Annotated in this window: 53 protein-coding genes, 1 tRNA gene, 1 pseudogene and 1 riboswitch (2 of these 56 running past the window's edge); of the genes and pseudogenes, 16 read left to right on the top strand and 39 right to left on the bottom strand. The window is 73.7% G+C overall.

Features of this window, described 5'->3' with window-relative positions:
• Positions 1 to 74: the 5' portion of an MBL fold metallo-hydrolase gene (locus tag ACZ7C5_RS25550; protein ID WP_188299419.1), read on the bottom strand. 673 nt of this gene lie to the left of the window's left edge; 74 of the gene's 747 nt are visible here — the first part of the coding sequence; it begins with the start codon at positions 72 to 74; its stop codon lies beyond the left edge, outside the window.
• 234 nt (positions 75 to 308) lie between these two features.
• Positions 309 to 500 (bottom strand): helix-turn-helix domain-containing protein, encoded by a 192-nt coding sequence (locus ACZ7C5_RS25545; RefSeq protein ID WP_188299420.1) that lies wholly within the window; start codon positions 498 to 500, stop codon positions 309 to 311.
• 198 nt (positions 501 to 698) lie between these two features.
• On the opposite strand from ACZ7C5_RS25545, the gene ACZ7C5_RS25540 reads away from it, so the two are divergent.
• Positions 699 to 1148 (top strand): type II toxin-antitoxin system PemK/MazF family toxin, encoded by a 450-nt coding sequence (locus tag ACZ7C5_RS25540; RefSeq protein ID WP_401090859.1) that lies wholly within the window; start codon positions 699 to 701, stop codon positions 1146 to 1148.
• A 4-nt stretch (positions 1149 to 1152) separates the two neighbouring features.
• Here ACZ7C5_RS25540 and ACZ7C5_RS25535 read toward each other — a convergent pair whose 3' ends face one another.
• The 7 genes from ACZ7C5_RS25535 to clpS form a co-directional block, all read right to left on the bottom strand.
• A complete protein-coding gene (locus ACZ7C5_RS25535) occupies positions 1153 to 2121 on the bottom strand; it encodes a PLP-dependent cysteine synthase family protein (protein ID WP_470323525.1) in 969 nt (322 codons plus the stop codon).
• 76 nt (positions 2122 to 2197) lie between these two features.
• On the bottom strand, positions 2198 to 2476 hold the full coding sequence (locus ACZ7C5_RS25530; protein ID WP_188299422.1) for a MoaD/ThiS family protein: 279 nt from the start codon (positions 2474 to 2476) through the stop codon (positions 2198 to 2200).
• 118 nt (positions 2477 to 2594) lie between these two features.
• Positions 2595 to 2714, bottom strand: coding sequence for a putative leader peptide (locus ACZ7C5_RS25525; RefSeq protein WP_310593142.1), 120 nt, complete (start codon positions 2712 to 2714; stop codon positions 2595 to 2597).
• A 139-nt stretch (positions 2715 to 2853) separates the two neighbouring features.
• Positions 2854 to 3285 (bottom strand): M67 family metallopeptidase, encoded by a 432-nt coding sequence (locus tag ACZ7C5_RS25520; protein WP_188299423.1) that lies wholly within the window; start codon positions 3283 to 3285, stop codon positions 2854 to 2856.
• Positions 3286 to 3361: 76 nt separating this feature from the next.
• A complete protein-coding gene (locus ACZ7C5_RS25515) occupies positions 3362 to 4816 on the bottom strand; it encodes an amino acid permease (protein WP_401090852.1) in 1455 nt (484 codons plus the stop codon).
• Positions 4817 to 5013: 197 nt separating this feature from the next.
• Positions 5014 to 5586 (bottom strand): DUF2017 domain-containing protein, encoded by a 573-nt coding sequence (locus ACZ7C5_RS25510; protein ID WP_401090850.1) that lies wholly within the window; start codon positions 5584 to 5586, stop codon positions 5014 to 5016.
• 78 nt (positions 5587 to 5664) lie between these two features.
• Complete coding sequence (clpS, locus tag ACZ7C5_RS25505; protein WP_188299426.1) at positions 5665 to 5958, bottom strand: ATP-dependent Clp protease adapter ClpS; 294 nt, start codon at positions 5956 to 5958, stop codon at positions 5665 to 5667.
• A gap of 140 nt (positions 5959 to 6098) precedes the next feature.
• On the opposite strand from clpS, the gene ACZ7C5_RS25500 reads away from it, so the two are divergent.
• Together ACZ7C5_RS25500 and ACZ7C5_RS25495 are read left to right on the top strand one after the other, a co-directional pair.
• Positions 6099 to 7433: a nicotinate phosphoribosyltransferase gene (locus ACZ7C5_RS25500; RefSeq protein WP_401090848.1), complete on the top strand. Its 1335-nt coding sequence runs from the start codon at positions 6099 to 6101 to the stop codon at positions 7431 to 7433.
• Positions 7434 to 7643: 210 nt separating this feature from the next.
• Positions 7644 to 8234 (top strand): isochorismatase family protein, encoded by a 591-nt coding sequence (locus ACZ7C5_RS25495; protein WP_470323524.1) that lies wholly within the window; start codon positions 7644 to 7646, stop codon positions 8232 to 8234.
• Between the two features lie 102 nt (positions 8235 to 8336).
• Here the strand turns inward: ACZ7C5_RS25495 and ACZ7C5_RS25490 are convergent, their stop codons facing one another.
• Positions 8337 to 9341: a hypothetical protein gene (locus tag ACZ7C5_RS25490; protein WP_401090844.1), complete on the bottom strand. Its 1005-nt coding sequence runs from the start codon at positions 9339 to 9341 to the stop codon at positions 8337 to 8339.
• Positions 9342 to 9597: 256 nt separating this feature from the next.
• Between ACZ7C5_RS25490 and ACZ7C5_RS25485 the strand changes: the two genes are divergently transcribed.
• Entirely contained in the window at positions 9598 to 10287 is a 690-nt protein-coding gene (locus ACZ7C5_RS25485) for a hypothetical protein (RefSeq protein WP_470323523.1), read from the top strand.
• 131 nt (positions 10288 to 10418) lie between these two features.
• Here the strand turns inward: ACZ7C5_RS25485 and ACZ7C5_RS25480 are convergent, their stop codons facing one another.
• The gene (locus ACZ7C5_RS25480) at positions 10419 to 11414 is read right to left on the bottom strand and encodes a cation diffusion facilitator family transporter (RefSeq protein ID WP_470323579.1); all 996 of its coding nucleotides are present in this window, start codon (positions 11412 to 11414) and stop codon (positions 10419 to 10421) included.
• Here ACZ7C5_RS25480 and ACZ7C5_RS25475 point away from each other — a divergent pair.
• Positions 11346 to 11576, top strand: coding sequence for a hypothetical protein (locus ACZ7C5_RS25475; RefSeq protein WP_470323582.1), 231 nt, complete (start codon positions 11346 to 11348; stop codon positions 11574 to 11576). The two genes, ACZ7C5_RS25480 and ACZ7C5_RS25475, sit on opposite strands and share 69 nt — an antisense overlap.
• A 253-nt stretch (positions 11577 to 11829) precedes the next feature.
• Positions 11830 to 12270 carry an RNA polymerase sigma factor gene (locus tag ACZ7C5_RS25470; protein ID WP_401090839.1) on the top strand — a complete coding sequence of 147 codons (441 nt, stop codon included), beginning with the start codon at positions 11830 to 11832 and terminating at the stop codon, positions 12268 to 12270.
• A gap of 105 nt (positions 12271 to 12375) precedes the next feature.
• On the opposite strand, the gene ACZ7C5_RS25465 is transcribed toward ACZ7C5_RS25470, so the two are convergent.
• Entirely contained in the window at positions 12376 to 12969 is a 594-nt protein-coding gene (locus ACZ7C5_RS25465; RefSeq protein WP_470323522.1) for a DinB family protein, read from the bottom strand.
• Positions 12970 to 13166: 197 nt separating this feature from the next.
• On the opposite strand from ACZ7C5_RS25465, the gene ACZ7C5_RS25460 reads away from it, so the two are divergent.
• Positions 13167 to 13742: a GNAT family N-acetyltransferase gene (locus ACZ7C5_RS25460; protein ID WP_401090835.1), complete on the top strand. Its 576-nt coding sequence runs from the start codon at positions 13167 to 13169 to the stop codon at positions 13740 to 13742.
• On the opposite strand, the gene mycP is transcribed toward ACZ7C5_RS25460, so the two are convergent.
• From mycP to ACZ7C5_RS25440, 4 genes are all read right to left on the bottom strand, one after another.
• A complete protein-coding gene (mycP, locus tag ACZ7C5_RS25455; protein WP_470323521.1) occupies positions 13736 to 14899 on the bottom strand; it encodes a type VII secretion-associated serine protease mycosin in 1164 nt (387 codons plus the stop codon). The genes ACZ7C5_RS25460 and mycP overlap by 7 nt on opposite strands.
• Positions 14900 to 15099: 200 nt before the next feature.
• A complete protein-coding gene (locus tag ACZ7C5_RS25450; RefSeq protein WP_470323520.1) occupies positions 15100 to 16533 on the bottom strand; it encodes a WXG100 family type VII secretion target in 1434 nt (477 codons plus the stop codon).
• A 47-nt stretch (positions 16534 to 16580) separates the two neighbouring features.
• Positions 16581 to 17036 (bottom strand): hypothetical protein, encoded by a 456-nt coding sequence (locus ACZ7C5_RS25445; protein ID WP_401090829.1) that lies wholly within the window; start codon positions 17034 to 17036, stop codon positions 16581 to 16583.
• 98 nt (positions 17037 to 17134) lie between these two features.
• A complete protein-coding gene (locus tag ACZ7C5_RS25440) occupies positions 17135 to 17863 on the bottom strand; it encodes an endonuclease V (RefSeq protein ID WP_401090828.1) in 729 nt (242 codons plus the stop codon).
• Positions 17864 to 18058: 195 nt separating this feature from the next.
• Between ACZ7C5_RS25440 and ACZ7C5_RS25435 the strand changes: the two genes are divergently transcribed.
• The gene (locus ACZ7C5_RS25435) at positions 18059 to 18331 is read left to right on the top strand and encodes a hypothetical protein (protein WP_470323519.1); all 273 of its coding nucleotides are present in this window, start codon (positions 18059 to 18061) and stop codon (positions 18329 to 18331) included.
• A 36-nt stretch (positions 18332 to 18367) separates the two neighbouring features.
• Here the strand turns inward: ACZ7C5_RS25435 and ACZ7C5_RS25430 are convergent, their stop codons facing one another.
• Positions 18368 to 19096, bottom strand: coding sequence for an RDD family protein (locus tag ACZ7C5_RS25430; RefSeq protein WP_401090824.1), 729 nt, complete (start codon positions 19094 to 19096; stop codon positions 18368 to 18370).
• A 72-nt stretch (positions 19097 to 19168) separates the two neighbouring features.
• Positions 19169 to 20863 (bottom strand): RDD family protein, encoded by a 1695-nt coding sequence (locus tag ACZ7C5_RS25425; protein WP_470323518.1) that lies wholly within the window; start codon positions 20861 to 20863, stop codon positions 19169 to 19171.
• Positions 20864 to 21268: 405 nt separating this feature from the next.
• On the opposite strand from ACZ7C5_RS25425, the gene ACZ7C5_RS25420 reads away from it, so the two are divergent.
• Complete coding sequence (locus ACZ7C5_RS25420) at positions 21269 to 21685, top strand: SsgA family sporulation/cell division regulator (RefSeq protein WP_188298732.1); 417 nt, start codon at positions 21269 to 21271, stop codon at positions 21683 to 21685.
• Between the two features lie 125 nt (positions 21686 to 21810).
• Here the strand turns inward: ACZ7C5_RS25420 and ACZ7C5_RS25415 are convergent, their stop codons facing one another.
• The 4 genes from ACZ7C5_RS25415 to ACZ7C5_RS25400 all read right to left on the bottom strand — a co-directional run bounded on the left by ACZ7C5_RS25415 (position 21811) and on the right by ACZ7C5_RS25400 (position 27597).
• Entirely contained in the window at positions 21811 to 23211 is a 1401-nt protein-coding gene (locus tag ACZ7C5_RS25415) for a glycosyltransferase 87 family protein (RefSeq protein ID WP_188298731.1), read from the bottom strand.
• 203 nt (positions 23212 to 23414) lie between these two features.
• Positions 23415 to 25019, bottom strand: a complete 1605-nt coding sequence (locus tag ACZ7C5_RS25410; protein WP_401090819.1) for a glycoside hydrolase family 18 protein — start codon at positions 25017 to 25019, stop codon at positions 23415 to 23417.
• A 320-nt stretch (positions 25020 to 25339) separates the two neighbouring features.
• Positions 25340 to 26896, bottom strand: a complete 1557-nt coding sequence (locus ACZ7C5_RS25405) for a sensor histidine kinase (protein ID WP_470323517.1) — start codon at positions 26894 to 26896, stop codon at positions 25340 to 25342.
• Positions 26893 to 27597 carry a response regulator transcription factor gene (locus ACZ7C5_RS25400; RefSeq protein WP_188300081.1) on the bottom strand — a complete coding sequence of 235 codons (705 nt, stop codon included), beginning with the start codon at positions 27595 to 27597 and terminating at the stop codon, positions 26893 to 26895. Before ACZ7C5_RS25400 ends, ACZ7C5_RS25405 begins: the two co-directional genes overlap by 4 nt.
• A 134-nt stretch (positions 27598 to 27731) precedes the next feature.
• Here ACZ7C5_RS25400 and ACZ7C5_RS25395 point away from each other — a divergent pair, with 134 nt between their 5' ends.
• Positions 27732 to 28292, top strand: a complete 561-nt coding sequence (locus ACZ7C5_RS25395; protein ID WP_470323516.1) for a hypothetical protein — start codon at positions 27732 to 27734, stop codon at positions 28290 to 28292.
• A gap of 73 nt (positions 28293 to 28365) precedes the next feature.
• Here ACZ7C5_RS25395 and ACZ7C5_RS25390 read toward each other — a convergent pair whose 3' ends face one another.
• On the bottom strand, positions 28366 to 28908 hold the full coding sequence (locus tag ACZ7C5_RS25390) for a VOC family protein (RefSeq protein WP_470323515.1): 543 nt from the start codon (positions 28906 to 28908) through the stop codon (positions 28366 to 28368).
• Positions 28909 to 29111: 203 nt separating this feature from the next.
• On the opposite strand from ACZ7C5_RS25390, the gene ACZ7C5_RS25385 reads away from it, so the two are divergent.
• Both ACZ7C5_RS25385 and ACZ7C5_RS25380 read left to right on the top strand, forming a co-directional pair.
• On the top strand, positions 29112 to 29669 hold the full coding sequence (locus ACZ7C5_RS25385; RefSeq protein WP_401090811.1) for an Lrp/AsnC family transcriptional regulator: 558 nt from the start codon (positions 29112 to 29114) through the stop codon (positions 29667 to 29669).
• A gap of 155 nt (positions 29670 to 29824) precedes the next feature.
• A complete protein-coding gene (locus tag ACZ7C5_RS25380) occupies positions 29825 to 30595 on the top strand; it encodes an IclR family transcriptional regulator (protein WP_401090809.1) in 771 nt (256 codons plus the stop codon).
• A gap of 84 nt (positions 30596 to 30679) precedes the next feature.
• Here the strand turns inward: ACZ7C5_RS25380 and ACZ7C5_RS25375 are convergent, their stop codons facing one another.
• The 3 genes from ACZ7C5_RS25375 to ACZ7C5_RS25365 all read right to left on the bottom strand — a co-directional run bounded on the left by ACZ7C5_RS25375 (position 30680) and on the right by ACZ7C5_RS25365 (position 34372).
• Positions 30680 to 31486, bottom strand: coding sequence for a S16 family serine protease (locus ACZ7C5_RS25375; protein WP_401090807.1), 807 nt, complete (start codon positions 31484 to 31486; stop codon positions 30680 to 30682).
• A 38-nt stretch (positions 31487 to 31524) separates the two neighbouring features.
• Positions 31525 to 32175 (bottom strand): IclR family transcriptional regulator, encoded by a 651-nt coding sequence (locus ACZ7C5_RS25370; protein ID WP_188300086.1) that lies wholly within the window; start codon positions 32173 to 32175, stop codon positions 31525 to 31527.
• A 382-nt stretch (positions 32176 to 32557) separates the two neighbouring features.
• Positions 32558 to 34372, bottom strand: a complete 1815-nt coding sequence (locus ACZ7C5_RS25365) for a DEAD/DEAH box helicase (RefSeq protein ID WP_401090952.1) — start codon at positions 34370 to 34372, stop codon at positions 32558 to 32560.
• A gap of 329 nt (positions 34373 to 34701) precedes the next feature.
• Here ACZ7C5_RS25365 and ACZ7C5_RS25360 point away from each other — a divergent pair, with 329 nt between their 5' ends.
• A complete protein-coding gene (locus ACZ7C5_RS25360) occupies positions 34702 to 35124 on the top strand; it encodes an SsgA family sporulation/cell division regulator (protein WP_470323514.1) in 423 nt (140 codons plus the stop codon).
• A gap of 77 nt (positions 35125 to 35201) precedes the next feature.
• Here ACZ7C5_RS25360 and ACZ7C5_RS25355 read toward each other — a convergent pair whose 3' ends face one another.
• The 3 genes from ACZ7C5_RS25355 to ACZ7C5_RS25345 are packed head-to-tail and all read right to left on the bottom strand — an operon-like array spanning position 35202 to position 39741.
• Positions 35202 to 37778 (bottom strand): rhomboid family intramembrane serine protease, encoded by a 2577-nt coding sequence (locus tag ACZ7C5_RS25355; protein ID WP_470323513.1) that lies wholly within the window; start codon positions 37776 to 37778, stop codon positions 35202 to 35204.
• Positions 37775 to 39100, bottom strand: coding sequence for an alpha/beta hydrolase (locus ACZ7C5_RS25350; protein WP_401090801.1), 1326 nt, complete (start codon positions 39098 to 39100; stop codon positions 37775 to 37777). The genes ACZ7C5_RS25355 and ACZ7C5_RS25350 overlap by 4 nt, the downstream gene beginning before the upstream one ends.
• Complete coding sequence (locus ACZ7C5_RS25345; RefSeq protein ID WP_401090799.1) at positions 39097 to 39741, bottom strand: class F sortase; 645 nt, start codon at positions 39739 to 39741, stop codon at positions 39097 to 39099. Before ACZ7C5_RS25345 ends, ACZ7C5_RS25350 begins: the two co-directional genes overlap by 4 nt.
• Positions 39742 to 40146: 405 nt before the next feature.
• On the opposite strand from ACZ7C5_RS25345, the gene ACZ7C5_RS25340 reads away from it, so the two are divergent.
• Positions 40147 to 41457 (top strand): polysaccharide deacetylase family protein, encoded by a 1311-nt coding sequence (locus ACZ7C5_RS25340; protein ID WP_401090797.1) that lies wholly within the window; start codon positions 40147 to 40149, stop codon positions 41455 to 41457.
• 3 nt (positions 41458 to 41460) lie between these two features.
• Here ACZ7C5_RS25340 and ACZ7C5_RS25335 read toward each other — a convergent pair whose 3' ends face one another.
• Together ACZ7C5_RS25335 and ACZ7C5_RS25330 are read right to left on the bottom strand one after the other, a co-directional pair.
• Positions 41461 to 42900 carry an MFS transporter gene (locus ACZ7C5_RS25335; protein WP_401090795.1) on the bottom strand — a complete coding sequence of 480 codons (1440 nt, stop codon included), beginning with the start codon at positions 42898 to 42900 and terminating at the stop codon, positions 41461 to 41463.
• 169 nt (positions 42901 to 43069) lie between these two features.
• Entirely contained in the window at positions 43070 to 43384 is a 315-nt protein-coding gene (locus tag ACZ7C5_RS25330; protein WP_470323512.1) for a DMT family transporter, read from the bottom strand.
• 44 nt (positions 43385 to 43428) lie between these two features.
• Positions 43429 to 43494: riboswitch (guanidine-III (ykkC-III) riboswitch) on the bottom strand.
• Positions 43495 to 43579: 85 nt separating this feature from the next.
• On the opposite strand from ACZ7C5_RS25330, the gene ACZ7C5_RS25325 reads away from it, so the two are divergent.
• A tRNA-Cys gene (locus ACZ7C5_RS25325) sits at positions 43580 to 43651 on the top strand.
• A 78-nt stretch (positions 43652 to 43729) separates the two neighbouring features.
• Here ACZ7C5_RS25325 and ACZ7C5_RS25320 read toward each other — a convergent pair.
• From ACZ7C5_RS25320 to ACZ7C5_RS25295, 6 genes and pseudogenes are all read right to left on the bottom strand, one after another.
• Positions 43730 to 46057: a xanthine dehydrogenase family protein molybdopterin-binding subunit gene (locus tag ACZ7C5_RS25320; protein WP_470323511.1), complete on the bottom strand. Its 2328-nt coding sequence runs from the start codon at positions 46055 to 46057 to the stop codon at positions 43730 to 43732.
• A 593-nt stretch (positions 46058 to 46650) separates the two neighbouring features.
• Positions 46651 to 47205 (bottom strand): annotated as a pseudogene (locus tag ACZ7C5_RS25315) ((2Fe-2S)-binding protein); the annotation flags it as partial.
• Between the two features lie 71 nt (positions 47206 to 47276).
• Positions 47277 to 48143 (bottom strand): FAD binding domain-containing protein, encoded by an 867-nt coding sequence (locus tag ACZ7C5_RS25310; protein WP_223244628.1) that lies wholly within the window; start codon positions 48141 to 48143, stop codon positions 47277 to 47279.
• Positions 48144 to 48445: 302 nt separating this feature from the next.
• Complete coding sequence (locus tag ACZ7C5_RS25305; protein WP_401090789.1) at positions 48446 to 50056, bottom strand: beta-N-acetylhexosaminidase; 1611 nt, start codon at positions 50054 to 50056, stop codon at positions 48446 to 48448.
• A 101-nt stretch (positions 50057 to 50157) separates the two neighbouring features.
• Complete coding sequence (locus ACZ7C5_RS25300; protein ID WP_188298100.1) at positions 50158 to 50436, bottom strand: DUF3039 domain-containing protein; 279 nt, start codon at positions 50434 to 50436, stop codon at positions 50158 to 50160.
• Positions 50437 to 50497: 61 nt separating this feature from the next.
• The gene (locus ACZ7C5_RS25295; protein WP_188298099.1) at positions 50498 to 51082 is read right to left on the bottom strand and encodes a YqgE/AlgH family protein; all 585 of its coding nucleotides are present in this window, start codon (positions 51080 to 51082) and stop codon (positions 50498 to 50500) included.
• Positions 51083 to 51384: 302 nt separating this feature from the next.
• Between ACZ7C5_RS25295 and murA the strand changes: the two genes are divergently transcribed.
• The gene (murA, locus tag ACZ7C5_RS25290) at positions 51385 to 52725 is read left to right on the top strand and encodes a UDP-N-acetylglucosamine 1-carboxyvinyltransferase (RefSeq protein WP_188298098.1); all 1341 of its coding nucleotides are present in this window, start codon (positions 51385 to 51387) and stop codon (positions 52723 to 52725) included.
• Positions 52726 to 52802: 77 nt separating this feature from the next.
• On the opposite strand, the gene ACZ7C5_RS25285 is transcribed toward murA, so the two are convergent.
• Both ACZ7C5_RS25285 and ACZ7C5_RS25280 read right to left on the bottom strand, forming a co-directional pair.
• Positions 52803 to 53087, bottom strand: coding sequence for an HU family DNA-binding protein (locus ACZ7C5_RS25285; RefSeq protein ID WP_030242980.1), 285 nt, complete (start codon positions 53085 to 53087; stop codon positions 52803 to 52805).
• A 509-nt stretch (positions 53088 to 53596) separates the two neighbouring features.
• Positions 53597 to 54408: the 3' portion of an NAD-dependent malic enzyme gene (locus tag ACZ7C5_RS25280; RefSeq protein ID WP_401090786.1), read on the bottom strand. The gene runs 661 nt beyond the window's last position; the window shows 812 of its 1473 coding nt (coding positions 662-1473); its start codon lies beyond the right edge, outside the window — the gene reads right to left on this strand; the stop codon is at positions 53597 to 53599.

Below are 54408 nucleotides of genomic sequence, written 5' to 3'. Positions count from 1 at the left end.
TCGACCAGGTAACTGGAACAGGGCGAGTCGGCGGCCGGGAAGCTCCCCGAGCACCCCACCACGGTCAGTTTCATCCGAGCCCCTCCGCCCCGACACGTCCTGGCTGCTGCTGGAAAACGGCGTCGCCGTCTTCCGTGGAGAACGGCGTGGAAAACGGCGGGCCGGGCCGGTGGACCGGCCGGTGGCACCGCGTTGGTGTGTCGAGGGTAAGGGCGGAGCGGCACTTTGCCCCCGTCCCCGTGCCGGGCTGTGGGCGGAATCACCAGAACGCCCGGGGCGGGGACGAGGGCGGTTGACGGGGCCGGGTCTCAGCGGCTCCGTGGCCGGTTGCGGGCCCAGGTGCGGATGGTGAAGGGGTACCAGCGCGGGTGTCCGCTGCCGTCGGTCAGGTCCGGATCGGGCAGCAGCGCGTGCCGGCGGTAGCTGCGGACGGTCTCGGGCCGGACGTTGATGTGACGGGCGATCTCGGCGTAGGACCACAACTCGGGGCCACGGGCCACGGGGCACCTCCGGGGGGACGGGGGCGGACGTTCGTGACGCAGCCTTGCCGAGTCGGGCAGGGCGCCGGGCCCGGAACGGCCGCCGTGGCACGACCGTGACGAACCGGGAGCAATGCGCTGACAAACACCCGGACACCTGCCCGACCGTCGCGGCGGCCACGGTGGTGGCGTTCGCCCCGGGCCCGGTACGGTCGCCGCATGAACGGCATGACCGCTACCTGGCTCGTCCTGTCACTGCTCGGCGTCGCGCTGCTGGCCGCCGCCGTGGCGGTGCTGGTGCGGCGCACCCGCCCGGCCCCGCGCCCGGCCGGGCCGCCCCGCCCGCGGCCGCGCCCGGGGACCGCCCCGGCGCCGCGGGAGATCTGGTGGGCCGACGTGCCGTTCGAGGACGGCCCCGGCTCCAAGGACCGCCCGTGCCTGGTGCTGCGGGTGCACGGCCGGACCGCCACCGTCGCCAAGATCACCAGCAAGCACCGTGCCGAGCGCCCCGGCGTGCTGCCGCTGCCGCCCGGCACGGTGGGCGACCGGCAGGGCAGGACCAGCTGGCTGGAGACCGACGAGCTGCGCGAGGTGCCGCTGTCGTCCTTCCGCCGCCGGGCCGGCACCCTGGACCAGCGCTCCTGGGCCCGGGCCCGGCAGGGCCGGTAGCGCCCTACGCCCAGAGCTGGCCCTGCAGGGCCTCGACCGCGGCCTCGGTGGACTCGGCGGTGTAGATGCCGGTGGACAGGTACTTCCAGCCGCCGTCGGCGACCACGAAGACGATGTCCGCGCGCTCCCCCGCGGCCGCGGCCTTGCGGCCGACGCCGATCGCCGCGTGCAGGATGGCGCCGGTCGACACGCCTGCGAAGATGCCCTCCTGCTGGAGGAGTTCGCGGGTGCGGCGGACGGCGTCCGCGGAGCCGACCGAGAAGCGGGTGGTCAGCACCTCGGCGTCGTACAGCTCGGGGACGAAGCCCTCGTCCAGGTTGCGCAGCCCGTAGACCAGGTCGTCGTAGCGCGGCTCGGCGGCGACGATCCTCACGCCGGGGACCTTCTCGCGCAGGAAGCGGCCGACGCCCATCAGGGTGCCGGTGGTGCCGAGGCCGGCCACGAAGTGGGTGACGGTCGGCAGGTCGGCGAGGATCTCGGGGCCGGTGCCGGTGTAGTGGGCGCCCGCGTTGTCGGGGTTGCCGTACTGGTAGAGCATGACCCAGTCGGGGTGCTCGGCGGCGGTCTCCTTGGCGATCCGGACGGCGGTGTTGGAGCCGCCCGCGGCCGGCGAGGGGATGATCTCGGCGCCCCACATGCGGAGCAGCTCGCGCCGTTCCTCGCTGGTGTTCTCGGGCATCACGCAGACCATCCGGTAGCCCTTGAGCTTGGCGGCCATGGCCAGCGAGATGCCGGTGTTGCCGCTGGTGGGCTCCAGGATGGTGCAGCCGGGGGTGAGCCGGCCGTCGGCCTCGGCGCGCTCGATCATGTGCAGCGCCGGGCGGTCCTTGATCGAACCGGTGGGGTTGCGGTCCTCCAGCTTGGCCCAGAGGGTCACCAGGCCCTCGGCGTTGCCGGGGACGGCGGCGGACAGCCTCGGCAGGCGGACCAGCGGGGTGTTGCCGACGGCTTCGAGCGGACTGTCGTAGCGCAAGGGAGGCCTCCGGCCAAGGCGGTGAGGGTGACGAGGGACGGCTCCCCCCGCCGGGCCGGCGGGGGGAGCCGGGAGCTCAGCGGGCGCCGCCGGCGACGGCGGGCAGGATGGTGACGCTGTCACCGTCGGCGAGGGCGGTGGAGATGCCCTCCAGGAAGCGGACGTCCTCGTCGTTCAGGTAGACGTTGACGAAGCGGCGCAGCTCGCCGCCCTCGACCAGGCGGGCGGCGATGCCCGGGTGGCGGACGTCGAGGTCGGTGAAGAGTTCCCCGAGGTTGCTGCCGTTGCCCTCGACGGCCTTGGCGCCGTCGGTGTAGGTGCGGAGGATGGTCGGGATGCGGACCTCGATGGCCATGAGTGCGCTCCTGGGCGAGTCGTGGAGTGGATGGGCCGCAGCGAGCGCGGCGGGGCGGGCGCCCGGGGCCCGGCGTCGCGGGAGGGCGGCGGGCCCGGGTGAGTGGGTGCAGCGGCTCTCAGCGCGAGCGCGCGGGCGTGCCGGGACAGATCGCACCGGCGTGCCGGCACAGGTCGATGTGCAGGCGCGCCACGAGGCGGGTGCCCGGGGCCTGAGTGCTCACATCGACGGAACGCATGGGCTCATCGTATAGATTCCCGGCCCCGCTCCGACATGCCCGTCTCGGGATCCGGATGTTCTCGTTTCCCGTACTGAGACGACGGCGGCCCGCCGCCCCCTGGCGAGGGGGCGGCGGGCCGTGTCCGCGGGGCTGCCGGTCAGGCCTGGTAGGCCTCGACGACCTGCACGTCTTCCTCTGTGATCTCGCCGTCCACGATGCGGAACGAGCGGAACTCGTAGGGGTCCTCCTCGCCGGTGCCCTCGGCGGTGGAGACCAGGACGTAGTGGGCGAACGGCTCGGAGGCGTAGCTCACGTCGGTGCGCGAGGGGTAGGCCTCGGTGGCGGTGTGCGAGTGGTAGACGATCACCGGCTCCTCGTCCCGGTCGTCCATCTCGCGGTAGAGCTTGAGCAGGTCGCCCGAGTCGAACTCGTAGAAGGTGGGCGAGCGGGCGGCGTTGAGCATCGGGATGAACCGCTCGGGCCGTCCGCTGCCGGCCGGTCCCGCGACCACGCCGCAGGCCTCGTCCGGGTGGTCGGCGCGGGCGTGGGCCACGATCCGGTCGCGGAGTTCTCGGGTGATGGTCAGCATGCGGTCAGGATAGCCACGCCCCGGCGCGTGTCCGCCGGGGTGTCCGAGGCGCGGTCGGCCACCGTCCGAGGCACGGTCAGCGGGCGTCCGCGTTCCCGTCGGCGGCGGGCAGCCGGGCCGGGCCGGCGCCGTGGAGGGCCTGCGGGTCGCGGCGCTTGAGCACCCGGTAACCGACCACCAGCAGCAGGGCCCAGGCGGGGAAGACGAACAGCGAGATCCGGTTGTCCCGGTCCAGGCCGATCAGCACCACGACCACGGCGAGGAAGGCGAGCGCCGCCCCGCTGACCCAGGCGCCGCCGGGCGCCTTGAAGCTGGGCGCCGGCAGGCGGCCGGCCTGCCAGGCCCTGCGGTAGCGGATCTGGGAGATCAGGATCATCGCCCAGGTCCACAGGCCGCAGACCGTGGCGACCGAGGTGATGTACTCGAACGCCCGTGCCGGGACGAGGTAGTTGAGCACCACGCCGGCACCCATCAGCAGGCTGGAGACGGTGATCGCGAAGGCCGGGGTGCGGCGGGCGTTGAGCCTGGTGAGCCGTCCCGGTGCCTGCCCGCTCAGCGCGAGGTCGCGCAGCATGCGGCCGGTGGAGTACATCCCCGAGTTGCAGGAGGAGAGCGCCGCGGTGAGCACCACGAAGTTGATGATGCCGGCCGCCGCCGGGATGCCGATCTTGCCGAAGGCGGCGACGAACGGGCTGACGCCTGGCCGGAATTCGGTCCACGGGACGAGCGAGAGGATCACCACCAGCGCGCCGATGTAGAACAGCGCGATCCGCCAGGGCAGGGTGTTGATGGCGCGCGGCAGGGTCTTCTCGGGATTCTCGCTCTCGCCCGCGGTGACGCCGACGAGTTCGACGCCCAGGTAGGCGAACATGACGATCTGGAGGGTCATCACGGTGGAGCCGATGCCCTCGGGGAAGAAGCCGCCGTGCTGCCACAGGTGACTCACCGACGCGGTGTCACCGGCCTTGCTGAAACCGAGGGTCAGCACCCCGATGCCGATCAGGATCATGCCGATGATGGCGGTGACCTTGACCATGGAGAACCAGAACTCGATCTCGCCGAACAGCTTCACCGAGATCAGGTTGGCCCCGTAGAGCAGGACCAGGAAGGTCAGCGCGCTGATCCACTGAGGTATGCCGGGCGCCCAGAACCGCACGTAGACGGCGGCGGCGGTGGTCTCGGCCATGCCGGTGACGACCCAGAACAGCCAGTACGTCCAGCCGGTCACGTAGCCGGCGAAGGGGCCGAGGAACTCCCGGGCGTACTCGGCGAAGCTGCCGGAGACCGGGCGGTAGGTGAGGAGTTCGCCGAGTGCCCGCATGATCACGAAGATCACCAGGCCGGCGACGGCGTAGGAGAGGATCAGGCTCGGACCCGAGCGGGAGATCGCGGTGCCCGCACCGAGGAACAGGCCGGTGCCGATCGCGCCGCCGATCGCGATCATCTGGATCTGACGGCTGCCGAGCCCGCGCTCGTAACCCTCCTCGCCCGCCGTGCCCTCGGCCACTCCGTCGTACAACTTCTCGGCCATCGCGCACCGTCCTGGTCGGTCTCGGGGGTGGAGAAGTCGTACCACGCGGAGTTCGGACAGCGGTGTCCATCTGAGCGTTATTTGAGCATGACCCGTCCCGTTTTGCCCGATTTTCATAAGAAATGCCCCGGCCATTCGTCCGTATTCTGGACGAAACGACCGGGGCTTGCCCGGAACCGGGCAGGATCGGTGCGCGGTCAGTCCGCGATGGCCTCCAACAGCGACTCCTGCAGGGCTCCCAGCCACAGGTACGCCATCACCAGCGGCTTGCGCTCGTCGCCGTCCGGCAGCTCGTAGAGGCCGTCCTCGTCCTCCTCGGTGATCTCCAGCCGGGCCCCGACGGCCAGCCGCAGGTCGTTCAGCGCGCCCAGCCAGCGCAGGCAGTCGGGGGCCACGAGCTTGAGCACCCCGCCGTCGCCGAGGCCGTCCAGCGCCCGGACGACGAACAGCGCGTCGTCCCGCTTGCGGGCCCGCAGGTCCAGCTCGGTGAAGCGGCGGAACTCGCCCGCGGCGGCCCTGGTCTCGTCGTCCGCCGGCTTCTCCGGGTCCCCGTAGGCGTCCGGGAAGAGCCTGGCCAGCGCCGGATCGGTGGGCGCCTCGGTCGGGCCCTCGGCGAACAGCGCCGCCAGCGGGTCCCCGTCCTCCCCGCCCGGGCCCGGGCCGATCAGCTCCAGCAACTGCACTTCCAGCGAGCGCAGGATGGAGGCCTCCCACTCGTCCAGCGCGATCGCCGCGCCGCCACCGCCGGTGCTCTCGAACAACCCAGCCATCTGTATCGGTCAGCCCGTCTTCGTCGTCTTCGGTCGTACGGCCGGCGGTCCGGCAGTCCGGCGCCGGTCGGGTCGGCGTCAGTCGTGCTGCAGCGTCGCCCAGAGGCCGTAGCCGTGCATCGCCTGCACGTCACGCTCCATCTCCTCGCGGGAACCGCTGGAGACCACCGCCCGCCCCTTGGTGTGAACGTCCATCATCAGCTTCCTCGCCTTGTCCTTCGGGTAGCCGAAGTAGGCCTGGAAGACGTACTGGACATAGCTCATCAGGTTGACCGCATCGTTGTGCACGATGGTCACCCACGGCGTGTCCGGCTCGGTCACCGCCAGTCCTTCGACCTCCGGGCGCTCGATCTCCACGGGCGCGACGCTCACGCCGGGTCCTCCTCGCTGCACAGTCGTCCGATACCCCTCACGCCCCATGCTGCCATCCGGGGGACACCCGGGCGATTCCGGCCCCGGCGTCCCGAAGAGAAATCGTCACTCTGACGCTAAGTGGTAGTAGCATCATCCTCATGGACGCCACTTCAGTGCGCGCGGCCGGCTCGACCGCGCTGCTCACCGACCGCTACGAGCTCACCATGCTGCAGGCAGCCCTGCGCAGCGGAGCCGCGCACCGCCGCTCCGTCTTCGAGGTGTTCACCCGCCGCCTGCCCAGCGGCCGCCGCTACGGCGTCCTGGCCGGCACCGGCCGGGTGCTGGACGCCGTCGAGAGCTTCCACTTCTCCACCCCCCAGCTGGACTGGCTGGCCGACCAGGGCGTGGTCGACGAGGACACCCTGCGCTTCCTGGCCGACTACCGCTTCCGCGGCGACATCCACGGCTACCCCGAGGGCGAGGTCTACTTCCCCGGTTCGCCGCTGCTCACCGTCGAGGGCAGCTTCGCCGAGGCGGTGATCCTGGAGACGGTGATCCTCTCGATCCTCAACCACGACTCGGCCATCGCCGCCGCCGCCTCCCGGATGACCGCCGCCGCGGGCGGCCGTCCGGCGATCGAGATGGGCGCCCGCCGGGCCCACGAGCAGGCCGCCGTCGCCGCCGCCCGGGCGGCCTACGTGGCCGGCTTCGCCGCCACCTCCGACCTGGAGGCCGGCTTCACCCACGGCATCCCGACCACCGGCACCGCCGCGCACGCCTTCACCCTGGTCCACGACAGTGAGCGGGACGCCTTCAGGGCGCAGATCGCCTCGATGGGCAAGGGCACCACGCTGCTGGTCGACACCTTCGACCTGCGCGAGGCCGTGCGCACCGCCGTCGAGGTGGCCGGGCCCGAGCTGGGCGCCGTCCGGATCGACTCCGGCGACCTCACCCTGTTGGCCCACCGGGTCCGCCGCCAGTTGGACGACCTGGGCGCCGACCGGACCAGGATCATCGTCACCTCCGACCTCGACGAGTACGCGATCGCCGCCCTGGCCGCCGCCCCGGTGGACGGCTACGGCGTCGGCACCAGCCTCGTCACCGGCAGCGGACACCCGACCTGCGCGATGGTCTACAAGCTCGTCGCCAGGGCCGGGACCGACGGCGGGCCGATGGTGCCGGTGGCCAAGCGCGCGGCCGGCGGCAAGACCAGCATCGGCGGCCGCAAGTGGGCGGCCCGCCGGCCCGACGCCGACGGGGTGGCCGAGGCCGAGGTGGTCGGCACCGGGCCCGTCCCTGACGACCTGCGGCCGCACCTGCTCCAGGTGCCGCTGGTGCTCGGCGGCGAGACGGTCGGCCGGGAGCCGCTCAGCGCCGCCCGTGACCGGCACGTGCGCGCCCGCGCCGCGCTGCCGCTGTCCGCCACCCAGCTGTCCAAGGGCGATCCGGTGCTGCCGACCGAACTGGTCCTGCCCACCGAACCCACCCGCTGACCGGAGCCGCCCGGGGCCGGGCCACCGGACCGGCCCCGGGGCTTCCGCCCCCGCTCGCCACTCCCTAGAGTCAGCCTTAGAGTTCCCCCGAGTTTTCCCCGGAGCTCCCCGAGGACCCCCGCGCCCCGCACGGCCGGGCCGAGTGCTCCCGAGGGCTCCCCCACCGGGGCGCCGCCTCCCGCGGGCCCCCGAGATCCGAGGATGCCAGCCATGCACCGGGCACTGATCGTCGTCGACGTGCAGAACGACTTCTGCGAGGGCGGCAGCCTGGCCGTCGCCGGAGGCGCGGAGGTGGCCGCCGCCATCACCGACCTGATCGCCGAGTCCGCCCCCGGCTACCGGCACGTCCTCGCCACCCGCGACCACCACATCGACCCTGGCGACCACTTCTCCGCCGAGCCCGACTACGTCGACAGCTGGCCGCCGCACTGCGTGGCCGGCACCGAGGGCGTGGGCTTCCACCCCAACTTCGCGCCCGCCGTCATCTCCGGCGCGGTCGAGGCGGTCTTCGACAAGGGCGCCCGCTCGGCGGCGTACAGCGGCTTCGAGGGGCTGGACGAGAACCGCCGCGGGCTGGTGGAGTGGCTGCGCGAGCGGCAGGTCGACGAGGTCGACGTGGTCGGCATCGCCACCGACCACTGCGTCCGGGCCACCGCGCTGGACGCCGCCAGGGAGGGCTTCAGCACCCGGGTGCTGCTGGACCTCACCGCCGGGGTGAACCCGGAGACCACCGCCGCGGCGCTGGCGGAGCTGCGGGCGGCCGGGGTCGAGCTGGTCGGCGAGCCGGTGGTCCGCCCGTAGCGCCTTCCGGCGCTGCGACGTGGGGACTGCGGCTCCGGGTCTGTGACTCCGGGCCGTGGCTCCGGGCCGTGGCCACAGCCGGCCGACCGGAGGGCCGGCCGCTCAGACCACCAGCAGCTCCACCACGTCCGTCCCGCCGACCCGGTGCGCCTCGCGCAGTTCGCCGCCGACCGCGTCCGGGTCGGCGGCCAGCCGGGCCCCGGAGACGTACACCACGCGGACGCCCAGGTACTCCATCCGGTGCTGGCCGCCGCGCACCCAGGCGGCCTCGCCCTCGCTCACGCTGCGCAGCTCCGGGTCCACCTCCACCGCGACGCCGCGGTCCGGCCAGTAGAGGTCGGGGACGGCGATGTACGTGCCGCCGCGCATCCGCAGCTCGGGGGCGCTCAACGGGGCGGGCAGCAGCCACTCGTCGACCAGTCGGCCGATCCGCTCCAGCAGCAAGTCCCGCTCGGCGGCGATGAGTTCGTCCAGCGCGGCCCGCACCCTGGGTTCACAGGTGAGCCCGGAGTCGGCCAGCTCGTCCACCAACTCCCGTACCGTGCAGCGGTTCTCGGGCGATGCCACGGCCTCCCGCAGCACCTCGCGCACCGGGGCCGGGCCGCCGGGACCGGCCGTCCACTCGACCAGCGCGTCGGCGACCGCCCTGGCCACCGGAGCGCAGGCCAGGCCGTGCACCGACCGCGCCACCAACTCCCGTTCGGTGCGCCTGATCCGGACCTCGCCGACGTCCTTCAGCCGGCGCTGACGGGGCACCAGGACGTCCACCCCGGCCACCGCGGGCAGCCGGGGCACCGCGGTGAAGCCGTACAGCGCCAGCGCGGCCGTACCGGTGATCACCGCGACCTCCCGACGGCCCTCCTCGCGCCCGTTCTGCGCGGCGTACAGCAGGGCGGCCCACATCCGTTGCTCCGGGGTGGGCTCGGCGGACTGCAGCAGGTAGACCCTGGGCAGCATCCGCCGCCAGGGGCCGCCCCGACGACAGTGCTCGGTGATCACCCGGGCCGGCACGCCCCGGGCGCGCAGCTGGTTCGCGGTGACGACGTTCTGTTGACGCTTCGCCAGCTCCTCCAGGGACGGCGGCGGCGACGGAATCCGGTAGCTCATGCCGACACCATCCCCAACCGTCCGGACCCCCGACCGGGTGCCTGACGCACTGTTACCCAACCGTCGCGAAACCGGGATCAGCCGGCACTAAAGTCCTCATACCCTCACTCATTTGGAGTAATTGACGCTCATAAGGTTGTCACATGTGATCGAAAACGATCGCCACCCTGGTCGCCTGACCCAGAGTGACCAAAGGCATACGGCGAGGGACCCCCAGGGCGTCAATCCCACCCCGGGAATTGCCTAGGCTTACGTCATGTCACGTGACGAGACCGCCGGCCTCCGCGCGGCCCAGCTCCGCCTCGGCCGTCTGCCCGGATACGTCCGCCGCCCAGACCCCGCCCGCCGGAGCGGCGAGAAGGGCCATACGTACAAGAAGGGCTGGGAAGTCCGCTTCACCGCCCGCAGTGAGGCCGAGATAGCAGAGATCCGCGACCTCGTGGTCGCCGCCGGGTTCGCCCCGGCCAGGCCCTTCTTCAAGGGGCACCAACTCATCCAGCCCGTCTACGGCATGGCCGCCGTACAGGCCTACCTGGCCGCTAGACAGGCCGCCGAGGAACACGCCGCCAGGGCCGCGCTCGGCCGCCGGCGGCGCACGGACGGACCGACCGTCGGGGGGCACGGGTCCGGACCGCTCGTGGGCGGCGGGCACACCGCGGGTTCGCTCGGGTCCGGAGGGCACTCGCCCGGAGGGCACTCGCCCGGAGCACACGGGCCCGGAGGGCACTCGTCCGGAGGGCACGGGCCCGGAGCGCACGCCGCGGGTGCGGCGCACCGGTGCGAGCGTGAGGAGGCCGCCGCCGGAGCAGCCGCGGCGGCTGCGGCCGCGGCTGCCGTGGCCGCGCGGGCGGCCCGGCGACGAGCGGTCGAAGCCTTCCCGACCCAGGTCGAACGGGACACCGCCGCCGACCGGATCTCCCCCACGGAGGCCCGGACGACCTCCTGACGGGCGGCCGCTCCGCCCGTCCGCCCGCCCCGGCCGGTCCCGCCCGCCGGCTCCGTTCGGGCCGGTCCCGATCGGACCGGCTCCGTCCAGGCCGGCCCCGTGCAGGCCGGTCGCGTCCAGACCGGTCCCGTTCAGGCCGCCGGGGCGTGGTCGATGTGCACGGTGGCGGCCAGCAGGCGCGGGACCGCCCGGATCAGCGCCTGCTCCGCCGCCTCGGCCACCCGGTGCGCCGCCACCACGGTCAGCGCGCCGTCCACCACCACGTCCGCCTCGGCGCGCAGCGAGTGCCCGATCCACCGCATCCGCAGCGCGCCCACCCCGCGCACGCCGTCCACCTCGCGCAGCGCACCCTCGGCGGTGTCCACCAGGACCGGGTCCACCCCGTCCATCAGCCGGCGGCCCACCTCGCGCACCGAGCCGCGCAGCACCAGCAGGATCGCCGCCGTGATCAGCAGGCCGACCAGCGGGTCCGCCCAGGGCAGGCCGAGTCCGGCTCCGGCCGCGCCGACCAGCACCGCGAGCGAGGTCAGCCCGTCGGTCCTGGCGTGCACGCCGTCCGCGACCAGCGCCGCCGAACCGATCCGGCGGCCGGTGCGGATCCGGTAGCGGGCCACCCACTCGTTGCCCAGGCAGCCGGCCAGCGCGGCGACCGCCACCGCCACCAGGTGGTCCACCGGCCGGGGGTGCAGCAGCCGGTCCACCGCGGCCACCCCGGTGAACACCGCCGAGGCCGCCACGGCCAGCACGATCGCCACCCCCGCCAGGTCCTCGGCCCGCCCGTACCCGTAGGTGTAGCGGCGGTTGGCGGCCCGGCGGCCGAGCAGGAAGGCGATCCCGAGCGGGACGGCGGTCAGCGCGTCGGCGACGTTGTGCACGGTGTCGCCGAGGAGCGCCACCGAGCCGGAGAGGGCCACGATGGCGGCCTGGACCAGCGCGGTGGCGCCGAGCACCACCAGCGAGATCCACAGGGTGCGCAGCCCCTCGGCGGAGGCCTCCATGGCCGTGTCCACCCGGGCGGCGGCGTCGTGCGAGTGCGGGCGCAGGAGATGGGTCAGGCGGTGGCGCAGACCGTGGGCGTGACCGTGGTCGTGGTCGTGGCCCTGGGCCCGATCCTGGGCGGGGGTGATGCCGTCATCGTGGTGATGGCCATGCCCCCGTCCGTGGTGATCTTCACCGCGATCGTGAGTGCGGTTGTGCGGGTGGTTGTGCGGGCGCGGGTTCGCGCCCTGGGCGTGGACGTCAGCCTCCATAGGCCCTACGGTGGCACATCAACCGCCTTGCAGCCATAGCCGTCCTACACCCTCTGACCAGCTGCGACGCGCTCGCAACTACGCCTCCCACGCCACTGCGCAGCACCACCCCGCCGGCCCCCGCCCGGCCGTCCCGCCGCCACTCCACCCCCGGTCGCCACCGGAACCGGCCTGGCGGCGACAGGTTCCGGGCATTCCATCGGATTGGTCACCCAGCGCACCGAGGGCCTACCGTAGAGTGAGCACAGATGATCGACCGTCAGAAACCCATCTCCCTTTCCGAGAAGCCGAGATGACCAACCGTCACGAGAGTCCCGCCGAGCCGCCCCCGGGGCCCGGCGAGCCGGCGGAGGTGCCACTGGAGTTCACCGCGTTCTGCGAACTCCACCGCCCCCGGTACCTCAGCTATGCCCGCGTGTGGCTGACCGAACACAGCGCCGCGGCCACCGCCGTCCAGCAGGCGTTCGCGGAAATCGCGGTGCACTGGCGGGAGTTGATGGGCAGCTCCAACCCGACCGCGCACGCCTGGGAGATCCTGCGCGGCACCGTCGCCGAACACACCCGCAGGGTGACCGCCGACCCGGACCGCCACCCGGCCGACGACGACCTCGCGGTCCTCCACTACGTCGTCGGGCTCGCCGCCCCCGAGATCGCCGACGTCATCGGCACCGACGCCGCCAGCGTGGCCGGCCGACTGCGCCGCACCATGCTGCGCGAGGCCTCCGGCTGGTGACCCCTCGCCCCGCCCGCCGCCGGAACGGCCTCCCCGGGGGCGGCCGGTCCCCGGACACCCGTTCCCGGGGCCTCCGGTCCGTGGACGACCGCCCCCGGGACCGTCTCAGACCCGCTCGCCCGTCACGTCGAACAGGTGGTGCACCGGGTCGTGGATCAGGTACCGGGAGAACGTCTCGACCGTGAACCGCGCCCCGTCACCGCGGTTCCCGGTCCGCCGCCACTGCTCGCCGGCCACCCGCTCGAAGGCCGCGGCGAGCTTCTCCGCGGCCTCCGCCAGCTCCCCGGCCACCACCTGCGGGTCCTGCTCCCCGTAGCGCTCGGCGACGGCCGTCTCGTCCTGGTCCCAGTTGGGGAACAGCGGGCCGTCCTGGTCCAGCATCAGGTTCAGCCGGATGTCGAACAGTCGGAAGACGTCCCGGACGTGGCACGCGTACTCCAGGTCCGACCAGATCCCGGGGGCGGGCCTGCGGCGCAGCCCCTCCCCGTCCCCGGCCAGCACCGCCAGCCAGCCCTCCGCATTGGCCCTGACCATCCCGGCGACGTCCTCCCGGACCACCCGCGGGGTGTCCAACCCGCAGTCGGGGCAGGGGCGTTCCAGCACCCAGGTCCAGTCCTTGGTGTCCGGGACGATTCCGTCGGTGGTGGTGGCGGCGGTGACCGGTGCGTTCTCGACCGGCGTGCTCTCAGAAGTGCCCATGGCCCCAGCATCTCCGCCGCCCCACCGACCCCACCAGCGGCAATGACGCCAGCGACCGCCGAAATGCGGCCACCCCCGGCGCATTCACCCGGCGCAGTCCCCCCATACGCGCCCCCTCCGCCACGCTCACCCCATATCGGCGCGTACGGACGAAAACGCGTGGACGAACCGGAGACCGACCACCCATCCTGAGCGCCATGACCGCCGACACCGCCGCCGACATCGCCGCCCTCGCTGACAAGCCCACCCTGGACGGCCGCACCGTCCGCCTCGTCCCCCTCGGCGAACGGCACACCGACCCGCTGTGGGAGCTCTGCGCCGACGAGACGACCAACCGCCTCACCGGCACCCGCACCGCCTTCACCCGCGACCGGATCCGCCAGTGGTGCGCCACCCGCGCCGACCAGCCCGACCGCCTCGACCTCGCCGTCGAGGACCCCGCCACCGGCCGCTTCCTCGGCGAGACCGCCCTCACCGACGTCGACCCCGACAACTCCTCCGCCGGCTTCCGGATCGCCCTCACCCCGGACAGCACCGGCCGCGGCATCGGCACCGAGACCACCCTCCTGGTCCTGCGCCACGCCTTCGAGACCATCCGCCTCCACCGCGTCCACCTCGAAGTCTTCGAGTACAACGAACGCGCCGCCCACTCCTACCGCAAGTCCGGCTTCACCCTCGAAGGCCGCGCCCGCCAGGCCCACCACTGGGGCGACCGCTACTGGGACGTCCTCCACATGGCCGCCCTACGCGACGAATGGCTCGCCACTCACTGATACGGCCCCCCATACGGCGGCTGCCGGTACGGCTGCTGCTGATGCTCCCCCGCAGCCGCGGCCCGCCTCCTCCGCCCCCGCACCACGAACACGACGACGAGCACCACGGCCCCGACCAACAGTCCCAGCAGCCCCACACCGATCCCCACGATGACCCAGGGGCCGATCGCGTCGCTGCCGCCGCCGTGGTCCCCCTCAGAGACCATGGGCGCCTCGGAGGGCTCGTCCGTCTCCTCATCGGCGGGAGGAGGCGTGCCCTTTGCCTCCGGTCGGTTCGCCAGCGGGTTCTCCCGAGGTCCGTTGTCCACCGCGGGGTTCGCTTCCAGAGCCTTCGCCGGTGAGAGAACCCCATATCCGTAGTGGCTGTTGGGTACCCCGGACCCATCAGCCGGCAAAATGGCCGACTTGATCATCCGGTTGATCACCTGTCCAGCTGACAGGCTCGGATATTTCGACCGAATCAGCGCAGCAGTGGCGGACGTATAGGCGGCGGCGCCGGAGGTACCGTCGCCGGCCGCGTAGCTCGTGGGTGACTTGGCCGAAGCGTGATAGATGTCCACGCCAGGTGCGATGAGTGTGGTCTCGGGCCCCGGTGTGGAACCGGCCCACACAACTCCCTTGGAATCCATGGCGCCCACGGCCACCACCCCGGGGAAGGCCGCCGGATAGTTGACACCCAAGTCCGAACCGCTGTTGCCCGCACTGGCGATCAGAACGGCGTCCTTCGACACCGCGTACGCAACGGCCTTGCGCGTCTTCGTGTCGAACCGGAGGAGCCCTCCCAGGGACATATTGACGACGGTCGCACCGTGGTCCACCGCGAAGCGGATAGCCTCGGCAAGATCGTTCACCTGAGGTTCGGAGCCACCGTCCGTGGTCTTCACCTTCACCGGCAGAATCTTTGCCTTCGGGGCCAGACCCATCACTCCGGCCTGCGAACCGTGTCCATGCCCCACGATGAGGCTCGCCATGCCGGTACCGTGGCCGACAGTATCGATACGGCCATCCGACTGGGTTCCTGAGAAGTCAGCCCCAGGAACGACCTGCCCGGTCAGATCCTGATGATCCGAGTTCACCCCGCTGTCGATCACCGCAACGACGACGCCTTCGCCCTGGCTGACCGGCCACACCTTCGACTCGACCTCGAAGGTCTTCAAGGCCCACTGCTGGTCCCTGATCTGATCGCCCGATGCCGCCGGTGCGGCAACACCCCAGACCAATGCCCCGACGGCAAGGGCCGCTGTACCACGCGCCAACCAACGGCTCGTCAAACCCGGTCACCCCACTCGCCGAGGCGTCCCACAGATCCGCGACCTGCGGGATGCGATCAGATCACCCGTCCGTCCACGGGTCGGCCTCATTCCACCACGTTCGGGTTGGTCGGCTTGTCCGACGCCCAGGTCTCCTCGTCTTCTACGAGGTAGTCCGGCCGCTTGCCGTCCTTCTCCCGGTCCTTCTTCCGTCCTTGCGCCCCGCCCAACGGGACACCGGGCGTCATGCCGTTCGTGCTTGCGGCGCTGGACTCCCCCCTGAACCGGTTTCGCGCCCCCAGCCCCGACCCGCCCTCGGTGAATGCCTGCTTGCCGCGCGCACCCTCGCCAGGCAGCGTGGTCTCACGGACAGCACCACCAGGCCGAGCCGGAAGCCCAGCCGTCTGCCTGGCTCCGGACGCCCCACGCCCCCCGGCCCCGACACCCGGGTGGACTTGACCGCCACCACCGGTGTTGCCGGCTCGGCCCCCGAGTGAACTCGAACCGCCCCCTGGCGTCTCGGCGCCGGGGAACCCCTTGCCGCCGATTCCGGTCTTGCTCTGGCCGAATCCAGGCACGCCCGGCGCATTCTGCGCGGTCGGCCCCGCAGGACTGATGCTCTGCACGCCCCCGCCGGGGGGCGATCCATTCACGGGCCCTGCGGCCGGTGCACTGTTCAGGCCGGAGGTCTGGGTCCCCGAGGTAGGGGGCGTCGGAACGCTACCGCTCGGGCCAGGAACCGGCGTACCGGTGATGCCCGAACCTGAAACACCGCCCGGTGTGGTCAACGGCTTCGCCGAGGCCTGCGCCGAACCTCCCTTGATCCCGGAGTCCACCGGGACAGCTGAATTCCTGGGTACGGAGCCCGCAGCCGCCGGTGGCTGGGAGGACTTCGGCCGCTGCATTGCGGGGGCGGGTACCGTCCGTACCGGCGTTCCCCCGGCCCCAAGAGAGGTGCCCGACATCATCGCGGCGGCCATCGCCGCTGCGGAACTCGGATCGCCCTGTGCTGCCACCTCGTGCGAGTTTTCCTTCCCCCTAGGACTGTACGGCGACGGAGCCTTCAGGGCCGGGGTGGCGACGCGGTAGTGCATGGCGAGGGTTTGCATGATGGCGGCCGCTTCGGCCTTCTTGCGGTCGGCGACCGGGATGTGTTCGTCGTCGTCGCCGAAGAGGGCGTCGCCGACGGTGTCCTTGACCTTGTCCCAGTTGCCGGGTTCCTCCGGCATGTCGCGCTTGGCCTTGGCCATGGCTTCGGAGGTCTGGTGGAGGATGTTGGCCGCGTCGTTGGCGTAGGCGGCGGCGTTGTTGATGCTGGCGGCCAGGGTGAGCATGCGGGTGTGGAAGGCGTCGCTGGTGGTGCCTTCCCAGGAGGTGGCGGCCTCGGTGCTGGCCTTGGTGAGGGTCAGGCGGATCTGCTTGAGGGTGTCGGCGGCCCTGCGCCAGGGGTCGCCGGCGGCCATCACCGCGCCGGGGTCGAGGGCCTGGGCCATCGTGCGGAGCTGGGCGTGGCTGTACTTGGTGAAGTCGGTGTAGACCACGGGCGGTCGGCCTCCGTTCGGTCCGGGCAGCGGGCGGCGAGCGGCGGCTAGACGGTGGTGTTGCCGCGGTTGGACGGGGTGAGGTTCTTCCGGGCCGCTGCCTGGCTGCTCGCGGAGGGCTGGGCGACGGACCAGCCGTCGTCGCCGGGCTTGAGCTTGGCGACGGTGTGCCGGTCCTGCTCCTCGTAGTTGGTGGCGGTGAGGTCGGCCTTCCGCTGGGCCTCGTTCACGGCTTCCTGGAGCTGGTTGAGGACGTCGCGCAGCGCGTCCCGCATGGTGCCGTAGCGGCCGTGGATCTCGGTGGCCTCGGCGAAGGTCCCGAAGGCGCTCTTGCCGATGCCGCTGCGGCCGTGGGTGTCGGTGCCGTCGGCGTGCTTCTGGAAGTCGGCGAGCAGCAGCCGTACTTGGCCGGCGAAGGTGCGCAGTTGCTCGACTTCGACGCGGTAGCCCTGCCCGGCTCCGCCGGTCGAACCGGTACCTGTGGTCCCTGGTCCTGATCCCATTTTCGGCGCCTCCCCCGTGCGTCCGTCCCTGGCGGCCGGGGCCGGGCCCCGGTGTCTCATGTCTAACACACCGTGCCCGAATCCCGCCCCGGGCATGGTCAGTTCGCGGTCGTCCCGGTCCGCTGGGCTTCGGCGAGGGCGCGTCGGCAGAGCGCGTCGGCGTGCCGGGTGGTCTCGGGGAGGCGGTAGTGGCGGGCGAGGCCGAGGGTGGTGCGGACGGCGGTGTCGAGGCCGGTCCGGTGGCCGACGGAGACGAAGACGGGTTTCACGCCCGGCCTGGTGCGGACGGCGCGGCCGACCTCCTCGCCGGTGGCTGGGTCGGTGAGCGGGGTCCAGGAGCCGCGCGGGGCGTCGGGCTGGTGGTGGTCGAAGGTGAAGGGGGTCTTGGCGACGCCGAGGGTGCGCAGTCCGGTGAGGACGCCGAGGTGGCTGGCGAGTCCGAGGCGGCGCGGGTGGGCGATGCCGTAGCCGTCGCAGACGACGGTGTCGGGGGTGCGGGTGAGGGCGGCCAACGCGTCGAGGACGGCGGGCAGTTCGCGGAAGGCGAGCAGTCCGGGGACGTACGGGAAGGCGATCCGGCCGACGACGGTGGCCTGTTCCACGACGTCCAGGGTGTCCCGGTCGAGCAGGACGGCCGCGGCGGCGACGAGGTCGCGGTCGTCGTCGTACGCGACGTCCACACCGGCGATCAACGGGCCGGCGGCCTCGTCGTCGTGGGTCTGGACGAGCGGGCGCAGCCGCTCCTGTTCGGCGAGCGCCTCGGCCTCGGTGGTGGGCCAGTCGGCGGGGATGGGCACGGTCGGTTCCCCCGGTACGTGTGGGTGCATGGTGGTGCGCGGTGTCGACAGGTTCCGGGCCACCGTACCGACCGGGTCGGACGACCCCGGGATGAGCCCGTGCGCCCCCTGTGCCCCCGCCCCCGGCGGCTAGCCTGGACGTACCCGGCTCCCCCGCCGGGCAGGACCACCGGAACCGGCACCACTCCCGCCCGTTTCCCCCCGACGCGCGAAGGACCCCCCGCCATGCCGCGCCCCTCCGTCGCCCAGGTCTGCCTCGGCTCGTTCACCGTCGTCGCCGCCACGGTGGCACTGCTCGCCGTTTCGGGCGCCTCCGGCGTCCTGGCGGTCGCGGTGCTGGTGGGGTTCTCGCTGGCGCTCGGCACCGTGGTGACGGTGCTCGCGATGTCCGCCGCCCGGTCCGGGGCCCCGGCTCCGGTGGCGAGCCCCGCGGATCCGGCCGAGGCGCCCGGCCCCGCCCCGGCCGCTGCCCGGCACGCGTACGCCCGGCAGCGCTGAGGCGCCGCCGGGCGCAGGTGCGTCCCGCTCCGCCGCTCAGACCTCCGTGGTGACCACCACGGTCTTCGCGGCCTTGTCGTGCAGGCACTGCCGGTACGGCTTGTCGAAGACGCCGAAGAGCCCGTCGACGACCCACCAGAGTGCGGCGCAGCAGAGCACGGCCGGGAGGATGAAGACGGCGGCGCGGGTCCAGGCGGCGGACTGGGTGGGCTTGTTCCCGTCGACGAGCATGGCGACGCGGATCTTCATCGCCTTCTTGCCGAGGGTCTGGCCGTCCCGGCTGAGCATCAGGGCCTCGTAGACGAGGTAGATGGCGCAGCCGAGCCAGAACGCCTCGGTGGAGCCGTTGCGCGTGCCGAGGTCGCTGAAGGGCCCCACGATGATCACAGCGATGAGCTGCATCAGGAGGTAGTCGATCAGCCGGGCGAGGATCCGCTTGGGCCAGGTGCCGATCGGCGGCATGCCGGGGACGGGGCCGGCGCCGGGAGTGCCGTACGCGCCGGGACCGTAGCCGGTGCCGTAGCCGGGCGGGGCCTGGTCGGACGGAGTCTGACCGTACGGGTCCTGACCGGGGGTCGGAGCGCCGTACGGGCTCCCGCCGTAGGTGCCCTCATAGGCGCCGGGACCGCCGGACGGACCGTTGGACGGGGTCGGGCCGGACGGCTCGCCTTCCGGCGTGCCGCCGCCGGGCTGCGGGGGCTGCTTGTCGAAGGAGGGCTTGCCGCCCCCCTCCGGCTGGGGGCCTGAGGGGTCGTGGGTGCTCATGCTCCCGAGTAGAACATCACACATTCTCAATGCTTGGGACATTTTGTCCGTTTTGCACGAGGCCTGCGGCCCTCAGCCGCGCACCACCCGGGTACGGGCCGCGCGGTCCTGCCAGCCTCGCCGCGCCGTACGGTCGAACACCGGCCAGACCAGGCCGAGCAGCAGCAGCACGCCCAGTTGTCGCACGGCCCACCGGAGCAGTGAGCGGCCGAGGCTCAGCCTGGCCCTGGCGGCCGGGGCGGCGGCGTCCACCACGCGGATCCGGGCCAGCCGCTTGCCGAAGGTCTGGCCGGTGCGGGCGATCGGCAGCACCTCGTAGAGCAGGCTGACGAACAGCAGGATGCCGATCAGCACGGCGATCTTGCCGAGCACCACGTCGTCGACCAGCCAGACCTGGATCTGGCGCCGGGTGAGGGCGCTGGCCATCCGGGCCTGGTCGAGCTTCCGCTGGAGGTGGTCGGTCACCGAGCGGCCGAGCGGGATCCCGGCGGCGACGGCGACCACCAGCAGCACGGCGGTGTCCACCGCCCGCGCCGCCAGGCGACGGCCGAGGCCGGCCGGCACGGCCGCCCGGGAGCCCCGGGAGCCCTTGGCGGCCCGGGAGCCCCGGGGGGAGGCGGCGGGGACGGGGGCGGCACCGGACGGGCGGGGCTGGACGGCGGTCTCCCGGACCGTCCGCACGGTGGGCAGCGGGGCGACCGGGGCGGAGCCGGCCGTGGCGACCGCAGGCGTCGAGGCCACCGGGGCGGCCGCGACCGGAGCCGCCTCCCCGCCGAGCACCGGCACCGGCCCCGAGGCCAGGACGGCCGGCACCGGCGCCTCCCGGACCGCCATCGCCACCGCCACGGCGGGCGCACCGGTGGCCACCGGCTCCACGGCAGCCGAAGCACGCTCGGGCTCCGCACGCCCTTGGTCCGCGTCGAGCGCCTCCGGAAGCACCCCCCAGGAGACCCAGCGCGGCGCATCGCCCGTCTCCACCAGGCCCCGCTGCGCCCGCGGATCGGCCTGCCAGCCGGACTCTCCGTGCCACCCAGGCTCCGCGGCAGCCGGGGCGGGGGCCGGAGCCGAGGAGGCAGCCGGAACCGGGACCGCACCCGCCCCCGGGGCCGTCCCCGGCATCGCGCCGACGGCCACCGGCTCGTCCGGGGCCCCGGGCAGCCCGATGCCGGCGAAGCCCGAAGGCGCCGCCGACGGAGCCCCCTGCGCGTCGACCGTCCGGAACACCGGCCCGCCGATCACCTCCGCCACCCGCGACCCGAGCACGAAGGACGCCCCGCCCGAGGTCTGGTCGAAGTACACCGGCCCGGTGTCACCGCCGCCCGCCGGCATCCCCGCCACCACCATCGCCTGCATCCCCGCCGCGGGCCCCAGGCCCGGAGGCCCCAGGTCCGGAGGCCCCAGGTCCGGAGCCTGCCCCGGCCCCTGCCGCTGCCCCGACATCGCGTCCACCCCGACCGGAGGCAGCACCGGAGCCACCACCGAAGGCGCCACCGGTGGCACGACCGGTGGCACGACCGACGACTCCGTGGACGGCACCACCGGCGGCGGCACCACCCGCGCCGCGCCCCCGTCCGGGGCGGGCCGCCGGGTCGCGTACCGGGGCGCTTCCAGCACCTCACCCTCGGCGGGCGCGAGCCGGGTGGTGCCCGGCACCCAGGCCGAGCCGCCCCAGTACCGGACGAAACCGGGGATGGAGGGGTCGGGGTAGTAGCCGGGCTCGGGCGCGACGGCCGGGTCGCCGGCGTCGGCGAAGGGACGGTCCGTCATGGGGGTCTTCTCTCCTGGCAGGTCCCGACGAGGGCGGTGCGGGCCGGTCGAGCCCGCCACGGCAGACGAGTCGATCCGCGCGCACGGCCCGGCGCGCGCCCGGCGCTCGGCGCGCGCGGGGGCGCCACCGATGGGCGGACAGTCGCCGGACAGTCACAAAGGGTAGTACCTCACCGGAGCCAGGACGGGAAGTTCGTGATTCCCCGGACAGTGAAGGGTCGCTCAAGGTAGGGAACCCGGCGCACGACGAGTGCTCGCGCGCCGTACCGTCCGCCGTTCACCACCCCTCACCGAACTTCCCGAAGAAATCCCGGAAATGCGTGTAAGAGCCGGTGCGGACCGCTCTCTCAAAGGTCACAGGGGCCCGGAACCGGGCACCGCCCGAAGGCAGAGAGGAAGACGATCATGGAGCGTCCCGTCAGCGTGGTCGAGCACGAGCTGGAGCTCAACCTGGTGCTCTCGCCGGAGCACAGCGTCCCCGTGCCGGCCCGGCTGTCCTACGGCAGCCACGACCCGTACGCGGTGTACATGACCTTCCACCTGGACACCGGGTCCCCGGTGACCTGGGTGTTCGCCCGCGAGCTGCTGGTCGAGGGCACCTTCCGCCCGTGCGGCCAGGGCGACGTGCGGATCTGGCCGACCCGCTCGGGCCGGCGCAGCGTGCTCTGTCTGGCCCTGAGCTCGCCCGCCGGGGACGCGCTGCTGGAGGCACCGCTGCCGGTCGTCGCGGCCTGGCTGGAGCGGGCGCACCGGCTGGTCCCGCCGGGCAGCGAGCTGGCCGCGCTGGACATGGACGGCTCGCTCGCCGAGCTGCTCGCCTAGGCGTGCGCCGCAGCGTGCACCGGCACGTACAGCAGCACCTGCCCGGACCCGAACGCGACCGAGCACACGAGCACGGGTACGAGCGGGAGCGGGACCGGGGAAGCAGGAGCGGCGCCCCCGCCGGTTCAGCGGGCCGCGGGGGCCTGCTGACGACCGCGGGCGGTGTCCGGGCCTCCGGCGTCGCGCTGTCCGGGCAGCCGGACCAGCGGTGCGCCGGCCGAACGCCGTCGGGCCCTTATCCGGACGGCGGCGGCGAGCAGGAAGCAGAGTCCGACCCACGGATAGACCGAGGTCGGCAGCTGGCGCCACGGTGACATGTCGAGGACGGCCTGGCCGACCGGCTTCGCGGCCCACATCGCGAAGGACAGGAAGGCGACCAGCGTGGCCCAGAAGACGGCCCGCCAGCGCAGCCGGCGCACGCCGGCCGGGCGGGCGTGCTCGACGGAGGCCTCGGCGGCGAGCAGGACCAGCATCGGCACGCACCAGACCCAGTGGTGGGTCCAGCTGATCGGCGAGATCAGCACGGCGGTGACGGCCGCGCAGCAGACGCCCCAGGCCTCGGCCCGGGGCAGCCAGCGGCCGCTGCGCGCGGCCCAGGCGGAGACCGCGAGGCCCGCCAGCGCGACCAGGCCGGCCCCGAGGGTGGCGATCGTGCCGGGGTCGGCGGTGTGCAGCAGGCGGGCGAAGGCGCCGCGCAGCGACTGGTTGTCGACGATCCAGGTCTTGCCGACCCTGGAGGAGTCGTAGAGGTACTCGGTCCAGAAGCCCCGGGTGGCGTCGGGCAGCACCAGGGCGCCGAGCAGGAAGGTGCCGAGGAAGGTGAAGCCCGCCACGAAGGCGGCCCTGATCCTGCCGGTGATCAGCAGGTAGACCGCGAACAGGCCGGGGGTGAGCTTGATGCCGGCGGCGATGCCGATCGCCACGCCCTTGCTCCGCCGCCCGTCCGGGCGGGTGAGGTCCCAGAGGATCAGGCAAGCCAGCGCGAGGTTGATCTGGCCGTAGCGGAGCGTGGTGAAGACCGGTTCGAGCCAGACCCCGAGGCCGGTCACCAGGATCACGCCGATCGGCCGCAGCTCGCGGCGCGGCCAGCCGGCCAGCTTGAACGACAGGTGGGTCAGCAGGGCGAGCAGCCCGACGTTGCCGAGAGTGATCGCCACCCTGAGGAACGGGACCGGGAACCAGGTGGTCGGGACGAACAGCATCGCCGCGAACGGCGGGTAGGTCGCGGGCAGGTTCCACTCGGTGACGCGCAGCGCGTACAGGTCGGTGCCGTCGGCCACGGCGGCGCCCTCGGCCCGGTAGACGATCATGTCCACCATCGAGGTGTGGACGAAGTGCCGGACCACCGCGTACACCAGCAGCGACACCAGCGCCACGGCGGAGGCGGCCAGCAGGGGGCGGCGGGGGGCCTCGCGCAGAGCCCGGACGGGAGCGCCGACGGCCCGGCGCAGCCGGTCCGACAGGGGGGCGGGCGAGGGGTCGGGTGCGGTCCGCACCGGGCTGCGCTCGTCTTGCACCGCTGTCACTGTCCACTCCGTCCAGGGCTGGGCCGACCAGCGACGATACCGGATGCGGTCCGGGCGGGACCGGACACGTTCGCCTACGCAGCGTGACAAAACGGCCCTGACCGGCCGTACTCCGTTGCGGGCGGAGTACGGACGGCCAGGACCGGAGGCAGCGGCGCGAACCGGGCGATCGGGGAGGACCGGCAGGACGGGGAGGACGGGCCTCAGCCCTTGTACGCCCCCAGGGCCCGGGTGAAGTCCAGCGGCTGCTGGACGACGCTGCTGCACGTGGCGTCGGCCACGGCCTTGGCGCCGCCCTCGCAGGCCTTGTCCCGGGTGCCCGACCACATGGACAGCCAGGCCAGGTGCCTCGCCGTCGCGAAGTCGGCCAGCTGCTTGGCGTCGGCCACCGTGAAGACCTCGCTGGCGACGTCGTTGACGCCGATCATCGGGGTGACCGCGACCTTCCGCCAGGCGGCCGCGTCGTCCAGTCCGAGCACGCTCTTGACCTGGGCCTGGGTGGCGGTCGCCGCGGCGATCGCGTACTTGCCCATCTGGCCCTGCGGGTTGGGGGCGACGCCGTCGCCGAAGTCCATCGCCATGATGTTGACGGCGCCGATCGCGACCCCGTTGGCCTTGGCGCCGGCGACCAGGTCGACGCCCTCCTGGGTCAGGCCGGAGGGCAGCGCGGGCAGGGTGAAGGAGACGTCCAGGGCCTTGCCCTTGGCGGCGGCGGTCTTCTGGAGCTGGGCGATGGCCTGGGCGCGCCGGGTGTTGGCGGCGGCGTTGGCGATCGCCCCGCCCTCGACGTCGAAGTCCAGCCTGGTGAGGCCGTAGGTGTCCACGACCTTCTGGTACACGGCGGTCAGCTCGGCGGTCGAGCCGCAGGCCAGGGCGAGCTCGCTGCCGTTGGCGCCGCCGAAGGAGGCGCGGACCTCGCCGCCGGCCGCCCGCAGCGCGCCGATCTGGGCGGCCACCGCGTCGGCGGACAGCTCGCTGACACCGCCCCACTTGGGCGTGCAGCCGCCGCCGGACACCACGAAGGCGAGGTTGAAGTCCTTCACCCCGCTCGCCTTGGCGGTGGCGACCAGGTCGTACGGCGGGTAGAGCGAGGTGTCCACGTACGGGGCGAAACCGGCCCCGGCGCCGACCGGGGGAACGGGCACACCGGTCGCCGTGGGGGTGACGGTCGGGGTGGGGGTCGGCGCCGGGGTGGTCGGCTTCACCGTCGCGGTGACGGTCGGGGTGGCGGTCGGGGTGATGGTGGGGGTGACGGTGGGGGCCGCGGTGGTGGTCGGCGCGGCGGTGGCCGTCGCGCTCGCCGTGGGCGAGGGGGTGGTGGTCGGACGGCCCGAGGGGGTGGGCGCGGTGCCGTCTCCCGCCTTGCAGGAGACGTTGTTGATCAGACAGCCGGACGGCTCGGCCTGGGCCCCGCCCGCGCCCTGGGCGACGAAGCCGACGACCACGCTCTTGCCGGGCTCCAGCCGCTTGTTCCAGGCCTCCGGCCTGACCGTGACGTGCTGCCCGTCGACGGTGAGGGTGGCGTTCCAGAGCGAGTCGATCTTCGCCCCGGCCGGCAGGTCGAAGCTGAGCGTCCAGTCCTCGATCGCGCTGCTGTCCGGGTTGGTGACCAGGTACTGGCCGGTGTAGCCGGAGTCCCAGGAGCTGGTGCGGCTGTAGACGGCACCGAGCGAGGCGGCGCTGGCCGAGGAGGCGAGGACGATCGTCCCGCCGGCGACCAGGGCGGCGGCGACCGCGGTGGCCCCGATGATCGCGCCCCGGCGGCCGCGCCTGCGGTGGCCGGAGCGGCGGGTGGGCTGGGTCGTCATGGCGCGTTTCCTCCGCGGATGCCTACGGTCGGCCGCCGTCCGGGCGCGGCTGCGCGGGGACCTCCGGGCGGCCGGCCCGGCACGGTCGGGTGACCGGCGCGACCGACGCTAGCGGCGGTCCGGGGGCGAAACCGACGGGCTGAGCGAGGGGTAGAACTCCCTTAGGCCGCCGTTAAGGAACCTCCCCGGCCCACCGCCGCGGAGCGGCCGGTCCCAGGCCGGTCCCAGGCCGACGCCAGACCGGCAGCAGACCGACGCCAGACCGGCACCGGGCCTCGGGGCCGGACCGGTCGGACGCCGCAACGGAACCGGAGGCACCGTCACTTCTGGAAGAGCGCGCCCCGGCTCCGCCGCCGTCCGGTGCGCGCGGGCTCCGCCGCCTGCGGCCCGGTGAGCAGCCGCAGCCGGGTCTCGGCACCGCCGAGCACCGCCGAGCGGCCGAGCGCGAGGTCGCCGCCGGTGGACTCGGCGAGCTTGCGGACGATGTCCAGGCCGAGGCCGGTGGAGCCCTCGCCGCCGTGCCCCTCGCCGCGCTTCAGGGCGGCGGCCGGGTCGCTGTAGCCCGGGCCGGCGTCGCCGACCAGCACGATCACCGAGCAGTCGGTGGCCAGCACGTCCACCGAGAAGGCGGTGCCGACGGTGGTGTGCCGGAAGACGTTGCCGAGCAGCGCGTCGACGGCGGCCGCCAGGTCGCCGCGCTGGACGGGCACCGGCGCCGCCCGTTCGGCGCCGGCCAGTTGCCAGCGGCGCCCCTCGTCCTCGGCCAGTGCCGACCAGAAGGCGACCCGTTCCCTGATCACCTCGGCGGCGTCGCAGCCGACCGCGACGGCGGGCGCGTCCTCGGGGGCGCGGCGGGCCGAGCGGATGATCTGGTCGACCTCGCGCTCCAGTTGGGCGACCGCGTGCCGGGTGGCGTCGGCCGCGTCGCCCTCGCCGAGCGAGGCGGCGTTGAGCCGCAGCACGGTCAGCGGGGTGCGCAGCCGGTGTGACAGGTCGGCGGCCAGTTCCCGTTCCGCGGCGAGGAGTTGGACCACCCGGTCGGCCATGGTGTTGAACGCGTGGCCGGCCTCGCGCAGTTCCTCGGGGCTTCCCTCGACCTGTTTTCCCTCCACCGGGACCCGCACCGAGAGGTTCCCGGCGCCGAGCGAGCGGGCGGCGGCGGCGAGTTTCCTGGCGGAGGCGACGATCCGGCTGCCCATCCGGTCGGCGACCAGGACCGAGATGGCGACCAGGCCGAGCGCCACGGCGGAGAGCACCTGCCAGGCCGTGGCGACGCCCCGGGTGAGGTCGCTCTCGGCCACGAACACCTCGACCACCGCGGTCCGTCCGGTGTCCACCGCGACCGGCTGGAGCAGGGCGTACCCGCCGGCCACCTGCACGGTGAAGGAGCGGCCCTGCCCGCCGGCGGTGGCCACGTCGGCCGCGACGGCGCGGGCCTCCCCGAGCGTCGGGCCCCCGGGCTCGCCGACGGCCGGTCCGGTGGCACTCGTCCCGGCACTCACTCCGACACCGGCCCCGGCACCGGCCCCGGCACTCGTCCCGGCGGCGGTGGTGCCGGAGCTGCCCGTCCCCGCACCACCGTCCCCGCCACCCGGCCCGGCGGGCTGCCCGGCCGCCGGCAGGTGGACCGCCATCCGCCCCTGACCGCCGGCGTCCGTGCTGGCCAGGGCCCGGTTGATCGCGTCCTGGTCGGTGGTGATCGCCAGGGCGGGCCCGAGTGCCGCCGCCTGCCGCTCGGCGGCGGTGAACGCCCGGTCCCGCGCGGTCTGTTGGACCATCATCCCGAGCGGGATGAGGAAGGCCAGCGCGACCATGGTGGTCCCGGCCACGGCGGCCTTGATCAGGGCCCAGCGCAGCGAGCGCCCGAAGCGCCTCATGTCCGGTGCTCCGCCGGACCCCCGGCCGCCTCCAGCCGGACCCCGACACCCCGGACGGTGTGCAGGTAGCGGGGGTTGGAGGCGGTCTCGCCGAGCTTGCGGCGCAGCCAGGAGAGGTGGACGTCGATGGTCTGGTCCCCGCCGTAGGTCTGCTGCCAGACCTCGGCGAGGATCTCCTTGCGGGGCACCACCACGCCGGGCCTGGCGGCCAGGAAGGCCAGCAGGTCGAACTCACGGCGGGTCAGGTCGAGCGGCCGTCCGTCCAGTGCGGCCTCGCGCCGCTGGAGGTCGATGGCCAGCCCGCCGACCCGGAGCACTTGGGCGACGGGCGCGGCGCCGCCGCCGAACCGGCGCAGCACGGCGGTCATCCGGGCGCTGAGGTGCTCACCGGAGAAAGGTTTCACCAGGTAGTCGTCGGCACCGTCGTTGAGCAGCCGGATGATCTCGGCCTCGTCGTCCCTGGCAGTGGAGATGATCACCGGCACGTTGGTCAGGCCCCGGATCATCTTGAGCGCCTCGCTGCCGTCCAGGTCCGGCAGGCCCAGGTCGAGGATCACCAGGTCACAGCCGACCTGGGCGACCTCCCGCAGCGCCTCCAGGGCCGTGCCCACGCTGCGGACCGCGTGACCGGTGTCGGTCAGGTGGCGGATGAGGGCGGAACGCACGAAGGGGTCGTCCTCGACCACGAGCACTGTTGCCATGGGCCTGCACGGTACGCCATCGCCGGGTAATGGTCTGTACCTCGGGGGTGGGTCCGGACATTGTGCAACTGCCCTGCCGAATACCGGGGGTGCCGGTCTCCATCCGTATGGAAATACGGCAGGATGTGCGGACGATGCGGAACGGACTGGTACAGCTCGGCGCCTGGGCGGCGGCCACCGGGGCGGCGGTGGCCCTGTCCTGGCTCGGTGTGCACACGGTGCTGACCGGCGCCGCGTTCGAGCAGCCCACGGCCCTGCCGCTGCCCTCCGCGAAGGCCGACGGCACGCCGCACCCCGCGCCCACCACCACCGAGCAGCCGCGCTCCGCCACACAGTCCACCACCCCTTCCCCGGCGGCCTCCCCGACCACCGCCACCGCGACCACCAGCGCCGCCACCGCCCCGCACGGCCCGGCCCCCGCCCCCACCGCCGCGACGCCCACCCGCAGGCCCAGCCCCACCCCCACCGCGACGTCGACGGTGAAGAGCTACCCGATCCCGGGCGGCAAGGTCGCGCTGGACCTGAAGCCGGACCGGGCCACCCTGGTCTCGGCCACCCCCGACCCGGGCTGGCAGATGCAGGTGTGGACCGACGGCCAGTGGCTGCGGGTCGACTTCACCCGGGGCGACGAGGCCAACTCCGTCATCGCCTCCTGGAACGGCCACGCGCCGATGGTGCAGACGGTGGTCCGCTAGCGGCACCGGCGCCCCGCCCACCCGGCACCCCGTCAGAACCCCTCTCGCCGGAACACATCGGCGGAACCCGTCGTCAGAACCCCTCGCGCGGCCGGTACCCCGGCAGGTACGGCCCCACGTACCCCGCCCGGTCCACCAGCGTGTGCCTGGTCCCGCCCGGCACCCCGATGGTGGCCAGCACCACCGCGCCGTAGTCGTCCCGCGCCTCGTACGGCTCGGCCAGCGACAGCGCGCCCCGGTCCACCGCGTAGTCGTAGGCGTAGTAGACGTCGGGCACGCTCACCGAGAGGTCCAGCACCCCGTCCCCGTACCGGTCCAGGTACGCGGCCAGCTCCCGGCCGCGCGGTCCCGTGGTCCGCACCGGGGAGGTGAGCACGATCCGCGTGCCCGGCGCGGCGAGCACGTACGAGCGCGTCTCCCGGTCGCCCGTCTCCGGCCCCGCGTACGCGGTACAGCACAACCCGAGCGCGGCGCAGTAGCGGCGGGCCGCCCGCTCGGCGTCGGCGACCGCGAAGACCACCGCGTCGGCGCGGCCCAGCGGCAGCGGCCCCGCCTCCGCCGGGTCCGGTGCGAGGCCGGCCCCGAGCAGGACGGCTTCGGCGGCGGTGTCGGTCATGACTGCCCTCCCGGTAGGCGTACGGACCATCGTGGCCGCCCCCGGCACCGCGGGTGGGGCCCTGCGCACGGGGGTGTGGCTGGAGGGTGGCGCCGGGCCGACCCGCGCGCAACTGTTCCGTTTCCTCCTGGTCAAGCTGTGCCCCGGAGCGGGAGAATCGGCCGCGCCGCTGTACAGATTGCCCACCACAGGACGGTGCCGCGATGCCCCCCGCCCACGCCCCGAGCTCCGCCGGCTCACCCGACGCCCCCGCCGCGCACGGTGCCGCCACCACCTTGCCGGGCAGCACCAACGACACCATCGACACCCTGGACGGCCGGCTGATCCGGCTGCTCGCCGAGGAGCCCCGGATCGGGGTGCTGGAGTGCTCGCGCCGGCTCCAGGTCGCCCGGGGCACCGTGCAGGCCCGGCTGGACCGGCTCCAGGCCAAGGGCGTGATCGGCGGCTTCGGCCCCGAGGTGGACCCGGCGGCGATCGGCTACCCGGTGACGGCCTTCGCCACCCTGGAGATCTCCCAGGGACAGGGCGCGGACGTGCGGGCGCACCTGGCGAGCGTTCCCGAGGTGCTGGAGCTGCACACCATCACCGGGATCGGGGACATGCTGGTGCGGATCGTGGCCCGGTCCAACGCCGACCTGCAACGGGTGATCGACCGGGTGCTCGGCTTCGACGGGATCGTCCGCTCGTCCACCGCGATCGTGCTGGAGAACCCGGTACCGTACCGGATCCTGCCGCTGGTGGACCAGGCCGCCGCCGAGTAGGAGGGTCCGGACGACGCCACGCGCCGATTTGGCACAGACGCGAGGCGGCGGCGGTTGCCGCAAGATTTATGTATGAACGTTCTACTATTCTTCGCGCCACCCCCGGAGCCATCGATACCCCCGGCAGCCGCGCCCTCGCCCGGGTCGGCCCCCGCATGACCCACACCGTCGCGGCCGACGGTACCGCCCCCACCCTCATCGCATCCGCCCAGCGCGCCCTGCGCCTGCTGGAGGCGGCCGCCCAGTACCCCAAGGGCGCCACCGCCAAGCAGCTCGCCCGGGACACCGGCCTGGCCCTGGGCACCGCCTACCACCTGCTGCGCACCCTGGTGCACGACCGCTACCTGGAACGGCGCAGCGGCCTCTACCGCACCGGCCCCGCGGTCGCCGGGCTCCTCAGGAACGACGGCCCCTCGGCCGGCCGGGCCCGGCTCAAGGCGCTGCTGGGCACGCTCGCCGACGAGCTGTCCGCCGCCGTCTACTTCACCTGGTACCGGCAGGGCGAGGTGGAACTGATCGAAGCCGCCGAGGCCCCCGGCGCGCCGCTGACCGACCGGCGCCACTGGCGGTCCGGCGCGCACGCCCACGCGGCCGGCAAGACCCTGCTGGCCCTGATGACCGCCGAGGAGCGCCGGAACCACCTGGCCCGCTACCCGATGGTGCCGCTCACCCCCTACACCCTGCGGGACCCGGCGCACCTGCCGCTGCTGACCCGCCAGGGCCCGCGGCGGGCCGTCCCCATCACCCAGTTCCAGGAGTACGCGCTCGGCACCGCGGGCGCGGCAGTGCCGATCGTCGCGGGCAGCGGCATCGGCGCGGTCTCGGTCTCCCTGCCGATGGCCCAGGCCCACCGGCTGGCCGGGATCGCGGCCCAGCTGCACACCAGGCTCGGCGACGACTTCGCCGCGGTGGCCTTCGGGATCTGACCGGGCCGGGAACCGACCGGCCGGAATCCGACTCCACCGGGTCGGGCTGCCCCCGTGCGGAGGGGGCGGGGGGGGGGAGCCCGGTCAGCAGGAGGGAACGCTGCCGCCGCTCCTGAGCGCCTCCAGGGCCGCGACCGACTCGCCCAGGGTGCCGACCGGCACCAGCCGCAGCGACTTCGGCGTGTTCACCCGGGCGTCCGCGCACTCGTCCTTGGGCAGCAGGAACACCGTCGCGCCGTCCCGGGCGGCCGCCTGCGTCTTCAGCGGGACGCCGCCGACCGGGCCGACGGTGCCGTCCTTGTCGATGGTGCCGGTGCCGGCGATGGTGAGCCCGCCGGTGAGGTCGCCACCCTTGCCGTCGCCGGCCAGCTTGTCGACGATGCCCAGCGCCAGCATCTGGCCGGCGCTCGGACCCCCGACCTCCCCCAGGTCGACCTTGACCTTGACCTGGTCCGGCGACAGGTGGAGGAAGTTCAGGGCGGCCGCGGTGGCGGCGTCCTGCGACTCGGCCATCTGCTGGGCGGTCGCCTCGTCCGCCTTCACCGGATTGGTCTCCGGGTAGACCGTCTCGGTCGGGCGCACGGCCTCCTTCGGGTCGAACCACGCCCGCACCGAGCGCCAGAAGGTGTTCTTCTGCCCCGGGTTGGTCGCCGTGATGGTGACCATCCGCAGCTCTCCCCGCGTGGTGCGCAGCGGCGCCCCGGTGATGGTGAGCACCGGCTTGTCCTGGTACGAGCCCAGGGTGTCCGCGGTCAGGCCCGGCCAGGTGATCGTGTACGGCAGCGGAACGAAGGCGGCCACGCCGAACAGGGCGGCGACCAGCGCGCCGCACAGCGTGAGCGTGCGGGTCCGCGGGGAGGTGAGGGCCTTGGGGAGCTTGGTGTCGGACACAAGGGGAATCCAAACACACCCGACGCCGTGCGCGGGCGCTACCTGAGGGCGTCGGCCACCTCGGTCGCCGCCTCCACCACCCGGGGGCCGACCCGCTCGGGCACCATGCCGTTCAGCATCACCACGCCGACGCTGCCCTCGATGCCGCTCAGCCCGAGCAGCGCGGCGGCCGCCCCGCTCGCTCCCGACTGCTCCTCCGCGCGGGTGATGACGAAGCCCTGCTCGGGCCGGCGCTGGCTGGGGAAGGTGCGCGCCTCCAGGATCGCCCGGCCGGCCGCGCTCTCGGTGAGCGGGTGGCGCAGTCCGGTCCGGTAGGCGACGTGGAAGTCGGTCCAGCTCGGCTCGACCACGGCGACGGCCAGCGCCTCGTTGCCGTCCACCAGGGTCAGGTGGGCGGTGGCGCCGAGGTCCTCGGCGAGGCTGCGCAGGGCGGGCAGCGCGGCCTCGCGCAGCAGCGGGTGCACCCGGTGCGCGAGGCGCAGCACGCCGAGGCCCACCCGGGCGCGCCCGCCGATGTCCCGGCGGACCAGACCGTGCTGTTCCAGGGTGGCCAGCAGCCGGTAGACCACGGTCCGGTTGACGGCCAGCCGGGCCGCCAGCTCGGTGACGGTGAGCCCCCGCTCGGAGTCGGCGAGGAGCTTGAGGACCCGGACGCCGCGGTCCAGGGTCTGGGAGGTCTCGGCAGTCACGACGGGGCAATCCTTTCCGCGGCGCTCGCGGGGCGGGCGGCGCCGTTCCAAGGCCGGTGTCGCGCGCAGGTGGGGGTGGCCGCGCTCGGGCCCGTACGGCGTCGTCCTTGACGCGCACGGCCCTGCGGCGCCGTCCCGCGGGGGTTGCCCGGCGGAAGAGCGTGGGGGAAAGGTAGTGAAGGAAATGACGCGACGGAAGTGGTTGTCCAAAATTCGGGCGTGATCGACGGCAACGCCGCCTCGAAATCCGGACGAACCCCCGCGATTCGCCGGGTGCGTCAGGGTGCGGACGCGCCCCCGGTCCGGAGTGCGGACACCCCGGGACGGGCGGGGCGGTGCCGCGCCCCTTGCCGCAGCGCTCCTCCGCGTGCTCCCGGGCCTGCTACTTGGCCCACTCCCGGATCTTCGCGATCCGCGCCGTGAGCTGGTTGGCGGTGGCCTGGGCGGTGAGCGGCCCGCCGCACTGGCGGCGCAGCTCGTTGTGGATGGTGCCGTGCGGCTGGCTGGTGCGGTGGTGCCAGGCGGCGACCAGCGCGTTCAGCTCCTTGCGCAGCTCCCTGAGCTCCTGGTGGGTGACCACCGGCCGCTGCTCGGCCGGCAGCTCCAGCAGGTCGGCCTCCTCGGCGGGCTTGGTCTTGCTGCGCTGGATCTGCCGGTGCTGGCGCTTCTGGAGCAGCATCTGCACCTGGTCGGGTTCCAGCAGGCCCGGGATGCCGAGGTAGTCCTCCTCCTCCTCGCTGCCCGGGTGGGCCTGCATGCCGAATTCCATGGCGTTGTAGAGCACCCGGTCGAAGACCGCGTCGGAGCCCAGCGCCTCGTAGGAGAACTCCTCGCCGCCCGCGCCGTCCGGCCCGTCGTTCGCCCGCTCGGCCTCGGCGAGCAGCCGGTCCTCCTCGTCGAAGAGGCCCTCGCCCTCCTTCTTCGGCCGGTCCAGCACGTGGTCGCGCTGGACCTCCATCTCGTTGGCGAAGCCCAGCAGCATCGGGATGGTCGGCAGGAACACCGAGGCGGTCTCGCCGCGCTTGCGGGCGCGCACGAAGCGGCCGACCGCCTGGGCGAAGAACAGCGGGGTGGAGATCGAGGTCGCGTACACCCCGACGGCCAGCCGGGGCACGTCGACGCCCTCGGACACCATGCGGACCGCGACCATCCAGCGCGAGGTGCCGGCCGCGAAGTCGGAGATCCGCTGGGACGCCTCGGTCTCGTCCGAGAGCACCAGGGTGACCTTCTCGCCGCTGATCTCGCGCAGCATCTTGGCGTACGAGCGGGCGACGGTCTGGTCGGTGGCGATGACCAGTCCGCCGGCGTCCGGGATCGCCTTGCGGACCTCGGTGAGGCGCCGGTCGGCGGCCTGGAGCACGGCCGGGATCCACTCGCCCTGCGGGGACAGCGCGGTGCGCCACGCCTGGGCGATCAGGTCCTTGGTCATCGGCTCGCCGAGCCTGGCCTCCAGCTCGTCGCCGGACTTGGTGCGCCAGCGCATGTTGCCGCTGTAGCTGAGGAAGATCACCGGGCGGACGACGTGGTCGGCCAGCGCGTGCCCGTATCCGTAGGTGTAGTCGGCGACGGACTTGCGGATGCCGTCGCCGCCCGCCTCGTACGCCACGAACGGGATCGGGTTGGTGTCCGAGCGGAACGGCGTGCCGGTCAGCGCGAGGCGCTTGGTGGCCGGCTCGAAGGCCTCGAAGCAGGCCTCGCCCCAGGACTTGGAGTCACCGGCGTGGTGGATCTCGTCCATGATCACGAGGGTCTTGCGGGCCTCGGTCCGGTTGCGGTGCAGCATCGGGTTGACCCCGACGCCCGCGTAGGTGACCACGATGCCGTGGTAGTCCCTGGACAGCGGCCCCGAGGAGTACCCCGGGTCCAGCCTGATGCCTATCCGCGCGGCGGCCTCGGCCCACTGCTTCTTCAGGTGCTCGGTCGGCGCGACGACGGTCACCTGCTGCACCAGGTGGTTGTGCAGCAGGTACGAGGCCAGGGTGAGCGCGAAGGTCGTCTTGCCCGCGCCCGGGGTGGCGACCGCGAGGAAGTCGCGCGGCTGCGTCTCGATGTACTTGTCCAGCGCACCCTGCTGCCAGGCCCGCAGCTTGCCCGCGGTGCCCCAGGGGGCGCGGCCGGGGAAGGCCGGGGAGAGGTGGTGCGAACCGGCGGGCGCGGCATGGCCGACGGACCGGACGGGCGCCTGCGGCTCCGACATGTCGGAGAACAGCGGCATCGAGGAGGCGGCGGCAGTACTCACGGTCTCCGAGGGGGGATCATCGCAGGTCAGAGGCGGTTTTGCGGCCTCGCCCCGCGGTCGGGCGGCGATCGGACAACCCGCCCAGCGTACCGGCCCGGCGCCGTTCGGGCCTCCAGGCGGGGCTCCGCGCCGGGCCCGCGCGGCCGGAAATCGTCGTGACCCGGATCACACCGGAAGTCCCGTGGAACCGGGTAATCACCCCGGGCCCCGGCACTCTCACCAGGGTGAGGCCGCACCACCCCCACCTGCCCGAGCGCGGCCTCGCACCGAACCGAAGGGACCCACCCGTGCGCACCGTCGAAGAGACCGTCCAGGCCCGTCTGATCCTCTCGCTCCACCGTTCCGTCCGGCTGCGCGTGATGCTGTCCTACCAGCCCGAGGACCCGCTGGCCGTCCGGATGGCCTTCCCCGCCGAGTTCTCGCTGGACGACGCCGAGGGCCAGAGCGCCGAGGACATCGTCTGGGTCTTCGCCCGCCAGCTGCTCTCGGCGGGCATCGAGCTGCCGGCCGGCGTCGGCGACGTCCACGTCCGGCCCTCGGTCGGCCGGCGCACCGTGGTCGAGCTGCGGGCCCCGGAGGGCACCGCGATGCTCCAGTTCGACACCGCCGACCTGCGCCGCTTCCTGTGGCGCAGCCGGCTGGTCGTCCCCGAGGGCGAGGAGCACCTGCATCTGGACTCCGACCGCGCGCTCGCCCAGCTGCTGGGCTGACGGGCGGCCCGGCGGCACGGCCGGGACAGCGGCGCACGGTCACCCGGGTCCGGGGCCCGGGGACTGTGACCCACCGCTCAGCCCGACAGCCTGCGCATCAGCCGGACGCCCTGGGCCGCCGTGAGGTGCGGCAGGTAGGCCTTGCCGATCGCCCTGGTGATCCCGGGCAGCGCGGCCGGGTCGGGATACGCCATGTACATCGGCCGGTACTCCGGCTGGAACTTCGCCTTGAACGCCAGCAGCGAGCGGAAGCCGTACACCGGCTCCAGCACCTTGCCCATCCAGTCCAGCATCCGCTGCAACCCGGTGGGCTCGCCGTCCTGCCCGGTGCGGGCCAGCGGGGCTCCCGACAGCGAGAGGAAGCGCGCGCCCTCCTCCTTGAAGCCCAGCGCGGCCGAGGCGATCAGGAACTCGCTGACGCCGCGGAAGCCGTCCGAGCGGCGGCGCATGAAGTCCAGCGTCCAGCCGACCGGCACGCCGTCCTCGTACACCGGCATCCAGCTGGTCAGCCCGTGCACCACCCGCTGCCCGTCCACCGCGATCAGCACCCGCACGTCCGGGTCGTCCAGCTCCTCCAGCCCGCCGAGCGTGAAGCCCATCTCCGGCAGGCCCTTCTCCGAGACCCACTCCTCGGAGATCGCCCGGATCTGCTCCCGCAGCGCGAGCGGCGCCTCGTGGTACGCCCACCACTCGGCCGAGATGCCCTGCTTGCCGGCCTTGTTGAGGGCGGTGCGGATGTCCTGCCACTTGCGGCCGGTGAAGGCCAGCTCGGGCAGCGGCACCACGGTGTCCTCGGCGACCTGCACCGAGCGCCAGCCGAGCTGCGCGGCGGCGGCCCTGGTCTCGCCGCAGACGCTGTAGAAGCACGGCGTCCAGCCGCGCGCGTCGCAGTACCGGGCGAAGCCGGCCACCGCCGCCGCCCGGTCCTCCGGGGCGCCGAACGGGTCGCCGGTGGTCAGCGCGACGGTGCCCACCACCCGGTAGGCGACGGCCGCCCTGCCCCCCTCGTCGAACCAGTAGTGGTTGCCGTCCCAGGTGGCGATGAACGAGAGCGTCCCGCCGCCGTGCTCGGTCAGCAGCGCCCGCGCCCTGGCGGCCGCCGCCGCGTCGGTGTGCAGCACCGGACGGCGGAAGACGGACAGCAGCACGACCAGCGCGACCGCCCAGAACGCCAGCCCGCAGTACGTCTCCAGGAGGCGCGCCACCGGCCCGACCGCGATCGGGTAGTCCGGCAGCAGGTCGTTGTACGCGGGCGGCAGGAACTGGGCCGGCAGCCCGGCCACCAGCCGGCGCGCGGTCGCCCCCGGCTCGAACTCGCCCGCCACCAGCCGCCCGAGCCCCACGTACGCGGCCGCGGAGGCGAGCGCCGCGCCGCCGAGCACCAGCGCCAGCCGGCGCACCGAGCGCCCGGCCAGCCGCAGCGGGAACCGCTTGCGGGTGGCCAGCAGCAGGACGGTGGTCAGCAGCGGCAGCAGCAGCGCCTCGACGAAGTACTGCACCACGTCCCGGCCGACCGGCCCGGCGTCCACGTACAGCCAGCACAGCAGCGCCGCCCAGAGCAGCTCGGTGGCCACGGTGACCAGCCAGGCGAACCGCAGCCCCCGGCGCAGGCCCTCGGCGAGCACCAGCAGCAGCGCGGGGAACAGCGCGGCCATCATCCGGCCCGGGGTGTCGAAGATCCGGACCACGGCGTGCGCCCGGGCGCAGTCGTGCGCCGACACCGCGCAGAAGTCGGCGACCTCCTCCGGGCTGAGCCGGTGCGAGAGGTACAGCTCCGAGAAGGTGTTGAACGGCCCGCTGGCGTTGTCGTACAGCGAGGCGATCAGCGGCCCGAAGGCCGCGGCGACCAGGCAGAGCGCGACCAGCACCCGGGTCTCGGAGTGCGAGGAGCGGTGACTGCGCAGGTGCGGGCGGCCCCGGCTGACCAGCGCGCCCAGGCCGAGCCCGGCCAGCGCCGCGGCGCACCGCTGGACGCTCTGCAGGTGGCCCACGTACAGCGTCATCACCAGCGGGACGAGCAGCACCAGCAGGTGCAGCCGGCGCCGCCAGAGCACGGTGAGCCGGTACCCGAGCACCCCGGCCAGCGCGAACAGGCCGACGGCGGGGCCGACCGAGATCTGGTCGGCCACCGAGAGCGTCCACGGCTCCCCCGCCGAGGAGCCGAACGCGACCAGCGCGGTGCCCAGCAGGGTGCCGACGACCTGCCCGCCGACCAGCACCGCGAGGGTGCGCGGCCGCCCGAGCCGGTGCTCGGCGGCCGGGCCGACCAGGAGCAGCAGCAGGCTGGTGAACACGTACGAGCCGCTGCCCGAGCACCAGAACACCGAGGTGACCGGCGTCCACCAGTGGCCGTCGGCCAGCGTGGACGTTCCGACCCCGGCCCGTTCCAGCAGCCGGTCGGACGGGCCGTGGGCCAGGCTGCCGGTGGCCGCGCCGAGCAGCCAGAGCCCGGCCAGCAGGGCCAGCGTCAGCGGCGCCGAGCGCAGCCGGGCACCGAGCGCCCTGGCCGCCCGCCGGACCCGCTGCGGGCGCGGCTCGGGCGTCCGGGTGACCGGGGCCCGGTCGGTGCCGCGGCCGGTCGCCCGCCCCGCGTCCGGCCCGGCCCCCTGCTCGCCGACGGCGGCGGCGACCAGCGCGGTCCCCGCCCCGGTCACCGGGTCAGCCCGGTCTGCTGGGCGAGCCACGGGATCTGCTGGGCGATGCCGGGGCGGAAGACGACCCAGCCGTGACCGCCCGGCATCAGCTCGAACTTGGACTTCATGCCGGCCGCCTGCACGGCCTCGTAGACCTTCTCCATCTGCGGTCTGAACTCCTCGTCGGTCTCGCCGACGACCAACGCGACGTTGGTGTCCGGGAACTTCCTGCGGGCCATCACCTGGAGCGGATCGACCGCGTCGAACTTCTTCTCGTCACCACCGAACGCGGCCTTGACGGTCTGTTCCCGACTGCCCAGGGTCGGCTCGTCCTGACCCGACATGTCGAGGACGGTGCCGTACACGTCGGACGCGTTGACACCGAGCTGGAGCGCGCAGGTGCCGCCCATCGAGGCGCCCCCGATCGCCCAGGCGTTCCGTCCGGTCGCGGCCTGGAGGTTCTGGTGGACCCAGGTGGGGACGTCCACCGCCAGGTAGGTCTGGGTCTTGGCGATCTTCGAGTCGAGGCAGAGCGTGTTGGCCCAGGTGGAACCGAGCTGATCGGGCATCACCACGATCGGCGCGAGGCCGCCGTGGTCCGCGGCGTAGGCGTCCAGCGCCTCGTTGATCTGCGCGGAGAGCACCCAGTCCCCCGGGACGCCGGGCTGACCGGTGATCATCACGACCACCGGGAGCAGCGGCCGCGGGGTGGCCTGGTAGGCGGGCGGGAGGTAGACGTACGCGTCCCTGGCCTTGAACCCCGACTTGGTGCCGGGGATCGGCACCACCGAGACGGTGCCCTTCTCCGGCAGGCCCGCCGGGGGCTTCCAGACCTCCTCCAGCACCTTGCCCGGCGGGGTGGTCAGGATCTGGCCGACCTTGGTGGCGACCAGCCCGTCGGTCCTGGTCAGCCACGGCGCCAGCATGACGCGGCCGCTCGGGAACTGGCCGAAGCCGATGTTGACCTGGGAGGAGGCCATCAGCACCACCAGGCCGCTCAGGCCCAGTGCGAGCCCCCGGCGCTTCCAGGTGAGCCGGCGGACCCGGTAGCCGGCCAGGCAGAGCGCGGTGAGGGCGACGGCCGTCCACCACGTGACGTACCGGGGCGTGCCCTCGGGGAAGGGGTGCCACCAGCCGTCGACCACGACGTCCAGGAGCAGGCTGAGCACGGCCGCGGTGAGCAGCGCGGCGGGCAGTCGGAACCGCCACCAGCTCCGCCCGCGGCCGACGGTCAGCGCGAACAGCGCCGCCCAGCCGGCCGCCAGCACGGCGTGCGGAATCGGGCCCTCGGTGAGCGGCCAGTCGATCGGGTTCCAGCGGGAGGCAAGGGTCAGCGTGGTCATGCGGCTTCGCCCGGCCGGGTGGTGTCGGCCAGGAACCCGTAGGCGACGACGTTGCCGTCGTAGCCGTGTTCCTCGCTGTACGCGCCGCCACAGGTGATCACCCGCAGCTGTGCGTCGCCGGCCTGACGGTAGACCCGGTCGTCCGGGAAGTCCTTTCGGTCGTGCACTTCGATGGCGTAGAGCTGGTAGACGGCGGTGGCGCCGTCCGCCCGGGCGATCTCGATCCGGTCCCCCCGGTGGAGCGCGCCCAGATGGTAGAAGACGGCCGGTCCGGCCTTGTTGTCGACGTGTCCCGCCAGGATCGCGGTGCCGCGCTGGCCGGGGCTGGCGCCGCCGCGGTACCAGCCCGCCAGGTTCCGGTCCGCCTCGGGCGGGGTCTGGAGGTGGCCCGCGGCGTCCAGTCCGAGCGCGGTGACCGGGGCGTCCAGCCGGACGGCGGGGATGCGGATCCTGGTCGGCGCGGACGGGCCCAGCGGCGGGACGACCGAGACCGGCGCGATCCCGGCCTGGGCCTGGCCGGCCCCGGGCGCGGGCGGCGGCGCCGACGGACCGCCGTCGTGCAGCAGCCAGGCACCGAACACCAGCGCGGCTCCCGCCGCCAGGGTGCCCGGCCAGGGGCTCCTGCTCTGCTGGACGCCCACGGGCGCTCCCCTCTGCCGACGAGACTCCGCTTTCTGGGAGTTTCCTGGGAAACAATTCAACCGGAACGGACTGTAAGGCACGTCCATACGACGGTCGTACCGGCACCCGCCGATCGGCAGGGTCGACGGCGCCTTTCCTGCGCCACGTGCGCGACCGGTCGCGGAGCGCGACGACCGCCCCCCACATACGATCGCCGCGGGACCCCACCCGACACGACCTACCGACGGTCCGACGGGCCGGTTCGGTTGCGTCGTTCGGGGGATCGCCCGCGACCGCGCGCTGCGCCTCTTCGGCCGGCCCCGCCCCCGTGCCATGCTGACCCGGTCGCGGGGCCCCCACCCCACCCGCCCCGAGCCGGACTCCGCACTCCCGCACGCCGCCCCCGCCCCACGAACGGAGTGACCATGGAAGCCCTCTCCCGCCGGACCCTGCTGGCGGCCGGTGCCGCCACCGCCGCCACCCTGGCGGCGGGCTGCGGCAGCAACCACGCCGCCGACGGGGAGCGGGCGACCGGCACCACCGGGGCCGCCACCGTCCCCGCCACCGGCGCGGCCGACGAGCGGGACGGCTCCCCCACTCCGGCCCCGGCCCCCAGGCCGCAGGCCGTCCTGATCGGCGACGGCTCCACCTCGGACACCGGCGCCCAGCCGCACCAGCCCGTCCCCGACCAGCTGCGGCCCGGGCAGCGCCCGCCCCAGTTCGTGGTCTTCTCCTGGGACGGCGCCGGCGAGCTCGACAACGGCCTGTTCGCCCGCTTCCGCCGGCTGGCGCAGGAGCACGACGCGAAGATGACCTTCTTCCTCAGCGGCCTCTACCTGCTGCCCGAGTCCAGGAAGGACCTCTACCGCCCGCCGCAGCACAAGGCCGGCGCCTCCGACATCGGCTACCTGAGCGACCAGCACATCCGCGACACCCTGGAGAACGTGCACGCGGCCTGGCTGGAGGGCCACGAGATCGGGACCCACTTCAACGGCCACTTCTGCGGCTCCACCGGCGTCGGCAAGTGGTCCCCCGAGGAGTGGGACAGCGAGATCCAGCAGGCGATGGACTTCGTGACGAACTGGCGCACCAACACCGGCTTCACCGACCTGCCGGCGCTGCCCTTCGACTACCGCAAGGAGCTGATCGGCAGCCGCACCCCCTGTCTGGAGGGCCAGCGCAACCTGCTGCCCACCGCGGTCAAGCGCGGCTGGCGCTACGACAGCAGCGGCAACGGCACCCAGGTGTGGCCGCAGAAGATCCAGGGCGGCGCGCTGTGGGACCTCCCGCTGCAGTCCATCCCGTTCCCCGGGCACACCTTCCAGGTGCTCTCGATGGACTACAACATCATGTACAACCAGTGCGGGCCCAACACCAAGGCCGACCCGGCGCTCCATCCCGGCTTCCAGACCCAGGCCCGCGACGCCTACCTGATGGGCTTCGACCGCGCCTACAACGGCAACCGGGCGCCGTACGTCATCGGCAACCACTTCGAGGAGTGGAACGGCGGCATCTACATGAACGCCGTCGAGGACGCCCTGAAGGCCATCGCGGGCAAGCCGGAGGTCCGGCTGGTCTCCTTCCGCCAGCTGGTCGACTGGCTGGACGCCCAGGACCCCGCGGTGCTGCGCAAGCTCCAGACGCTCGCCCCCGGGCAGTCCCCGGGCGGCGGCTGGGAGGCCTTCCTCGGCAGCCCGGCGGCGCCGCCGGCCCCCGCCGCCGGCGCCGTCGGCTGACCGTCAGGCCTTCGTCCGCACCCGGCCGGAGAGCAGCGCGCCGATCAGCGCCACCGCGGCCATCGACAGCAGGATCACCGCGAAGGCGCCGGGCGAGCCGGCCGCCTCGCCGCCCTCGTGGGCGGCGGCGAGCGTGCCGCCGCCCAGCGCCGCGAACATCACCCCGGCCAGGCCCGTCAGCAGCACGTTGCCCAGCGCGTCGCTCATCTGGAGGGCGGCCGAGTTGGCCCCGGCGTCCTCCGGCGCGGAGAGCTTCATCATCAGCACGCTGACGGTCGCGATCGCCATCCCCATCCCGATGCCGCCGACGCCCCAGGCCACCGCCGCGGCCCAGGCCGGCACCGCGGGGACCAGCACCAGCGCGGCGCCCGCGATCGCCACCGCGGTCAGCACGAAGCCGCCCCGGATCATCGCCTCGCGGTAGCGCTCAGCCCCCGGCCGCCCCTGGAGCCAGGAGCCCAGCGCCCAGGTGAGCCCGCCGCTGGTCAGGGTCAGCCCGGACAGCGTCGGCGAGAGGTCCCGCTGGGTGGTCATCATCAGCGGGACGAAGGCCTCGGCCCCGAGGAACGCCCCGGCCGCCAGCCCGCGCAGCAGGATCACCGTCGGCAGGCCCCGGCCGGCCCGCAGGGTCCCCCGCGGCAGCAGCCCCAGGACGGCCGGCACCAGCAGTGCCGCCCCGGCGATCCCGGGGAGCAGCCCGACCAGGTCGCGCCGCTGGCCGGCGTACTGCAACAGGCCCGCGCCGACCGCCGCCATCGCGGCCAGCAGGGTGCGGCGGCGGTCGAAGGCCGCGCCCCTGACCGCCGGGTGCTCCCGCTCGGAGCGGGCCAGCGCCGGGCCCATCACCGCCAGCGGCAGCAGGATCAGCGCCGGCACGGCCAGGAAGACCCAGCGCCAGCCCAGGTGCTGGGTGACGGCCCCGGAGACCAGCGGGCCCAGGATCGAGGGCAGCACCCAGGCCGAGGAGAAGGCCGCGAACACCGCCGGCCGCAGCCGGTCCGGGTAGGCCCGGCCGACCACCACGTACAGCGCGACGATCACCAGCCCGCCGCCCAGGCCCTGGATCGCCCGCCCGGCCACGAACACCCACATGCCGGGCGCCGTGCCGGCCACCACCAGACCCACGCCGAACACCGCGATGCCGGTGAACAGCGGCCGCAGCGGCCCGCTCCGGTCGCACCACTGGCCGGAGACGACCAGGGCGAACAGCGTGGTGGTGAAGTAACCGGAGAAGGCGAAGGCGTACAGCCCCAGACCGTCCAGTTCGCGGGCCGCGGTGGGCATCGCGGTGTTGACGGCGGTCGCCTCGAAGGCGATCACCAGGACCACCGAGACGATCCCCAGTGTCAGCGCCCGGTAGCGGGCGCCGAGCACCCCGCCACCGGGGTCGTCGTCGGGGGGTATCGGTACGGGGTCGACCGAGGTGGGGGAAGCAGTGGTCATACGGGACATGGTAAGAGCCGTCCGCCCCGATGACCCCTGACCCCGGTCGGTGATCGACTCGGTCCTCGGACCCAGGCCCCCGGACCCGGGACGCGGGCCCGGAGGCCGGTCGCCGCGGCGCCCTCAGGGCGGATGCGGCGCCCTCAGGCCGGGTGCGGCGCCCCGGGTCTCAGTGCAGCACCTTGAGGCCCACCACGCCGGAGACGATCAGCAGCAGGCAGGCGATCCTGGCCGTGGTCGCCTGGTCCCCCAGGGCCGCCATGCCGTAGACCGCGGTGCCGACCGCGCCGATGCCGACCCAGACGGCGTAACCGGTGCCGATCGGAATGGTGCGCATCGCGTACGCCAGACCGCCCATGCTGAACAGCAGCGCGACGCCGAAGATGAGGCTGGGAACGAGGCGGGTGAAGCCCTTGGACGATTCCAGGGCGACCGCCCACACGGTCTCCAGAAGACCCGAGACGATCAGAACGAGCCAGGCCATGACGGTCGTACCTCCGCAGTCCACAGCGGCCGGAATGCCGCTGAACTGCGCCGTCTTGTCGTCACCGGGTACGACGCGCTCGTCCGGGATGGCGGAAATGCCGCCACCGGTCTCCGACCGTAGCACATGTCGCCATACAGAATTTACACAAGGACATTGACCCCTCTCCCCCGGATCGGCCACTATGAATTCACTGGCCGTGTGCCCGAGTGGCTTAGGGAACCGTCTGCAAAGCGGTACACGCGGGTTCGATTCCCGCCATGGCCTCGCCGGAAAAGGGAATTGCCGGCCGACTTCTCCGAGTCGGCCGGCAATTCCCTTTCCGTCGTTTTCCCGGGTTTCCGGTCAGGCCGTGACGGCGTCCTCCGCCCGGATCGGCAGCCGGCCCACCGGCAGGCCGGTGGCGGCGCGCACGGCCGCGGCGACGGCCGCCGGGGCGACCACCGCGGGGACGGCGCCGACCGCCTTGGCTCCGAAGGGGGCCACCACGTCGCGCTCCTCCAGCAGCGTGGCGATCCGCACCTCGGGGGTGTCCAGCGCGGTGGGCAGCCGGTAGCCGGTGAGCGAGGGGTTCTGGAGCACCCCGCCCTCCGTGCGCAGGTCCTCCAGCAGCGCCAGGCCCACGCCCTGGGCCACGCCCGCCTCGATCCGGTCCTCGATCTGGCGCGGGTTCAGCGCCCGGCCGACGTCCTGGGCGACCGTCATCTCGACCACCCGAACGGCGCCCAGCTCGATGTCCACGTCCACCACCGCGCGCATCGCGCAGAACGAGATGGAGACGAAGGCGTCACCGTGCCCGGCCTCGTCCAGCGGCTCGGTGGGGTGCGGGCGGCACTGCGCGGTGGCCCACAGCTCCTTGCCCTCCAGCGCCTCGGCGACCGGCATGCCGAGCACCCCGTCGTACGAGGTGATCTTGCCGTCGGCGATCTGGAGCAGCTCCGCCGACATCCCGAAGTTCGCCGCGATCGGCTGGAGCAGCTGGTGGCGGACCATCAGCGCGGCCCGCTCGACGGCGCCGCCGGAGACCCAGGTGTGTCGGCCGCGGGCGGCGGGCCCGGCGATCGACTGGTCGCTGTCGGCCGGCGCGATGTAGACCTCGCTGACGCCCAGCACGGTCTGCACGATCTGCCGGGCCAGCGTCGCGAAGCCCTGCCCGGCGTCGACCGCCGCGCAGATCACCGTGGCGTGGTCGCCGCTGACCCGCACGGTCGCGGTGGAGACCTCGTCCTCGCCCTCGGCGCCCAGCATGTGCACCATGCCGACGGCGTAGCCGATGCCGCGCCGCACCGCCGCCGGGTCGCCCGCGCCGCCGGGACCGCCGGGCAGCAGCCACTCGGCGTCCGGGTCGTCCACCGGCAGGGCCGGCAGCGGCTCGTCCGCGACCGCGTCCAGCAGGGCGCGCACCGGCGCCGGGCAGGTGACGGCCTGTCCGGTGGGCAGCGGGTCGCCGGTGGACATCGCGTTGCGGCGGCGGATCTCCACCGGGTCCACGCCGATCCTGGCGGCCAGCTGGTCCAGCTGCGACTCGTACGCGAAGCAGACCTGGAGGGCGCCCTCCCCGCGCATCCGCCCGGCCGGCGGGTTGTTGGTGCGCACCGCCCAGGCGTCCACGAAGACGTTCGGGCAGACGTACGGACCGGCCGAGAAGGCCGTCGCGGCGGCCAGCGCCTCGGCGGAGACGTCCGCGTAGGCACCGCCGTCCAGCAGGATCTGCGCCTCGACCTTCACCAGCGTGCCCTCGGCGTCGGCGTGGTGGCGGTAGCGCAGCAGCGCGGGGTGGCGCGAGGCGTGGGTGTGGAAGGACTCCTCGCGGGTGAGCGTCATCTTCACCGGGCGGCCGGTGCGCAGCGCCAGCAGCGCCAGGGTGACCTGGAAGGAGAGGTCCTCGCGGTCGCTGGTGGCGCCGGGCACGCCGGTGACCACCAGCCGGACCCGGTCCGGCTCCAGGCCCAGGCAGGCGGCGGTGCGGTCGCGGTCGCCGTGCGGGTCGGTGGAGGACAGGTGCAGCTCCACCCCGCCGTCCGGGCGCGGCACGGCCAGCCCGGCCTCGGCGCCGAGCGGGGCCGGGTCCTGCCGGCCGACCTGGTACAGGCCCTCGACGACGACCTCGCCGACCGCGTCCGGGTCCCCGGTGCGCAGCGGCAGGTGGCGGAACAGGTTGCCGTCCGGGTGCAGCGGCGGCGCGGTGAAGGCCTGCTCGGGGTCGGTGACGGCCTCCATCGGCTCGTAGTCGACCGCGATCAGACCGACCGCCAGCCGGGCGGTGTCCGGGTGGTCGGCGGCCACCGCGGCGACCGGTTCGCCGTGGTGGCGCACCACGCCCGCGGCCAGCACCGGCCGGTCGGCGACGATCGGCCCGGCCGGGGCGCCGTCGGGGGCACCGTCAGGGCCCGGCGGCAGGTCGGCCGCGGTGACCACGGCGTGCACGCCGGGCAGCGCCAGCGCGGCCGAGGTGTCGATGCCGCGGATCCGCGCGTGCGGGTGCGGCGAGCGCAGCACCGCGCCCCACAGCAGCCCCTCGGCCCACAGGTCGGCGGCGTACGGGTAGATGCCGAGCGCCTTGGGCAGCGCGTCGCTGCGCAGCGGGGAGCTGCCCAGGCCGGTCGGCTCCGGCGTGCCGCCCTCGCCGCCGTCCTGCTGGAGTGCTGCGCCGATGTCGGTAGGCGACGTCATGATGCGTGGTCGTCCTCGGGGAGCCGGATGCCGTGGGCGGGGGTGGCCCCGTACGGGACGCCGGCCGGGGCGCCGCCCTCGGCCGGGGCACCGTGCGGGTGCGGGACGGCGTACGGGGTGCCGTGCGGCGGCGTGCCGTCGTGGGCGGTGCCGGGCAGCGGGGTGCCGTGCGCGGGGGTGGGCTCGTAGACCGGGGCGTCGTACCCGGTGTCGTAGCCGTTCTGCTGCTGGTGGCCGTCCGGGTAGGGCAGGTAGGTGCCGTGCGCGGGGGTGGCCTGGTACGGCTGTTCGGGGTAGCCCTGCGGCGGGTAGTACACCTGGTCGTCGGCGGCCTGGGCGGGGATGGCGTCCCGGATCGGGGCCAGCACGGTGGTGTCGTACACGCCGGTGTCGTAGCCGCCCTGGGGGTCGCCGTACGGCGGCGCGGCCGGGGCCTGCTCGACGCCCTGCGCTCCGGCGTGGTGCTGTCCGACGTGCCGGGGGCCGGTGGCGTGCGCGTCCGGGTGGGGCCCGGCGGACTGCTGCGGGACGTGCTCGATCCAGGCCTCGGCGTCGGTGTAGACCGGCGGCTCGACGGGCTGGTCCGGCTCGGCGGGCCCGTCCGCCGGCCCTTCGGCGGCCGTTTCGGCGGCCGTTTCGGCGGACGCCTCGGCCGCCTCGGCGGCCTCCTCCGCCTCCAGCGCGCGGGCGTCCGCGACGGTCTGGACGGCGGCCAGCACGCCCCGGTAGCCGGTGCAGCGGCAGAGGTTGCCGCAGAGCGCCTGGCGGGCCTCGACCTCGGTGGGCCGGTGGTTGCGCTGGAGCAGGTCGTGCACGGCCATCGCCATGCCGGGGGTGCAGTAGCCGCACTGCACGGCGCCGGAGGCGGCCAGTGCCTGCTGGACCCCGCTCGCGCCGCCGGCGGCCGACAGGCCCTCGACGGTGCTGATCTCGCTGTCCGCGGCCAGCGCGGCGGGCACCAGGCAGCCGGCCACCAGCTGGCCGTCCACCTGCACCGAACAGGCCCCGCACTCGCCCTGCTCGCAGCCGTCCTTGGCACCGGCCAGGCCGAGCCGCTCGCGCAGCACGTAGAGCAGGCTCTCGCCGATCCAGGCGTCGGTGACGGGCCGTTCGAAACCGTTGACCCGCAGCGTGTACGAGGCGCACGGGCGCAGCTCGCGGCTGACCTGCGGGGAGAGGCCGAGCGGGTCGGCGTCGAGGGTCTCGATGGGGTCTGTGCTCACTTCAGCGCCCTTCCCAGTGCCCGTCGGGCCAGCACCGATACGGTACGCCGCAACCGAACGGCGGCCGCGGTCGGCCCCTCGGTCACGGCCTCCCAGGCGCCCTCGGCGCCGTAGTTGTCGGGGACGCAGGCGGCGGCCGCGTACTCGCCGAAGGCCACGGTCGCGGCCGGGTCGATCTCCCGGCTGCCGTCCCAGTCGATGCAGCCGGCCACCCAGGCCTCGGCCTCCAGCGGGCGCAGCGGCACCGGGGCGACGGCTCCGACGGCGCAGCGCACCGAGCGCCGGGCCGGGTCGAGGACGAGGGCGACGGAGGCGGTGGCGCGGGCCGGGCCGCTGCGGCCGGTGGCCTTGAGGAAGACCTGCGGGGCGTGCAGCAGCGGGACCCGCACCCAGGTGAGCAGTTCGCCGGGGCGCACCGGGTCGAGTCCGGTGAGCAGGTGACTGACCGGCACCTCGCGGCTGCCGCCCGCTCTGGTCAGGGTGACGCTGGCCTCCAGCGCGGTGAGCACCGGGAGGGTGTCGCCGGCCGGGGCCGCGGTGACGATGTTCCCGCCGAGGGTGCCGACGTTGCGGACCTGCGGCGGCCCCGCGGTGCGGGCGGCGTCGGCGAGCGCGGGGATGAGCGCCGCGAAGTCGGGGCGGTCCATCCGGGCGTGGGTGAGTCCGGCGCCGAGGACGGCGGTGCCGCCGTCCTCGTAGCGCCACCCGCGCAGTTCGGTGATCCGGCCGAGGCCGACCAGGGCGGCGGGCCGCAGCCGGCCGGCGTTGACGGCCTCCATCAGGTCGGTGGCTCCGGCCACCGGTACCGCGGCCGGGGCGGCGGCCAGCGCGTCGACGGCCTCATCGAGGGAGGCCGGCAGCATGATCGTCCGGTTCACCTGGGTCCCACCGTGCTCCACTTGCTCATCGATCGCCTGCCGCCCGCCGGCCTACGGCCGTGCCGTCCCGCGTCAGCAGCCCGGCCTGGCCCGTAGGGTACGGGCGATCGGGCCGGGTTGGGCAACTCTGGCACACAATGCTCGATGATCACTTCGGGGCCGGTGAACGGGGCTGCCCGATTGGGACTGATACCGGGCGGTATCTGCCCCGACCCGGTCCGGGCCAGGGCAGATGTTCATCTCTTCTTGACGTCGGATGACCGCTCAGAAGTTCCCGGTGAGTAGGACTAACGGACCGGCGGCGGACCCTCCAGCGGGCGGCCGACCACCCCGGGCCGGCGCTGCCAGGGGTGCGGCCCGTCGGCCGGGCGGTACTCGACGCCGAGCGCGTCCAGCGCCTTCAGGTGCGTCGTCAGCCGCTGCTCGAACCCGGCGAAGTCGCGCGCGGCAGGCTCGGCGGGCAGCTCGGACCAGGCGACCTCGGCGAAGGCCACCAGCCGGGGGAAGGCCCGGTAGTCGATGTCCCTGGCGCTGTCCGTGAACTCGCTCCACAGGTTGGCCTGGGTGCCGATCACGTGCCGGGCGGCGGACTCGTCCAGCTGCCCGGGGACCGGCTCGAACCGGTAGACGTCCTCCAGGGTGCGCACGAAACCGATCGGGATCGGCTCGTCCGGCCCGTCCGCCTGCCGGTGGTCGAAGTAGACGTGCTGCTCGGGGCACATCACCACGTCGTGCCCGGCCTTCGCGGCGGCGACCCCGCCGCCGAAGCCGCGCCAGGAGGCGACGGCGGCGCCCGGGGCGAGCCCGCCCTCCAGGATCTCGTCCCAGCCGATCAGCCGGCGGCCGCGCTCGGCCAGCCAGCGGTCGAAGTGCCGGATGAGGTGGCTCTGCAGTTCGTCCTCGTTGGCCAGGCCCAGCTCGCGGATCCGCTCCTGGGCGGCCGCGCTGTCCTTCCACTGCTCCTTGGGGCACTCGTCGCCGCCGAGGTGGATGAACTCGGACGGGAACAGCTCCAGGACCTCCTCCAGCACGCCCTCGAAGAAGCGCAGGGTCGCCTCGGAGGCGTTGAGCACGTTGTGGCTCACCCCCCAGTCGGTCCAGACCCCGAGCGCGGCGGTGTCCACCACGTCGGAGTTGCCCAGCTCGGGGTAGGCGGCGACGGCGGCCTGGGTGTGGCCCGGCAGGTCGATCTCCGGGACGACGGTGATCCCGCGCGCGGCCGCGTAGGCGACGATCTCGCGCAGGTCGTCCTGGGTGTAGTAGCCGCCGTGCGGGCGGTCGTCACGGCGCTGGGCGGCCCGGTAACCGACCATCGAGCGCTCCCGCCAGGCCCCGCGCTCGGTCAGCCTCGGATAGCGCCTGATCTCCAGCCGCCAGCCCTGGTCGTCGGTCAGGTGCAGGTGCAGCACGTTGAGCTTGTGCGCGGCCAGCAGGTCGACGAAGCGCAGCACGTCCGACTTCGGCAGGAAGTGCCGGGCGACGTCGAGCAGCACCCCGCGCCAGCCGAACCGGGGGGCGTCCTCGATGTCGGCGCCGGGCAGCACCCAGCCCTCGCGGCGCAGCGGCGAGCGGCGGTAGGCGTCTGGTCCGAGCAGCTGCCGCAGGGTCTGCGCGCCCCACACCGCACCGGCCGGGCCGCCCGCGGCGAGCAGGACGTGGCCGGGGCGCACCGTGAGCCGATACGCCTCGGCGGCCAGCGCGTCGTCCTGGACCAGCTCGATTCCCTCACCCGGACGGCCCGGGCCGAGCGGCAGCCCGGTGGCGGCGGACAGGGTGGCCCGCAGCCAGCGCTCGGCGTCGGCCAGCGCGGGGGAGGCGGTCAGCGTGGTGGCGGCGTCGAGCGGGAAGTCCTCGTCCGGGCGCCGGACGGCACTGGAGGGTGCGGGAATGAGGTCCATTCCGACATCCTGCCCACGCCCCGAACGATCGGCATAGACCACCATCGAAAAGCAGTGCTATGCAAAACGGCGTTGTGCGTGACGCCGCGGAGCCCCTCGGACTACTTGTTCTCCCCGTCGCCGTCCTTCGGCTTGCCGATGCCGTCGTAGATCTCCTTGCACATCGGGCAGACCGGGTACTTCTTCGGGTCGCGTCCCGGCACCCACACCTTGCCGCAGAGCGCCACCACGGGGGACCCGGAGAGCGCGCTCTCCATGATCTTGTCCTTCTGGACGTAGTGCGCGAAGCGCTCGTGGTCGCCGTCCCCGTGGGACACCTGGGGGACGGGCTCGACCAGGGTGCCGGTGCCGAGGCCGCGCTCGGGCTCAAGAGTGCTCATGGGTGCCAAGTCTATGGGCGCCTCCGGAAACCCGGCCAGTATCGCGCCGCCGGGCCCCGGCTCAGTTCATCGTCGGGTCCTCCGGATAGGTCGCCAGCAGGGCCAGCGGGCCGCGCTGGCGGCGCAGCACCGAGCGCCACAACCGCTCCGGCTCGGGGCTGGAGACGTCCCCCGGCTCGCAGTCCACCAGGTACCAGGCGCCGCTCTCCAGCTCCGTCTCCAGCTGCCCGGGCGACCAGCCCGCGTACCCGGCGAAGATCCGCAGGCTGCCCAGCTCGCCGGCCATCACCTCGGGCGGCGCCTCCAGGTCCACCAGGCCGATCGCGCCGTGCACCCGGCGCCAGCCGAGCGGCTCGGCGGTGCCCGGCTCCCCCGGCGCCACGGCGAGGCCGAGCGCCGAGTCCAGCGCCACCGGGCCGCCCTGGAACACCACGGCCGGCCGGCCGACGAGTCTGTTCCAGCCGTCCAGCACACTGCCCACCTCGACCGGCGTCGGCCGGTTGAGGACCACGCCGAGCGCCCCCTCGGCGTCGTGGTCGAGGAGCAGCACCACCGCCCGCGCGAAGTTCGGGTCGGTGAGCATGGGCGTCGCGACGATCAGACGGCCGGTGTGGGACCGGCCTCCGTGCGAATGGGCCGCCGTCATGCCCACATGATCCCGCAGAACGGCACCGCTCGGACACCGCAACGCCCGGAAACCCGCCACGCCGGACGAACACCCGTACGGCCGCACCGGCGGGCGCCGACAGGCCCGGAGAGAGCACCATCACGGGAGAGGCTCACGGGAACCAACGGCGCGCCTACTACCATCTACGTCTGGTGGACGCCTCTCTACGGTGCCGACTCGGTTTCGCCGGGGGCCCGAACGCGCCCGTACGACCGGTCCACCACCGGCTCTCTCCCGGAGCCCTCCCCCCGACTCCTCTGGCACCCCGGATTGCGAGAACGATGACCGACGACGTCCTGCTGGTCCACGGCGGAAACCCCCTCGAAGGCGAGATCCGCGTCCGCGGAGCGAAGAACCTGGTCCCCAAGGCCATGGTCGCCGCCCTCCTCGGCCAGGGCCCCAGCAGACTGCGCAACGTCCCGGACATCCGTGACGTCAAGGTGGTCCGCGGCCTGCTTCAGCTGCACGGCGTGACCGTGCGCACCGGTGACGAGGAGGGCGAGCTGATCCTCGACCCCTCGCACGTCGAGAGCGCCAACGTGGCCGACATCGACGCGCACGCCGGCTCCTCGCGGATCCCGATCCTGTTCTGCGGCCCGCTGCTGCACCGCCTCGGCCACGCCTTCATCCCCGGCCTGGGCGGCTGCGACATCGGCGGCCGCCCGGTCGACTTCCACTTCGAGGTGCTGCGCCAGTTCGGCGCCAGCATCGAGAAGCACCCGCAGGGCACCTACCTGGTCGCCGCGCAGCGCCTGCGCGGCACCAAGATCGAGCTGCCCTACCCCTCGGTCGGCGCGACCGAGCAGGTGCTGCTCACGGCCGTCCTGGCCGAGGGCGTGACGGAGCTGCGCAACGCGGCCATCGAGCCGGAGATCGTCGACCTGATCTGCGTGCTGCAGAAGATGGGCGCGATCATCACGCTGGGCACCGACCGGACCATCCTGATCACCGGTGTGGACGAGCTGAACGGCTACAACCACCGCGCGCTGCCGGACCGCCTGGAGACCGCCTCCTGGGCCTGCGCGGCGCTCGCCACCAAGGGCGACATCTACGTCCGCGGCGCCCGCCAGCTGGAGATGATGACCTTCCTCAACACCTTCAGGAAGGTCGGCGGCGCCTTCGAGGTGGACGACGAGGGCATCCGCTTCTGGCACCCGGGCGGCGAGCTCAAGGCGATCGCCCTGGAGACCGACGTGCACCCGGGCTTCCAGACCGACTGGCAGCAGCCGCTGGTGGTCGCCCTGACCCAGGCCACCGGCCTGTCCATCGTCCACGAGACGGTGTACGAGTCGCGGCTGGGCTTCACCGGCGCGCTGAACCAGATGGGCGCGCACATCCAGCTGTACCGCGAGTGCCTGGGCGCCACCCCGTGCCGCTTCGGCGCCCGCAACTTCCTGCACTCCGCGGTCGTCTCGGGCCCGTCCAAGCTGATCGGCTCCGAGCTGGTCATCCCGGACCTGCGCGGCGGCTTCTCGTACCTGATCGCGGCGCTGGCGGCCGAGGGCACCTCGACCGTGCACGGCATCGACCTGATCAACCGCGGCTACGAGAACTTCATGGACAAGCTGCGCGACCTCGGCGCCCACGTCGAGCTGCCCAGCGAGCAGCTGGTCGACGCCTGACGGGCCGGGTCACCGGAACGGCGAGAGGCCGGGCTCCCCAGCGGGGAGCCCGGCCTCTCGGGCGTTCAAGGGGTGGCTCAGGCAGCGCCCTTGGCGGCTTCCTTCAGCTTGGAGCCGGCGCTCACCTTGGCGCTGTAGCCCGCGGCGATCTGGATCGGCTCGCCGGTCTGCGGGTTGCGGGCGGTGCGGGCAGCGCGGTGGGTGCGCTCGAAGGTCAGGAAACCGGGGATGGTGACCTTCTCGTCGCCCTTGGCGACGACCTCGCCGACGATCTCGGCGAAGGCGGCCAGAACGGCGTCGGCGTCCTTGCGGGTCACCTCGGCGCGCTCGGACAGCGCGGCCACCAGCTCACTGCGGTTCATGTGTACTCCTGTGGTCTGTTCGCTTGCGGTGTGCGGGGGCCCATCGGTGCTCCCACCGGGGGGCACCCGGATGGGCCGCAGGTCCGCACACTGTGCTCATGCAGGCAATGCGTGGTCACGGGCCGGATCCGCACCCGGTGCCGTGCGCCGGAGCCGTCGAAGGCCCGCCCGCCTGCCTGGATACGAATCCTGCCCCGACCGGCCCCGAGAAAGCCAATCGGGCCCCGGCCGAGCCACCCCAACATCGCCCGCCCGTTGGAGGTGTGACGCTCCGTCGGCTCCGGCGGACCGGGCGCGGGCGGCGGTCGGGACGACACGCCGGAAGACCAGGGGGACGTTCCGTACTTGTCGGACACGCCTGCCCCGTGCAGAGCTACGGTACGCCCTAGGACTGACAAGCCCAAACACGCCCCTCGCCCTTGTGTCGCAAGGGTTCGGGGCGGGACTGGGCGGGTATGACCGCTATTCGCACATTTGAGCGATCCGTGACGGGTCGCCCGATGCCTCCGTCAGAGCTTGACGACGGGGAAAGCGGCCGTGTCGAGGGTGCCGACGATGCCCGGGGTCGGACGGGCCGGTACGGGGGCCTCCTGGGCACCGGCCAGGGCCGCCTCGCGCACGGCGGCGGCGACGGTCTTGGCCACGTCCTTGTGGAACACGCTCGGGATGATGTAGTTGGCGTTCAGCTCGTCGTCGGCCACGGTGGTGGCCAGCGCCCGGGCGGCGGCGATCATCATCTCGGTGTTGACCGTACGGCTCTGGGCGTCCAGCAGGCCGCGGAAGACACCCGGGAAGACCAACACGTTGTTGATCTGGTTCGGGAAGTCGCTGCGGCCGGTGGCGACCACGGCGGCGGTCTGCCGGGCGATGGCCGGGTCGACCTCCGGGTCCGGGTTGGCCAGCGCGAAGACGACCGCGTCCGGCGCCATGGTGGCCAGGTCGTCGCCGTCCAGGACGTTCGGGGCCGAGACGCCGATGAAGACGTCGGCGCCCGCCACGGCCTCCTTGAGGCTGCCGGTGCGGCCCGAGCGGTTGGTGTGCTCGGCGATCCAGCGCAGGCTGTCGTCGAGGTCCCCGCGGCCCAGGTGGACCACGCCGTGGACGTCCGCCACGGTGGCGTGCTCGACGCCGGCGGCCATCAGCAGCTTGAGGATCGCGGTGCCCGCCGCGCCGGCGCCCGACATCACCACGCGGATGTCGGCGATCTCCTTGCCGACCACCTTCAGCGCGTTGGTGAGGGCGGCCAGCACCACGATCGCGGTACCGTGCTGGTCGTCGTGGAAGACCGGGATGTCCAGGGCCTCGCGCAGCCGGGCCTCGA

This window comes from Kitasatospora sp. NPDC036993 (assembly GCF_055607525.1).
This window is presented reverse-complemented; position numbering and strand designations above follow the sequence as displayed.

Excerpts from the sequence above, each read along its gene's own strand:
- ACZ7C5_RS25540 (WP_401090859.1), top strand. The coding sequence starts at position 699 with ATGAACGGCATGACCGCTACCTGGCTCGTCCTGTCACTGCTCGGCGTC.
- ACZ7C5_RS25530 (WP_188299422.1), bottom strand. The coding sequence starts at position 2,476 with ATGGCCATCGAGGTCCGCATCCCGACCATCCTCCGCACCTACACCGAC.
- ACZ7C5_RS25525 (WP_310593142.1), bottom strand. The coding sequence starts at position 2,714 with ATGCGTTCCGTCGATGTGAGCACTCAGGCCCCGGGCACCCGCCTCGTG.
- ACZ7C5_RS25520 (WP_188299423.1), bottom strand. The coding sequence starts at position 3,285 with ATGCTGACCATCACCCGAGAACTCCGCGACCGGATCGTGGCCCACGCC.
- ACZ7C5_RS25515 (WP_401090852.1), bottom strand. The coding sequence starts at position 4,816 with ATGGCCGAGAAGTTGTACGACGGAGTGGCCGAGGGCACGGCGGGCGAG.
- ACZ7C5_RS25510 (WP_401090850.1), bottom strand. The coding sequence starts at position 5,586 with ATGGCTGGGTTGTTCGAGAGCACCGGCGGTGGCGGCGCGGCGATCGCG.
- ACZ7C5_RS25500 (WP_401090848.1), top strand. The coding sequence starts at position 6,099 with ATGGACGCCACTTCAGTGCGCGCGGCCGGCTCGACCGCGCTGCTCACC.
- ACZ7C5_RS25495 (WP_470323524.1), top strand. The coding sequence starts at position 7,644 with ATGCACCGGGCACTGATCGTCGTCGACGTGCAGAACGACTTCTGCGAG.
- ACZ7C5_RS25490 (WP_401090844.1), bottom strand. The coding sequence starts at position 9,341 with ATGAGCTACCGGATTCCGTCGCCGCCGCCGTCCCTGGAGGAGCTGGCG.
- ACZ7C5_RS25485 (WP_470323523.1), top strand. The coding sequence starts at position 9,598 with ATGTCACGTGACGAGACCGCCGGCCTCCGCGCGGCCCAGCTCCGCCTC.
- ACZ7C5_RS25470 (WP_401090839.1), top strand. The coding sequence starts at position 11,830 with ATGACCAACCGTCACGAGAGTCCCGCCGAGCCGCCCCCGGGGCCCGGC.
- ACZ7C5_RS25465 (WP_470323522.1), bottom strand. The coding sequence starts at position 12,969 with ATGGGCACTTCTGAGAGCACGCCGGTCGAGAACGCACCGGTCACCGCC.
- ACZ7C5_RS25460 (WP_401090835.1), top strand. The coding sequence starts at position 13,167 with ATGACCGCCGACACCGCCGCCGACATCGCCGCCCTCGCTGACAAGCCC.
- ACZ7C5_RS25445 (WP_401090829.1), bottom strand. The coding sequence starts at position 17,036 with ATGGGATCAGGACCAGGGACCACAGGTACCGGTTCGACCGGCGGAGCC.
- ACZ7C5_RS25440 (WP_401090828.1), bottom strand. The coding sequence starts at position 17,863 with ATGCACCCACACGTACCGGGGGAACCGACCGTGCCCATCCCCGCCGAC.
- ACZ7C5_RS25435 (WP_470323519.1), top strand. The coding sequence starts at position 18,059 with ATGCCGCGCCCCTCCGTCGCCCAGGTCTGCCTCGGCTCGTTCACCGTC.
- ACZ7C5_RS25430 (WP_401090824.1), bottom strand. The coding sequence starts at position 19,096 with ATGAGCACCCACGACCCCTCAGGCCCCCAGCCGGAGGGGGGCGGCAAG.
- ACZ7C5_RS25425 (WP_470323518.1), bottom strand. The coding sequence starts at position 20,863 with ATGACGGACCGTCCCTTCGCCGACGCCGGCGACCCGGCCGTCGCGCCC.
- ACZ7C5_RS25420 (WP_188298732.1), top strand. The coding sequence starts at position 21,269 with ATGGAGCGTCCCGTCAGCGTGGTCGAGCACGAGCTGGAGCTCAACCTG.
- ACZ7C5_RS25410 (WP_401090819.1), bottom strand. The coding sequence starts at position 25,019 with ATGACGACCCAGCCCACCCGCCGCTCCGGCCACCGCAGGCGCGGCCGC.
- ACZ7C5_RS25405 (WP_470323517.1), bottom strand. The coding sequence starts at position 26,896 with ATGAGGCGCTTCGGGCGCTCGCTGCGCTGGGCCCTGATCAAGGCCGCC.
- ACZ7C5_RS25400 (WP_188300081.1), bottom strand. The coding sequence starts at position 27,597 with ATGGCAACAGTGCTCGTGGTCGAGGACGACCCCTTCGTGCGTTCCGCC.
- ACZ7C5_RS25395 (WP_470323516.1), top strand. The coding sequence starts at position 27,732 with ATGCGGAACGGACTGGTACAGCTCGGCGCCTGGGCGGCGGCCACCGGG.
- ACZ7C5_RS25390 (WP_470323515.1), bottom strand. The coding sequence starts at position 28,908 with ATGACCGACACCGCCGCCGAAGCCGTCCTGCTCGGGGCCGGCCTCGCA.
- ACZ7C5_RS25385 (WP_401090811.1), top strand. The coding sequence starts at position 29,112 with ATGCCCCCCGCCCACGCCCCGAGCTCCGCCGGCTCACCCGACGCCCCC.
- ACZ7C5_RS25380 (WP_401090809.1), top strand. The coding sequence starts at position 29,825 with ATGACCCACACCGTCGCGGCCGACGGTACCGCCCCCACCCTCATCGCA.
- ACZ7C5_RS25365 (WP_401090952.1), bottom strand. The coding sequence starts at position 34,372 with ATGTCGGAGCCGCAGGCGCCCGTCCGGTCCGTCGGCCATGCCGCGCCC.
- ACZ7C5_RS25350 (WP_401090801.1), bottom strand. The coding sequence starts at position 39,100 with ATGACCACGCTGACCCTTGCCTCCCGCTGGAACCCGATCGACTGGCCG.
- ACZ7C5_RS25340 (WP_401090797.1), top strand. The coding sequence starts at position 40,147 with ATGGAAGCCCTCTCCCGCCGGACCCTGCTGGCGGCCGGTGCCGCCACC.
- ACZ7C5_RS25335 (WP_401090795.1), bottom strand. The coding sequence starts at position 42,900 with ATGACCACTGCTTCCCCCACCTCGGTCGACCCCGTACCGATACCCCCC.
- ACZ7C5_RS25330 (WP_470323512.1), bottom strand. The coding sequence starts at position 43,384 with ATGGCCTGGCTCGTTCTGATCGTCTCGGGTCTTCTGGAGACCGTGTGG.
- ACZ7C5_RS25320 (WP_470323511.1), bottom strand. The coding sequence starts at position 46,057 with ATGACGTCGCCTACCGACATCGGCGCAGCACTCCAGCAGGACGGCGGC.
- ACZ7C5_RS25310 (WP_223244628.1), bottom strand. The coding sequence starts at position 48,143 with ATGCTGCCGGCCTCCCTCGATGAGGCCGTCGACGCGCTGGCCGCCGCC.
- ACZ7C5_RS25305 (WP_401090789.1), bottom strand. The coding sequence starts at position 50,056 with ATGGACCTCATTCCCGCACCCTCCAGTGCCGTCCGGCGCCCGGACGAG.
- ACZ7C5_RS25300 (WP_188298100.1), bottom strand. The coding sequence starts at position 50,436 with ATGAGCACTCTTGAGCCCGAGCGCGGCCTCGGCACCGGCACCCTGGTC.
- ACZ7C5_RS25295 (WP_188298099.1), bottom strand. The coding sequence starts at position 51,082 with ATGACGGCGGCCCATTCGCACGGAGGCCGGTCCCACACCGGCCGTCTG.
- murA (WP_188298098.1), top strand. The coding sequence starts at position 51,385 with ATGACCGACGACGTCCTGCTGGTCCACGGCGGAAACCCCCTCGAAGGC.
- ACZ7C5_RS25285 (WP_030242980.1), bottom strand. The coding sequence starts at position 53,087 with ATGAACCGCAGTGAGCTGGTGGCCGCGCTGTCCGAGCGCGCCGAGGTG.